The 56,661-nt window shown below is 66.3% G+C and carries 54 protein-coding genes and 1 CRISPR repeat array (1 of these 55 running past the window's edge); of the genes, 40 read left to right on the top strand and 14 right to left on the bottom strand.

What is annotated here, in order from left to right:
* The 4 genes in view from DVK03_RS16860 to cas2 are tightly spaced (at most 2 nt apart) and all read left to right on the top strand, a layout consistent with a single transcriptional unit that may run on beyond the window.
* Positions 1–692, top strand: partial view of a CRISPR-associated endonuclease Cas3'' gene (locus DVK03_RS16860; protein WP_115803827.1) — the 3' end only. It extends 1,960 nt beyond the left edge of the window; 692 of the gene's 2,652 nt are visible here — the last part of the coding sequence; its start codon lies beyond the left edge, outside the window; it ends in the stop codon at positions 690–692.
* The gene (gene cas4, locus DVK03_RS16855; RefSeq protein ID WP_115803826.1) at positions 689–1,237 is read left to right on the top strand and encodes a CRISPR-associated protein Cas4; all 549 of its coding nucleotides are present in this window, start codon (positions 689–691) and stop codon (positions 1,235–1,237) included. Before DVK03_RS16860 ends, cas4 begins: the two co-directional genes overlap by 4 nt.
* A gap of 2 nt (positions 1,238–1,239) precedes the next feature.
* On the top strand, positions 1,240–2,232 hold the full coding sequence (cas1b, locus tag DVK03_RS16850) for a type I-B CRISPR-associated endonuclease Cas1b (RefSeq protein ID WP_006601036.1): 993 nt from the start codon (positions 1,240–1,242) through the stop codon (positions 2,230–2,232).
* A gap of 1 nt (position 2,233) precedes the next feature.
* Positions 2,234–2,494, top strand: a complete 261-nt coding sequence (gene cas2 / locus DVK03_RS16845) for a CRISPR-associated endonuclease Cas2 (protein ID WP_115803825.1) — start codon at positions 2,234–2,236, stop codon at positions 2,492–2,494.
* Positions 2,495–2,595: 101 nt separating this feature from the next.
* Positions 2,596–5,439: direct repeats of the CRISPR family, unit length 30 nt; unit sequence GTTTCAGACGAACCCTTGTGGGGTTGAAGC.
* Between the two features lie 46 nt (positions 5,440–5,485).
* Here cas2 and DVK03_RS16840 read toward each other — a convergent pair.
* Both DVK03_RS16840 and DVK03_RS16835 read right to left on the bottom strand, forming a co-directional pair.
* On the bottom strand, positions 5,486–6,544 hold the full coding sequence (locus DVK03_RS16840) for a glycosyltransferase family 4 protein (RefSeq protein ID WP_115803824.1): 1,059 nt from the start codon (positions 6,542–6,544) through the stop codon (positions 5,486–5,488).
* A gap of 192 nt (positions 6,545–6,736) precedes the next feature.
* On the bottom strand, positions 6,737–7,816 hold the full coding sequence (locus tag DVK03_RS16835; protein ID WP_115803823.1) for a DUF354 domain-containing protein: 1,080 nt from the start codon (positions 7,814–7,816) through the stop codon (positions 6,737–6,739).
* 350 nt (positions 7,817–8,166) lie between these two features.
* On the opposite strand from DVK03_RS16835, the gene DVK03_RS16830 reads away from it, so the two are divergent.
* From DVK03_RS16830 to DVK03_RS16785, 10 genes are all read left to right on the top strand, one after another.
* A complete protein-coding gene (locus tag DVK03_RS16830; protein ID WP_115803822.1) occupies positions 8,167–8,754 on the top strand; it encodes a metal-dependent hydrolase in 588 nt (195 codons plus the stop codon).
* A gap of 182 nt (positions 8,755–8,936) precedes the next feature.
* Positions 8,937–9,512, top strand: a complete 576-nt coding sequence (locus tag DVK03_RS16825) for an acyltransferase (protein WP_006601032.1) — start codon at positions 8,937–8,939, stop codon at positions 9,510–9,512.
* Positions 9,509–10,612: a DegT/DnrJ/EryC1/StrS aminotransferase family protein gene (locus tag DVK03_RS16820; protein WP_115803821.1), complete on the top strand. Its 1,104-nt coding sequence runs from the start codon at positions 9,509–9,511 to the stop codon at positions 10,610–10,612. The genes DVK03_RS16825 and DVK03_RS16820 overlap by 4 nt, the downstream gene beginning before the upstream one ends.
* Positions 10,609–11,694 carry a Gfo/Idh/MocA family protein gene (locus DVK03_RS16815; protein ID WP_115803820.1) on the top strand — a complete coding sequence of 362 codons (1,086 nt, stop codon included), beginning with the start codon at positions 10,609–10,611 and terminating at the stop codon, positions 11,692–11,694. Before DVK03_RS16820 ends, DVK03_RS16815 begins: the two co-directional genes overlap by 4 nt.
* Positions 11,691–13,118, top strand: a complete 1,428-nt coding sequence (locus DVK03_RS16810; protein ID WP_115803819.1) for a nucleotide sugar dehydrogenase — start codon at positions 11,691–11,693, stop codon at positions 13,116–13,118. The genes DVK03_RS16815 and DVK03_RS16810 overlap by 4 nt, the downstream gene beginning before the upstream one ends.
* The gene (wecB, locus tag DVK03_RS16805) at positions 13,115–14,200 is read left to right on the top strand and encodes a non-hydrolyzing UDP-N-acetylglucosamine 2-epimerase (protein WP_006601028.1); all 1,086 of its coding nucleotides are present in this window, start codon (positions 13,115–13,117) and stop codon (positions 14,198–14,200) included. Before DVK03_RS16810 ends, wecB begins: the two co-directional genes overlap by 4 nt.
* Positions 14,193–15,242: a polysaccharide deacetylase family protein gene (locus tag DVK03_RS16800; protein WP_115803818.1), complete on the top strand. Its 1,050-nt coding sequence runs from the start codon at positions 14,193–14,195 to the stop codon at positions 15,240–15,242. Before wecB ends, DVK03_RS16800 begins: the two co-directional genes overlap by 8 nt.
* A 96-nt stretch (positions 15,243–15,338) precedes the next feature.
* Positions 15,339–16,655 carry an antibiotic ABC transporter permease gene (locus DVK03_RS16795; RefSeq protein WP_115803817.1) on the top strand — a complete coding sequence of 439 codons (1,317 nt, stop codon included), beginning with the start codon at positions 15,339–15,341 and terminating at the stop codon, positions 16,653–16,655.
* 270 nt (positions 16,656–16,925) lie between these two features.
* The gene (locus DVK03_RS16790; RefSeq protein WP_115803816.1) at positions 16,926–18,014 is read left to right on the top strand and encodes a GNAT family N-acetyltransferase; all 1,089 of its coding nucleotides are present in this window, start codon (positions 16,926–16,928) and stop codon (positions 18,012–18,014) included.
* An 88-nt stretch (positions 18,015–18,102) separates the two neighbouring features.
* Positions 18,103–19,140 carry a GNAT family N-acetyltransferase gene (locus DVK03_RS16785; RefSeq protein WP_115803815.1) on the top strand — a complete coding sequence of 346 codons (1,038 nt, stop codon included), beginning with the start codon at positions 18,103–18,105 and terminating at the stop codon, positions 19,138–19,140.
* A 54-nt stretch (positions 19,141–19,194) separates the two neighbouring features.
* Here the strand turns inward: DVK03_RS16785 and DVK03_RS16780 are convergent, their stop codons facing one another.
* Positions 19,195–19,491, bottom strand: a complete 297-nt coding sequence (locus DVK03_RS16780; protein ID WP_004043146.1) for a winged helix-turn-helix domain-containing protein — start codon at positions 19,489–19,491, stop codon at positions 19,195–19,197.
* Positions 19,492–19,915: 424 nt separating this feature from the next.
* On the opposite strand from DVK03_RS16780, the gene surE reads away from it, so the two are divergent.
* Positions 19,916–20,791 carry a 5'/3'-nucleotidase SurE gene (gene surE, locus DVK03_RS16775; RefSeq protein ID WP_049916577.1) on the top strand — a complete coding sequence of 292 codons (876 nt, stop codon included), beginning with the start codon at positions 19,916–19,918 and terminating at the stop codon, positions 20,789–20,791.
* A gap of 27 nt (positions 20,792–20,818) precedes the next feature.
* On the opposite strand, the gene DVK03_RS16770 is transcribed toward surE, so the two are convergent.
* The gene (locus DVK03_RS16770) at positions 20,819–21,223 is read right to left on the bottom strand and encodes a CBS domain-containing protein (RefSeq protein ID WP_004043148.1); all 405 of its coding nucleotides are present in this window, start codon (positions 21,221–21,223) and stop codon (positions 20,819–20,821) included.
* 141 nt (positions 21,224–21,364) lie between these two features.
* Between DVK03_RS16770 and msrA the strand changes: the two genes are divergently transcribed.
* From msrA to DVK03_RS16755, 3 genes are all read left to right on the top strand, one after another.
* On the top strand, positions 21,365–21,898 hold the full coding sequence (gene msrA / locus DVK03_RS16765) for a peptide-methionine (S)-S-oxide reductase MsrA (protein WP_004064715.1): 534 nt from the start codon (positions 21,365–21,367) through the stop codon (positions 21,896–21,898).
* A 721-nt stretch (positions 21,899–22,619) separates the two neighbouring features.
* A complete protein-coding gene (locus DVK03_RS16760; RefSeq protein ID WP_115803814.1) occupies positions 22,620–23,444 on the top strand; it encodes a ParA family protein in 825 nt (274 codons plus the stop codon).
* Entirely contained in the window at positions 23,437–24,015 is a 579-nt protein-coding gene (locus DVK03_RS16755; RefSeq protein ID WP_115803813.1) for a hypothetical protein, read from the top strand. The genes DVK03_RS16760 and DVK03_RS16755 overlap by 8 nt, the downstream gene beginning before the upstream one ends.
* Positions 24,016–24,620: 605 nt before the next feature.
* Here DVK03_RS16755 and DVK03_RS16750 read toward each other — a convergent pair.
* Positions 24,621–25,871 (bottom strand): orc1/cdc6 family replication initiation protein, encoded by a 1,251-nt coding sequence (locus DVK03_RS16750; protein ID WP_004040991.1) that lies wholly within the window; start codon positions 25,869–25,871, stop codon positions 24,621–24,623.
* 1,015 nt (positions 25,872–26,886) lie between these two features.
* Between DVK03_RS16750 and eif1A the strand changes: the two genes are divergently transcribed.
* The gene (gene eif1A, locus DVK03_RS16740) at positions 26,887–27,171 is read left to right on the top strand and encodes a translation initiation factor eIF-1A (protein WP_013035036.1); all 285 of its coding nucleotides are present in this window, start codon (positions 26,887–26,889) and stop codon (positions 27,169–27,171) included.
* Between the two features lie 186 nt (positions 27,172–27,357).
* Here eif1A and DVK03_RS16735 read toward each other — a convergent pair whose 3' ends face one another.
* From DVK03_RS16735 to DVK03_RS16710, 6 genes are all read right to left on the bottom strand, one after another.
* Positions 27,358–27,834, bottom strand: coding sequence for a YbaK/EbsC family protein (locus DVK03_RS16735; RefSeq protein WP_004040989.1), 477 nt, complete (start codon positions 27,832–27,834; stop codon positions 27,358–27,360).
* Positions 27,835–27,896: 62 nt separating this feature from the next.
* On the bottom strand, positions 27,897–29,012 hold the full coding sequence (locus DVK03_RS16730) for an aminotransferase class V-fold PLP-dependent enzyme (RefSeq protein WP_115803812.1): 1,116 nt from the start codon (positions 29,010–29,012) through the stop codon (positions 27,897–27,899).
* Positions 29,013–29,018: 6 nt separating this feature from the next.
* The gene (locus tag DVK03_RS16725) at positions 29,019–30,368 is read right to left on the bottom strand and encodes a M20 family metallopeptidase (protein ID WP_115803811.1); all 1,350 of its coding nucleotides are present in this window, start codon (positions 30,366–30,368) and stop codon (positions 29,019–29,021) included.
* A gap of 164 nt (positions 30,369–30,532) precedes the next feature.
* Entirely contained in the window at positions 30,533–30,973 is a 441-nt protein-coding gene (locus tag DVK03_RS16720; RefSeq protein WP_004040986.1) for a type IV pilin, read from the bottom strand.
* Positions 30,974–31,211: 238 nt separating this feature from the next.
* On the bottom strand, positions 31,212–31,643 hold the full coding sequence (locus DVK03_RS16715) for a type IV pilin (protein ID WP_115803810.1): 432 nt from the start codon (positions 31,641–31,643) through the stop codon (positions 31,212–31,214).
* Positions 31,644–32,065: 422 nt separating this feature from the next.
* Complete coding sequence (locus tag DVK03_RS16710) at positions 32,066–32,434, bottom strand: hypothetical protein (protein ID WP_004040984.1); 369 nt, start codon at positions 32,432–32,434, stop codon at positions 32,066–32,068.
* Positions 32,435–32,605: 171 nt separating this feature from the next.
* Here DVK03_RS16710 and DVK03_RS16705 point away from each other — a divergent pair, with 171 nt between their 5' ends.
* Positions 32,606–33,022 (top strand): VOC family protein, encoded by a 417-nt coding sequence (locus tag DVK03_RS16705; RefSeq protein ID WP_004040983.1) that lies wholly within the window; start codon positions 32,606–32,608, stop codon positions 33,020–33,022.
* A gap of 84 nt (positions 33,023–33,106) precedes the next feature.
* Here the strand turns inward: DVK03_RS16705 and DVK03_RS16700 are convergent, their stop codons facing one another.
* Positions 33,107–34,756: a PAS domain-containing sensor histidine kinase gene (locus DVK03_RS16700; protein WP_115803809.1), complete on the bottom strand. Its 1,650-nt coding sequence runs from the start codon at positions 34,754–34,756 to the stop codon at positions 33,107–33,109.
* A 200-nt stretch (positions 34,757–34,956) separates the two neighbouring features.
* Between DVK03_RS16700 and DVK03_RS16690 the strand changes: the two genes are divergently transcribed.
* The 5 genes from DVK03_RS16690 (at position 34,957) to DVK03_RS16670 (ending at position 41,214) form a co-directional block, all read left to right on the top strand.
* Positions 34,957–36,021, top strand: coding sequence for an iron transporter (locus DVK03_RS16690; RefSeq protein WP_115803808.1), 1,065 nt, complete (start codon positions 34,957–34,959; stop codon positions 36,019–36,021).
* Positions 36,022–36,134: 113 nt separating this feature from the next.
* Positions 36,135–36,392, top strand: a complete 258-nt coding sequence (locus DVK03_RS16685; protein ID WP_115803807.1) for a DNA-binding protein — start codon at positions 36,135–36,137, stop codon at positions 36,390–36,392.
* Entirely contained in the window at positions 36,389–37,798 is a 1,410-nt protein-coding gene (locus DVK03_RS16680; RefSeq protein WP_115803806.1) for a hypothetical protein, read from the top strand. The genes DVK03_RS16685 and DVK03_RS16680 overlap by 4 nt, the downstream gene beginning before the upstream one ends.
* A 95-nt stretch (positions 37,799–37,893) precedes the next feature.
* A complete protein-coding gene (locus DVK03_RS16675; RefSeq protein ID WP_115803805.1) occupies positions 37,894–40,581 on the top strand; it encodes a heavy metal translocating P-type ATPase in 2,688 nt (895 codons plus the stop codon).
* A gap of 159 nt (positions 40,582–40,740) precedes the next feature.
* Positions 40,741–41,214 (top strand): high-potential iron-sulfur protein, encoded by a 474-nt coding sequence (locus tag DVK03_RS16670; protein WP_199506017.1) that lies wholly within the window; start codon positions 40,741–40,743, stop codon positions 41,212–41,214.
* Positions 41,215–41,233: 19 nt separating this feature from the next.
* Here the strand turns inward: DVK03_RS16670 and DVK03_RS16665 are convergent, their stop codons facing one another.
* Positions 41,234–41,692: a hypothetical protein gene (locus tag DVK03_RS16665; RefSeq protein WP_115803804.1), complete on the bottom strand. Its 459-nt coding sequence runs from the start codon at positions 41,690–41,692 to the stop codon at positions 41,234–41,236.
* A gap of 38 nt (positions 41,693–41,730) precedes the next feature.
* Entirely contained in the window at positions 41,731–42,303 is a 573-nt protein-coding gene (locus tag DVK03_RS16660) for a hypothetical protein (protein ID WP_004064755.1), read from the bottom strand.
* Between the two features lie 110 nt (positions 42,304–42,413).
* On the opposite strand from DVK03_RS16660, the gene DVK03_RS16655 reads away from it, so the two are divergent.
* The 15 genes from DVK03_RS16655 (at position 42,414) to DVK03_RS16580 (ending at position 56,503) form a co-directional block, all read left to right on the top strand.
* On the top strand, positions 42,414–43,031 hold the full coding sequence (locus DVK03_RS16655; protein ID WP_115803803.1) for a hypothetical protein: 618 nt from the start codon (positions 42,414–42,416) through the stop codon (positions 43,029–43,031).
* Between the two features lies 1 nt (position 43,032).
* The gene (locus tag DVK03_RS16650) at positions 43,033–44,391 is read left to right on the top strand and encodes a hypothetical protein (RefSeq protein ID WP_115803802.1); all 1,359 of its coding nucleotides are present in this window, start codon (positions 43,033–43,035) and stop codon (positions 44,389–44,391) included.
* A gap of 111 nt (positions 44,392–44,502) precedes the next feature.
* On the top strand, positions 44,503–45,930 hold the full coding sequence (locus tag DVK03_RS16645) for an FAD-dependent oxidoreductase (RefSeq protein WP_115803801.1): 1,428 nt from the start codon (positions 44,503–44,505) through the stop codon (positions 45,928–45,930).
* Between the two features lie 216 nt (positions 45,931–46,146).
* Entirely contained in the window at positions 46,147–47,070 is a 924-nt protein-coding gene (locus tag DVK03_RS16640; protein WP_004064762.1) for a DMT family transporter, read from the top strand.
* Positions 47,071–47,152: 82 nt separating this feature from the next.
* On the top strand, positions 47,153–47,749 hold the full coding sequence (locus DVK03_RS16635; RefSeq protein WP_006601011.1) for a TetR/AcrR family transcriptional regulator: 597 nt from the start codon (positions 47,153–47,155) through the stop codon (positions 47,747–47,749).
* Between the two features lie 154 nt (positions 47,750–47,903).
* Entirely contained in the window at positions 47,904–48,110 is a 207-nt protein-coding gene (locus tag DVK03_RS16630) for a cold-shock protein (RefSeq protein ID WP_004040969.1), read from the top strand.
* Positions 48,111–48,364: 254 nt separating this feature from the next.
* The gene (locus DVK03_RS16625; RefSeq protein WP_115803800.1) at positions 48,365–49,039 is read left to right on the top strand and encodes a hypothetical protein; all 675 of its coding nucleotides are present in this window, start codon (positions 48,365–48,367) and stop codon (positions 49,037–49,039) included.
* A gap of 172 nt (positions 49,040–49,211) precedes the next feature.
* The gene (locus tag DVK03_RS16620) at positions 49,212–50,324 is read left to right on the top strand and encodes a metal ABC transporter substrate-binding protein (RefSeq protein WP_115803799.1); all 1,113 of its coding nucleotides are present in this window, start codon (positions 49,212–49,214) and stop codon (positions 50,322–50,324) included.
* Positions 50,321–51,097 (top strand): metal ABC transporter ATP-binding protein, encoded by a 777-nt coding sequence (locus DVK03_RS16615; protein WP_115803798.1) that lies wholly within the window; start codon positions 50,321–50,323, stop codon positions 51,095–51,097. The genes DVK03_RS16620 and DVK03_RS16615 overlap by 4 nt, the downstream gene beginning before the upstream one ends.
* The gene (locus DVK03_RS16610; protein ID WP_115803797.1) at positions 51,094–52,080 is read left to right on the top strand and encodes a metal ABC transporter permease; all 987 of its coding nucleotides are present in this window, start codon (positions 51,094–51,096) and stop codon (positions 52,078–52,080) included. Before DVK03_RS16615 ends, DVK03_RS16610 begins: the two co-directional genes overlap by 4 nt.
* 299 nt (positions 52,081–52,379) lie before the next feature.
* Positions 52,380–53,423 carry a methyl-accepting chemotaxis protein gene (locus tag DVK03_RS16605; RefSeq protein ID WP_004064774.1) on the top strand — a complete coding sequence of 348 codons (1,044 nt, stop codon included), beginning with the start codon at positions 52,380–52,382 and terminating at the stop codon, positions 53,421–53,423.
* Positions 53,424–53,861: a chemotaxis protein CheW gene (locus DVK03_RS16600; protein WP_115803796.1), complete on the top strand. Its 438-nt coding sequence runs from the start codon at positions 53,424–53,426 to the stop codon at positions 53,859–53,861.
* A 47-nt stretch (positions 53,862–53,908) separates the two neighbouring features.
* Entirely contained in the window at positions 53,909–55,222 is a 1,314-nt protein-coding gene (locus DVK03_RS16590; protein ID WP_115803795.1) for an MFS transporter, read from the top strand.
* A 148-nt stretch (positions 55,223–55,370) separates the two neighbouring features.
* Positions 55,371–56,012 carry an NADPH-dependent F420 reductase gene (locus DVK03_RS16585; protein WP_049896207.1) on the top strand — a complete coding sequence of 214 codons (642 nt, stop codon included), beginning with the start codon at positions 55,371–55,373 and terminating at the stop codon, positions 56,010–56,012.
* A 176-nt stretch (positions 56,013–56,188) separates the two neighbouring features.
* The gene (locus DVK03_RS16580; protein ID WP_008610372.1) at positions 56,189–56,503 is read left to right on the top strand and encodes a HalOD1 output domain-containing protein; all 315 of its coding nucleotides are present in this window, start codon (positions 56,189–56,191) and stop codon (positions 56,501–56,503) included.
* Positions 56,504–56,661 lie beyond the last annotated feature (158 nt).

The raw sequence follows: 56,661 nt of genomic DNA, 5'->3' as shown, positions 1-56,661 counted from the left end.
ACATCAGTTTCGACCGCGTCTACCGAGACCTCGCACCGATAGATAGCATCGTCCAGGCCGCCGGACGTTGCAACCGTTCGTTCGAGAGGGACCGCGGTCGCGTCGTCGTCTGGTGGCTCGAAGCGCCCGACGAACAGACGAAGACGCCGTCGGAAGCGGTGTACAACCGAGGAACGGCGCTACTCCCCGTTGCGACCGAGACGCTCGACGATATCGGTGGGGGCGAAGGCACGATTCCGGAAGCGGCGGTTTCGAAAACGGCCGTCGAAGAGTACTACCGTCGACTCCACGACGAGAAGAACGTCGGCAAAGACGCGTACGTCGAGTGCGTGAACGAGGCGAGAGCGGACGAACTCGGGGAGTTGTCGCTGATCGAACAACGGCGGAGCGTGGAGGTCGTCGTCTGTCGGACCGCCACTGAACGAAAACGAGTCGAAGCCGCCAGAGTCGCGTGGCGGGACTACGAGTTCGAGCGGGGACGCCAACTTATGGATAGTCTAAAGGAAGCGACCGTGTCGATTCCGATATATCGGAGCGATTCGGAAGAGGCACAGGCACTCAGCGGCTTAGCGCGTATTCACGAAGACACTGAAACGCGGTGGATCGACACGAGAGACGTCCGGCACGACAGTTACTTCGATTCGACGACCGGACTGGTTGCAGAGAGTAGCGTCGACAACCGGATATTATGACGACGAGCGATCCGGTCGACCGGCTACTCGCGACCGCACGGGGGGCGCCCGTCGACGAGCCGTTTCGCGTCACCGGAGTGATGATGCAGTACTACTACGTCTGCGAGCGGGAGCTCTGGTTCGAAAGCCGGAGTCTCGAAATCGACCGCGAGAACGCGACCGTCGTGAGAGGAACTCGGGTCGACGAGACCGCGTACGACGAAAAACGGGAGAGCCTCCGCCTCGGAATGATCTCACTGGACTTGCTCGACGACGGCCGAGTCGTCGAAGTCAAACCCTCGTCGGCGCTCACCGAGCCCGCCGAAATGCAACTGTCGTACTACCTGTGGTATCTCGACAGAGTCGCCGGCGTTCGTCGTGATGGCGTCCTCGCCCACCCGCGAGAGCGCCGCCGGCAGTCGGTTGAGCTCACGGAAGAACGAGCGAAAAAAGTCGAGTCGTCGATTCGTGCGATTCACGAACTCGTACGCCGACCTTCGCCGCCGCCCGCCGAGCGAAAGCCCTTCTGCGAGTCGTGTGCGTACCACGACTTCTGCTGGTGTTGACAATGGACAGGAACTATCACGTATTCTCCGACGGTCGACTCGAACGAAGCGACGACACGCTCAGGCTCGTCACCGAAACCGGCGACAAGAAGTACGTCCCGATAGAGAACGCGGAGGCGTTCTTCTTGCACGGACAAATCGACTTCAACACCCGACTGATGTCGTTTCTCAATCAGCGCACGGTCGCACTCCACGTCTTCGGCTGGGAGGATTACTACGCGGGCTCGGTGATGCCGAAGCGCGGGCAAACCTCCGGTCGAACGGTCGTCGAGCAGGTCCGTGCGTACGAGGATACCGACCACAGGCGGCGGCTCGCGGCGGCAATGGTCTCGGCAAGCATCCACAATATGCGGACGAACGTCGTATACTACAACAACCGGAATCGAGGGTTAGAGACTGAGATTGACGATTTGGACGCCGCGTCGGCGCGCGTCGACCAGACGCGTCCGATTGACGAACTCATGGGCGTGGAAGCGACTGCCAGAAAGGCGTACTACCGGAGTTTCAATCAGATTCTCCCCGAAGAGTTCCGATTGGAACGCCGCGAATACAACCCGCCGCCGAACGAAGTCAACAGCCTGATTTCGTTCGGCAATGCGCTCGTCTACGCCAACTGCGTCTCGGCGATTCGCGCGACCGCGCTCGACCCATCGATTAGCTATCTCCACGAACCCGGCGAGCGTCGCTACTCGCTCTCGCTTGATCTCGCCGACCTGTTCAAACCCGTCCTCGCTGATCGCGTGCTGTTTCGACTCATCAACAGAAATCAGATTACTGCGAGCGATTTCGAGTCCGAACTCGGGTCCTGTCTCCTCAACGAAGGCGGTCGAAAGACGTACACGAAAGCGTTCGAGGAGACGCTCGAACGAACCGTCGAGCATCCGAAGCTCAACCGCAAAGTGAGCTATCAGTACCTGATGCGGCTCGAAGCGTACAAACTCAAAAAGCATCTGCTGACCGGAGAGGAGTACGAGCCCTTCGAACGGTGGTGGTGAAATGTACGTCGTGATGGTGTACGACCTCGAAGCCGAACGGACGCACAAAGCGCTCAAGCTTGGGCGACGCTATCTGACGCACGTTCAGAACTCCGTCCTCGAAGGCGAAATTTCAGAGGGTGATTTAGCGACGCTTCGAAACGAGGTCGAAGACCTGTTGAAGCCGGGTGAGTCAACGATTATCTACGAACTGTCTTCTGACACACTTCTCAACCGCTCGGTCTACGGCGACGACCCGACCGACGAGAAACGCTTCCTCTGAGTTTCCGTCGACCCCCCGGTCGGCTCGGGTTACTGACGGTCGACGGAACTTCTTTATCGTAGTCACCCCTCAGAGAGTCTGTGTCCTCGATATCGGACATGGTTTCAGACGAACCCTTGTGGGGTTGAAGCGGCCATTGACGCCGCACGTGGCGACGACGAAAGCCAGTTTCAGACGAACCCTTGTGGGGTTGAAGCGTCGCGCTCGTTGTCGGCGCCGAGTGGGACGAGCAGGTTTCAGACGAACCCTTGTGGGGTTGAAGCTGCTCGCGGTCGGTCCGCTCCGACGACGTCTGCCGGTTTCAGACGAACCCTTGTGGGGTTGAAGCCCGGTGCGCTGGCGCGAGATGAGCATCTCGTGGAGGTTTCAGACGAACCCTTGTGGGGTTGAAGCTCCCGTATACGCCCACCACCGAACCTTCATGGATCCAGTTTCAGACGAACCCTTGTGGGGTTGAAGCGGAGGTAGTTCCGGAGGACCGCCCGCGAGTCGATGAGTTTCAGACGAACCCTTGTGGGGTTGAAGCGTGAAGTTTCAGCGTCGGATGTTGCGTCACTCATTGTTTCAGACGAACCCTTGTGGGGTTGAAGCAACGCACGGGATGAGTGACGCACTCGACCCACCCGTTTCAGACGAACCCTTGTGGGGTTGAAGCGTCGATGAGTCGCCGCACATCGGCCTCGGTGAGGTGTTTCAGACGAACCCTTGTGGGGTTGAAGCACGGTGCAACTGAACGGCAAGGAACACCCCTACGGCGTTTCAGACGAACCCTTGTGGGGTTGAAGCGCCGAGTGCATCGGGTGCGGCGACCCGGTCGGAAGGGTTTCAGACGAACCCTTGTGGGGTTGAAGCTACTTATAGCTTTCCATAGAACACTATGGTTGGGGTTTCAGACGAACCCTTGTGGGGTTGAAGCTTTCTCCCGACCGTCGCGTCGCTCGGTTCGGATGAACGTTTCAGACGAACCCTTGTGGGGTTGAAGCGTGAACGAATCGTCTTCGGTGTGGCTGAGTTCGACCGGTTTCAGACGAACCCTTGTGGGGTTGAAGCTGGCTGGTTGTCTCGACTCCCGGTTGTCGGTGGGTGTTTCAGACGAACCCTTGTGGGGTTGAAGCTCGGTACGAAGTTCCTCACACTCGGTGCGCAACTGTTTCAGACGAACCCTTGTGGGGTTGAAGCGTCGACAGTCGGCTCGGACTCCCGACGTGGCTCATGGTTTCAGACGAACCCTTGTGGGGTTGAAGCCCGCTCGCATGGCTCATAGTCCTCGGCGGGGGGGTTTCAGACGAACCCTTGTGGGGTTGAAGCCGGGCCTCACCTCCCGGGGTCAGAATCGATAGATAGTTTCAGACGAACCCTTGTGGGGTTGAAGCGGGTAGTGTGGGTTGGTCATTTCAGGTCTATTTTCGTTTCAGACGAACCCTTGTGGGGTTGAAGCGTCTTTTGTCTCGCGTTTAACTCGTGATCGTTCGAGTTTCAGACGAACCCTTGTGGGGTTGAAGCCTCGAACGGTGTGTGCCTGCGGGGGATCAGGGGTTTCAGACGAACCCTTGTGGGGTTGAAGCAGCTACGACGAGACCCTTAACGGCCGCGGAGACAGTTTCAGACGAACCCTTGTGGGGTTGAAGCACTACGCGCCAGTCCCCGATAACGCCGCTGCGGACGTTTCAGACGAACCCTTGTGGGGTTGAAGCGCGAATCACTTGACCACCTCCGAGAGGTGATGTCCTGGTTTCAGACGAACCCTTGTGGGGTTGAAGCGCGTATCCTTGCACGAATACGTTGCCATGCTTGTTTCAGACGAACCCTTGTGGGGTTGAAGCCCGCCACCGTATCCAGCGCGGAAGACGACGAGGTCGTGTTTCAGACGAACCCTTGTGGGGTTGAAGCGATTTGGACTCCCGCGCATCGTCATCGGTCGGGTGCAGTTTCAGACGAACCCTTGTGGGGTTGAAGCGTTCAGTGTTGACATGGAGTTGTTTTATTTGGGCGAGTTTCAGACGAACCCTTGTGGGGTTGAAGCGTTTCAGATGAGTTGTTGACAAGTTGATGGTGCCCCGTTTCAGACGAACCCTTGTGGGGTTGAAGCTGTCTGTCCGAGACTCCTCATACTGGTCCCAGTATGTTTCAGACGAACCCTTGTGGGGTTGAAGCTAACCCCAACAGAATGCCCGGGAGAGTCACGAATAGCAGTTTCAGACGAACCCTTGTGGGGTTGAAGCGGCAGGTCGCTCAGGAAGTCAACGGCGACTCGTTCAGTGTTTCAGACGAACCCTTGTGGGGTTGAAGCGTCGACCGCTCAGTTGTCGCCATCGTCCTCACCTGTTTCAGACGAACCCTTGTGGGGTTGAAGCACCCAGATGCTCACGCGCGGCGTCGTCGAGTGCAGTTGTTTCAGACGAACCCTTGTGGGGTTGAAGCTCCCGATTGAGATACTCCCGTGGTCGCCCCCATCTGTTTCAGACGAACCCTTGTGGGGTTGAAGCGCCATCGCGTCGCCCATCGCTCGGTCCTCCGACGAGGTTTCAGACGAACCCTTGTGGGGTTGAAGCTGAGGTCGACCTTAACGGAGGGTCCTCATGAGCGTCGGTTTCAGACGAACCCTTGTGGGGTTGAAGCAGTTCACCGGCGACATCGAGGATGGCGAGGACGGCGTTTCAGACGAACCCTTGTGGGGTTGAAGCATCCGCGACGATGGTCCCCTCTCTCGTCTCGACCTGTTTCAGACGAACCCTTGTGGGGTTGAAGCTCCAGACCGGGCAAGCCATCGGCGATGTCGGGTCGTTTCAGACGAACCCTTGTGGGGTTGAAGCGATGGGCGTCCAGTACCACTGCGGGTCGCTGACGTGTTTCAGACGAACCCTTGTGGGGTTGAAGCCCATCCCGACCACCGACTCCAGTTCCTGCCCGCCCGCGTTTCAGGCGAACCCGTGTGGGATTAAATCGAAAACTCGTCGGGACGAAACCACGCGAAAGAAACAAAACCCGGCGCTACGCCGCCTCGGCGTACATCGCCACCAGCTCGTCCGCGTTCGACTGCCACGAGTAGCGCTCTTCGATGGCCGAGCGGTTCGTCCGACCCATGCGGACGGCTTCCGCGGGGTCGGAGACGAGTCGGGCGAGCGCCCGCGCCAGTTCCTCGGCGTCGCCGGGTGCGACGAGAATCCCGCGGTCGTCGGTGATGACCTCGGGGATGCTGCCGACGGGCGTGGTCACGATGGCGTTGCCGCCGGCCATGCCTTCGAGCATGGCGATTGGAAGCCCCTCGGCGTAAGTCGGGAGGACGAACACGGTTCCGCGGCTGATGAGGTCGCGTTTGTCTTCCTCGGAGAGGAAGCCGAGGTACGAGACGTTGTCGTGGGCGGCGGCGACCGCCTCGGCGCGGTCGGCGTGGGGGCCGCGGCCGCCGATGCTCACCACGAAGTCGAGGCCGGGCGTGGATTCGAGTATCTCGACGGCGTCGAGGAACTCGCGGATGCCCTTGCGGTCGATGAGGTTCGAGACGAAGACGAGGTGGACGGGGTCGGTCGGGTACGTCGGGTCGTACTCCGCGGGTTCGACGGCGTTGGCCATGACGTGGACTTTCTCCTCGCCGGCGAGTCGGGAGACGAGGCCGCGCCAGTACTCCGAGAGGACGACCACGTCGTCGACGGCGTCGAAGACGAGCGACTGGAGTCGGCGGACGACCCGCGAGTCGGTGGCGAGGAAGTCGTCGAACGACGAGCCGTGGATGTGAAAGACGACGGGGACGCCCCAGACGTACTTCGAAAACAGGGCGAAGAACGCCGCGCGGTAGAACGAGTAGGTGTGCGACGAGTGGACGTGGACGATGTCCGGGCGTCGCTGGAAGGGAAACAGAGCGACCGCAATGAGCGACGAGAGGAGCATCCGCGCGGCGAGTTCGAGCCCCTCGCCCTTCGGCGCGGTGTAGCGGGTGTAGACGCGCACGTCCATGCGGTCTTCGAGGTAGCGACGCTGTTCGGTGATGTAGCGGTCGATGCCGCCGGTACCTTTCGGGCCGACGATGAGGAGTGTTTGCTTGGGTGTCATGGGTTGAGTTTGGGGTCGCGGTCGAGGAGTCGCGGACCGAGTCACGGGACGCGACGCGGACGCGAGGTGAGGTGAGACGCGTCGAGACGGGCGCGAGCGCGCCGGTCACTGCGGGAAAATTCGGTGGTTCGGCGGTTAGTTATGGGTCGATTGAACGACCGTGGAGAGGCGAGGAACGCGCGGAGGGAGCCGCTACGCCGGGACACTGTGTCGCGTCAGCGACTCGACCGTCTCGACGGAGCCGTAGTTCAGCGCCACCTGGACGATGACCTCGGTGAGGTTGACTTTGTCCGCGAGGAACGCGTCGCGCTTGTCGGCCCAGCGGGCCTTCGCGCCGTCGTCGTCGAGGAGTTCCTCGGCGCGGGCCAGCACGTCGTCGAACGATTTGAGGTTGGAGATGAGCCCCCGCCGTTCGAGTTCGACGAAGTTGCCCATGTCGTCGTCGCCGACGAAGGAGTTCGACCGGATGGCGGGCGTCCCGAGGAGCGCCGCCTCGGTGACCATGGTCTGGGTGTCGGCGACGAGTAGGCTCGCCTCCGCGAGCACGTCGTGGACGAGCGCGGGGTGGAAGTCGAACGGGCGGGCGTCGAGGTCGCCGTCGCGGCGCTCCTCGCTCTCGTCGAGGACGAAGACGGTCGCGCGCTTGCCCAGCAGCTCGATGAGTTCGCGGCGGCGCTCGGGCGTGAAGCCGCCGTGGCCAACGTCGTGGTGCGAGCCGAACGCGTTGAACCGGACGACGACGAACGTCTCGTCGGGGTCGAGGCCGAGTTCGGCCCGGATATCGACCGAGGGCTCGTACACGTCGGGGTGGAGGTACGCCGTCTCTTTGAACCCGCGGAACTGGTAGTGGTTGTCCGCGAGGTCCTTCCCGAAAGTGTGCGGCGTCAGAATCGCCTTGGCGAACGGCCGGGAGACGACGTGGTCCAGCGAGGTCGGCTCGGAGTCGAGGAGGAGAATCACGGGCGTCCGCGAGACGGCCCCGGCGTGGGCCGCGTAGCCGCCCATTCCGAAGATGAGGTCGGGCTTGAACCGCCGCACGGCGCGGAAGATGTTGACGTAGTGGAACGGGAGCGACTTGAAAAGCGAGTACTTCGTCGTCCCGCAGGAGCCGTAAATCTCGTGCGGGAGGTCGTAGTATTCGAGGAGGTCCTTGGTACAGCCGTAGTCGCGGCCGAGGACGAGCACGTCGTGACCCATCGCCTGAAGCTCTCTGACGGCGTACTTGTAGAGGTGAACGTGCGCGGGCGTGTTGGTGAAGAACAGGTATCGCATACTCTCTGGCAGTTCCACGCGCCCCGCGAGAGTAGTTATACGGCGTCTACCCGCCGCGGGCGGTCGGAGAGACGCCGGGTCGCCGCCGCGACGACCGACCCGGGGCCGTTACGGTCGCCATAACAAAATCCGGACGAGCACTCGGGTTCCCTGACCGGGCGCTCGCGCGCCGTTTCGCCCGTTCGCGTCGACGCAGACAGGCAGTCCGCACCCCCGACGCGGACGGCATCCCCGCCCTCCAAACCGACCGCGACGCGCCCCACAAGCCAAATGTTTCAGACGCCTATTCCGACGCTCACTCCGCGACGACGAACCGCCGACGCCAACGCGACGACCCGGAGCGACCGCTGATGTTTCCGTGGGAACACGCCGCCGTCGGCTACATCCTCGTCTCGCTGTGGGCGCGAGTGACCGGCCGGCGACTCGACGGCTGGGCCGCGCTGGCGGTGCTCGTCGGAACGCAGTTCCCCGACCTCGTCGACAAGCCGCTGGCGTGGTCGTTCGGCGTCCTCCCGAGCGGGATCTCGATGGCGCACTCGATTCTCGTCTCGGTTCCGTTCTCGATAGTCGTCGTGGCCGTCGCGCGGCGCTACGGGGCGGCGACGGTCGGCGTCGCGTTCGCACTCGGCTACCTCTCGCACATCCCCGCGGACCTGCTGTTCAACGGCTTTTTCTTCGGGAACTACGACGTGATTCGGGCGTTCCTCTGGCCGCTGTCCCACGGGAGCGAGTCGTCGATGGGCGGCTTCTTCGCCCAGACGTGGTTCTACCTGCGCCGCTTCGTCGTGTTCCTCCGCCGGCCCGAGGCGTGGGTGCTGGTCGCGTTCGAACTCGCGTTGCTCGGGAGCGCCGTCTGGCTCTGGCTCGGCGACGGCGCGCCCGGCGTGGCGCTTCTCAAGCGCTCCGTGACCGGAATCCGCCGCGGCGTTACGAAGTGACTGCGACCGGAATCCGGGCGGCAATCACTCCATAACAAAGCCCTCACCGAGACTGAATTTCGCTAAGGCAGGCAGACTCCCCGCCGACATGATATGAGATTCCAGATTTTCCAGTCAATTCGGCCGACCGCCGAGTCGACACAGACAGTCGATGGAGCGCGACCGACGCGAGGTGGACGACGATGAGCGCCGAGGTGGGCGTCGAATCCCACGTCGACGACGGCGTCACCATCGGCTACGGCGACGGCGACGACCCGGTCATCGGTGACCGGGCGCGAATCCGCGCCGGCACCATCGTCTACGACGACGTGACCATCGGCGACGACTTCGTCACCGGCCACAACGTCCTCGTCCGCGAGCACACGACCATCGGCGACGAGGTGCTCCTCGGGACCGAGACGGTCGTCGACGGCACCACGACCATCGGGTCGCGCGTGAGCATCCAGACGAACGTCTACATCCCCACCAACACCCGCATCGGCGACGACGTGTTCGTCGGTCCGGGCGTGGTGATGACGAACGACCCCTATCCGGTCCGCACCGACGCGGAGCTGGTCGGCCCGAGAATCGAGAACCACGCCTCAATCGGCGCGAACGCGACGCTCCTCCCCGGCGTGACAGTCGGGGAGGGCGCGTTCGTCGCCGCCGGCGCGCTCGTCGTGAACGACGTGCCGCCGCGCACCCTCGCCGTGGGCGTCCCCGCCGTCCACCGCGACCTGCCGGAACAACTGCGGGGAGAAAACAGGATACGACGATGAGTGCAGACCACATCTCAATCGCCGCGCCCCAGCTCGGCGCGGCGGAACGGGACCGAATCGCGGCCGTCCTCGAAAGCGGCATGATAGCCGACGGCCCCGAGGTCCGGGGCTTCGAACGGGAGTTCGCCGACTACTGCGAAGCCGACCACGGCGTCGCCACCTCCAACGGGACGACGGCGCTCCACGCCGCGCTCCACGCGCTCGGCGTCGGCCCCGGCGACCGCGTCCTGACGACGCCCTTCACGTTCATCGCCACGGCCAACGCCGTCGCCTTCGCGGGCGCTGAAGTGGGCTTCGTCGACATCGACCCGCGAACGTACAACATCGACCCCGACGCGCTCGAAGCGCGGCTCCGGGCCGGCGAGCGGGTGGACGCGGTCATCGCAGTCCACCTCTACGGCCTCCCGGCGGACATGACGCGGCTCGCGGAGCTCGCAGCGGAGTACGACTTCCTGCTCGTCGAGGACGCCGCGCAGGCTCACGGCGCGGCAGTCGAGGGACGGCGCGTCGGCTCCTTCGGCGACGCCGCGTGCTTCTCGTTCTACCCGACGAAGAACATGACCACGAGCGAGGGCGGCATGATTACGACAAACCGCGCCGACGTCGCCGAGCGCGCCGCCCGGTTCGTGGACCACGGCCGCGTCTCCGGCTACGAACACGCCGAGGTCGGCCACAACTTCCGCATGACGAGCATCGCCGCGGCCATCGGCCGGGTCCAACTCGAACGTCTCCCCGAGTTCACTCGCGCGAGACAGGCCAACGCCGCCGCGCTCACGGAGTACCTCGAAGACTCGCCGGTCACGACGCCTCACACGCCGCCGGACCGGACCCACGTCTTCCACCAGTACACCGTCGCCTGCGACGGTATCGAGCGCGACGCCCTCAAGTCGTACCTCGACGCGAAGGGCATCGCCACGGGCGTCTACTACCCGAAGCCCGTCCACAAGCAGCCCGCCTACGAACACCTCGCGGTGTCGGCTCCGGTCGCGGAAGAAGCCGCGACACGGGTGCTCTCGTTGCCGGTCCACCCCGGACTCAGCGAGGCCGACGTGGAGCGCGTCGGGACTGCGGTCGCCAACTACGCGGAGGTGGCGAGGTGAGCCGAAAATCCGCCGGACTCCGCGCCGACGGCGGCCAAGAGCGGCCAGTTCGAGCGGGCGTCGTCGGCGTCGGGTCGATGGGAACCAACCACGCGCGGGTCTACGCGGAGCTTCGCGGCGTCGAACTGGTCGGCGTCGCCGACGCGGACGCGGACCGCGCCGCCGAGGTCGCCGCCGACTTCGGCACCGACGCGTACGGCATCGACGGCCTGCTCGACCGCGTGGACGTGGTAACGGTCGCAGTGCCGACGCCCTATCACGCGTCGGTCGCCCGGCAGTGCATCGACGCCGGCGTCCACGCGCTCGTCGAGAAACCCTTCGTCGACGACCTCGGCGTCGGCGCGGAGTTGGCCGCGCTCGCGGAGGACCGCGGCGTCGTGCTCCAGGTCGGCCACATCGAGCGGTTCAATCCGGCCGTCCGCGCCCTCCCCGACCTCCTCGACGGCGTCGAACCCATCGCCATCACCGCGAACCGGCTCGGCCCGCCGCTGAACCGCGAGATGGGCGACGGCGTCGTCATGGACCTCATGATTCACGACATCGACGTGGTGCTCTCGCTGGTCGATGCCGAGGTCGACCGCGTCGCCGCGACCGCCACGCCCGACGAGCAGTACGCGACGGCGCAGGTGACGTTCGACAACGGCGTCATCGCCTCGCTCACGGCGAGTCGGCTCACCCAGCAGAAGACGCGGACCCTCGACATCACCGCGCGCGACCGGCTCATCCGGGTGGACTACCTGAACCAGTCGGTCCAGATTTTCCGCCAGTCGCGCCCGGACTACCTCCGGGACAACGGGGGCGTCCGCTACCGCCACGAAGTGGTGATGGAACAGCCGATGATTTCCACCGGCGAGCCGCTGAAACGCGAGTTACAGGCGTTCGTCGACGCCGCGACCGACGGCGGCCCCGTCCTCGTCTCGCCGGCCGACGGCCTGCGCGCTATCGACCTCGCCCGGCGCATCGAGGCCGACGCCGAATCGACGGTTCGGAGCGTCGAGACCGCGGAGACTGCGGAAAATGCAGAGACCGCGGAAGCCACGGAAAACGCTGAGACTACGGAACCCTCGGAGGGTCGACGATGAGCCGCGAGCACCCCGGACTGTACGGCTCCGACCGCTCGCCCGACGAACAGACGCGGACCCTGCGCGCCGGCGAGGTCCCCGTCGCGGTGTACGGCCTGGGGAAGATGGGCCTCCCGCTGGCGGCCGTCTACGCCCGCGCGACGGGCAACGTCACCGGCGTCGATATCAGCGAGGACGTGGTTCGCGGCGTCAACGACGGCGAGTGCCACGTCGCGAAGGAACCGGGACTGCCCGAGTTAGTCGCCGAGCAGGCCGAACGCGGCGCGCTCCGGGCGACCACCGACGGCGTCGCCGCGGCCGAGGGAGCCGCGATTCACGTCATCATCGTCCCGACCCCCCTGACCGACGACCGCGAACCCGACCTCGCGGCGTTCGAGGCCGTCCTCGACAGCATCTCGCGGGGGCTCGCGCCCGGCGACCTCGTCGTCGTCGAGTGCACCGTGCCGCCGGGAACGAGCAAAGACCTCGTAATGTCGTACCTCGCGGACCGAAGCGCCCTCTCGGCCGGCGAGTTCGGCGTGGCGTTCTGCCCCGAGCGAACCTCGTCGGGCCGGGCGCTCCGCGACATCACCGAGTCGCACCCGAAAATCGTCGGCGGCGTCGACGCCGAGAGCACCCGCGTCGCGGCGCTCGTCTACGGCGAGCTTACCTCGAACGAGGTGATTCCCGTGCGCGACGCGACGACCGCGGAGGCCGTGAAGCTGTTCGAGGGCGTCTACCGCGACGTGAACATCGCGCTCGCCAACGAACTCGCGCGGCTCCGCGACGACCTCGGCATCGACGTGACCGAGGCAATCGACGCGGCCAACACCCAGCCGTACTGCGACATCCACGCGCCCGGGCCGGGCGTCGGCGGCCACTGCATCCCGTGGTACCCGTACTTCATCACGAGCCGCGTCGAGGCCGGGACGCCCCTCCTCCTGACCGCCCGCGAGGTCAACGACAGCATGCCGGCGTTCACCGCCGACAAGCTCCGTGACGAGCTGGCTGCGGCGGGCCGAGAGATACGGGGCGCGACCGTCGCCGTCCTCGGCGTCACCTACCGCCCCGGCGTCGCTGAGACCCGCGCGACCCCCGCCGCGGGCGTCATCGACCGACTGAACGACCTCGGCGCGACCGTCCTCGCGGTCGACCCGATGCTCTCCGACGAGGTCGTCGCGTCCTTCGGCGCGACCCCCGTCTCGCTCTCCGACCTCCCGAGCCGCGCCATCGACGCGGCCGTGGTCGTCACGCCGCACGAGGAGTTCGACGGCATCGACTGGGCCGCCTTCGACGACCTCGTCGTCGTCGACGGCCGCGGCACCCTCGGTGACATCGGCCACCGCGTGTACGAAATCGGCGGCGGACCGCGGGGCGAGTCGTCCGAGACCGAGGCCGGCCCCGAGATTGCGGCCGACTCGTCGCACGGAGGGCCGGGCCGATGAGCCGTCTCAAGGTGCTCTCGGTCGTCGGCGCGCGCCCGCAGTTCATCAAGGCGTTCCCCGTCTCCGACGCGCTCAGACGCGACCACGACGAGGTGCTCGTCCACACCGGCCAGCACTACGACGAGTCGATGTCGGGCGTGTTCTTCGACGAACTCGCCATCCCGGAACCGGACTACAACCTCGGGGTCGGCTCGGGCGGCCACGCCGCCCAGACCGCCGAGATGATGACCCGGCTGGACGCCGTCGTCTCCGACGAAGCCCCAGACGTGGTGCTCGTCTACGGCGACACCAATTCGACGCTCGCGGCGGCGCTCGTGGCCGCGAAGCGCGACCCCGCGCTGGCGCACGTCGAGGCCGGCCTGCGGAGCCACAACTGGGCGATGCCCGAGGAGGTCAACCGCGTGCTCACCGACCACTGCTCGGACCTGCTGTTCGCGCCCTCCGAGTCGGCCGCCGAGACGCTGGCGGCCGAGGGCATCCGAAACGGCGTCTCCGTCACCGGCGACGTGCAGTACGACGCCGTCCTCCGGGTCCGCGAGGCCGCCCGCGAGCGGTCGTCGATACTCGACGACCTCGACCTCCGAGACGGCGAGTACGTCCTCGCGACGGTCCACCGCGCCGCCAACACCGACGACCGCGACCGCCTCGGAGGCATCGTGGAGGGGCTGGCGTCGTCGGAACTCCCGGTCGTCTTCCCGGTCCACCCGCGGACCGAAGGGGCGCTCGAAGCCAGCGGCCTCTGGTCGCGGCTCGCAGACGCCGAGAACGTCGTCCTCGTGGAGCCGGTCGGCTACCTCGATTTCGTCCGCCTGCTCGACGGCGCGGAGCGCGTCGCCACCGACTCCGGCGGCGTCCAGAAAGAGGCGTTCTACCTCGACACCCGGTGTCTCACGCTCCGCGACGAGACCGAGTGGACAGAGACCGTCGACGCCGGCTGGAACGTCCTCGTCGGCGCGGACGCGGCCGCGATTCGGGCGGCGCTGGCCGACGACGACCCACTTCCCGAAAAGCCCTCGCTGTACGGCGACGGGAGCGCCGCCGAGCGAATCGTCGCCGCGCTCTCGGAGTACGGGGATGCGTGAGAAGACGGGAGATGCGGACGCGCGAGATGGCCCCGGCGAGACCGCCTCGGAACCGAGCGGGCCCGGCGAACCCGGCTCCGGTCCCGGCTTCGCGGTCTGTCTGACTCACGACGTGGACCGCCCGTACAAGACGTATCAGGGGCTGTACTACGCGGCGAAGTCGAACCCCGGCTACCACCTCCGGACGCTCCTCCGGCGGGAGAACCCCTACTGGCAGTTCGAGGATATCATGGCGCTCGAACGCGACCTCGGCGTCCGCTCGTCGTTCTACTTCCTCAACGAGCCGAGCCTCCTCGAAACGGGGTCGCTCTCGGACTGGCTCGAACCGAAAAACTGGGTCGAACACCTCGGCCGGTACGATCTCGACTCGGCGTCGATAGCCGACGCCGTCCGCGACCTCGACGGGGGGGGCTGGGAGGTCGGCATCCACGGCTCGTTCCGGTCGTGCGACGACTTCGACCGCCTCCGAACCGAAACGCGCGAACTCGAAGCGATACTCGGCCACGAACTCGTCGGCGGCCGCCAGCACCATCTCAAACTCGGGCCGAACACGTGGCGCTACCACCGCGAACTCGGCTTAAAGTACGACGCCAGCCCCGGGTCGAGTTCGGAACACGGCTTCCAACACGGTTACCGGCCGTTCAGACCCTTCGACGACGACTTCGTCGTCTTCCCGCTGACGCTGATGGAGGTGTCGCTTCCCGACCCCGGGTCGGCGTTCGACGAGGCGTGGGCCGAATGCGAGCGCCTGTTGGACGAGGCCGAGGCGAACGACGCCGTGATGACGGTGCTGTGGCACCCGCGGTACTTCAACGAGGACGAGTTCCCCGGCTACCGCCGGCTCTACCGCCGCATCGTCGAACGGGCGCTCGACCGCGGCGCGTGGGTCGGCCCCGTCGCGGACTACTACCGCGAGTTCCTCGCCGAGCGCGATTCCAGCGACTCCGACGATGCCGGCGACGATTCGGACGGGAGGGCGACCGACAACGCGACCACCGACAACGCGACCGCCGGCGGTTCGAACTACTCTCTCCCCCGGTAGAATCCGGCGTCGTCGGTCGGTATCGGCCCCATAACAAAGCCACGAGCGGGCTTCCTCTCGGACAGCCAACACCCTTCAGAGAGGCTATTCTGCACCATGAAACAACCAACGCAGTATCACCGCGACGGCGACGACGCGGCCGACACGGAGCGACTCCAGCGGTACGTCGAGGTGCTCGACGACGTGCTCGACTACGCCCGCGACCGCGACTACAAGGGCTGGGACTACGGCGACGGCATGAGCAGCAGGCTCCTGCTTTCGGTCCCCATCGACAACCGCTGGTTCAACCTCGCGGTCCAGGAGTTCATCAAGCGCTCGCCCGTCAACGTCCGCCCGCTGTTCCTCGTGGAGCAGCGCCGGAATTTCAAGGGCATCACGCTGTTCGCCATGGCGAACCGGACCCGCGCCCAGTTGGCCGAGCGGTTCGACGGCGACCGCCCGGCGGAGACGTACCGCGACGACGCGGCATCGCTGACGGAGTGGCTCGTCGAGAACCAGGCCAGGGGGTACAGCGGCTTCGCCGGCAGTCACCGCCACGTCATCCAGCACATCTCCGGTCGCAACGGCCCGCGGTCGGGGATTCCGCACTCACCGAACATCGTCTCGACGGCCTACGGCGTCAAGGCGCTCCTCGCGGGCCGGGAGTTCGACCCCGACTACCCGGACATCGCCAAGACCGCCGTGGACGTGCTACTCGACGACCTCAACTACCGGCCGAAAGACGACGGCGCGGTCATGGACTACTACCTCTCGCACCCGAAGGACAGCTACACGCTCAACGCGCTGGCCATCGGGGCGCGGCTGTTCGTCGAGCTGTACGACCACTTCGATGACGAGGAACTGCTCGAACGCGCCGAGAAGGTGTACGACTTCGTCGCGTCGAAGCAGACCGACCGCGGCGGATGGTACTACCGCGAGCCCGCGAGCGCCTCGCACCTCTCGATGGATAACCACCACAACGGCTTCATCGTCGAGTGCTTCCAGCGCTACGAACAGGTCGTCGGCAGCGGTCGGTACGACGAGACGCTCGCTCGCGGCCTCGACTTCTACGCCCGCGAACTGTTCGACGAGGACGGCGCGCCCAACTTCGACGAGGAGCATCCCTACCCGCGGGACATCCACGCGACGGCGCAGGGCATCCTCGTGTTCGCCTACGCCGGCCAGTACGACCGCGCCGAGCGCGCCATCGACTGGGCGCTCGCGAACATGTACGTCCCGTCCGAGGGCCGGTTCTACTTCCGCAAACACCGCTTTTACACCAAGCGCATGACGCTCATGCGGTGGTGTCAGGCGTGGATGGCCTACGCCATCGCCGAGTACGTCGCCACCAGAATCTCCGGGGAACCGACGCACGGCTACGGCATCGACGCCGACGGTATCGAGCGCCTACGGGCGGCGGCAGAGACCCCCTGACGGCGTGTAGGCCGGCGCGAACGCCGGCTAGTCGCTTCATAACAAATCCCCGTCCTCCCGTCACAGTAGTTCGAGAATGTCTTTTCGAATGATACACGCCGACGCGACCCGACCGAATCGCGGGTCGATTTACGGAGCCGCCGAATCGGCCGGTGAATCGGCTTATTTCGGCCGGTTCGGTCGGACCGGACATCTCGAACGCGTCGCCCGGAATCGATGCTGTCGACGACAACGGACGCAGTGCGAAGACCGCCGGTCGGCCCGCAGTCTATGACCATCGAAATCGTCGAGTTCGACGAGCGCGACCGCGACGAGTGGGACACGTACGTCAGTCGGTCGAGTCAGGCGAGCCTCTTTCACCAGTACGAGGCGCTTCGGCTCCAAGCGAACTACTCGAACTCGAAGCTCCACCTGCTCGTCGGCTACAAGACCGAGGAGCCGGTCGGCCTGTTCCCCGTCTTCGAGATTCGAAAGGGGCTGGTCAAGACGGCGTTCTCGCCGCCGCCGCACATCGGCGTCCCCTACCTCGGGCCCGTGATGCTCGACGCCGGCAACATCAAGAGCCGGAAGTTCGAGCGCCGCCGCAACCAGTTCATCGACGGCTGTACCGAGTGGCTGGGCGAACACATCGGCCCGAGCTACACGCACGTCCGCGTCGGTGACTACTACACCGACATGCGGACGTTCCTGTGGGGCGGCTGCGACGTGTCGCCGAAGTACACCTACAACGTCGACCTGACCCGCGGCGAAGAGGACCTCCTCATGTCGTTCAGCCGGAGCGCCCGCCGGAACATCCGCGACGGTCGAAAGCTCGTCTCGGGTATCGAGGAGGGCGACCGCGACGACATCTGTTCGATTCTCACGCTGGTCAAGAACCGCTACGAGGAACAGGATTTGTCGTTCGACGTGCCGCCGCAGTTCGTCATGGACCTGTACGACTCGCTCCCGAAAGGCCAAGTTCGGCCCTACGTCTTCCGGTACGACGGGGCGTTCGTGAGCGGAATCGTCGTCCTCCAGTACGGGGACACGCTCTACCGCTGGCTCGGCGGCGTCCGCCCCCAGTTCGATTTCGGCATCGACGTCAACGACCTGCTGGACTGGCGCATCATGCGCGACGGCATGGACGACGGGATGCGCCGCTACGACCTCGTCGGCGCGAACAACCGCCGACTCAACCGCTACAAGAGCAAGTACAACCCCGAACTCGTCACGTTCTACCAGATAGAACACGGCGCGCTCCCGGTCAGAACCATCGCGCACCTGTACAAGAGCCGCCTCGGCCCCGGCATCGAGATGCTGTCCCGGGGAAACGGGACGAGCCTCCCGTCGCGGCTCGTCTCGGGGTTCCTCCAGCGATGACGACCCGCTCGACGAGCCGACCGACGCACCGACCGACGCGTCAACCCACGCACCGACCGACGACCACCCACCCACACGACCACGACCTATGTCACAACTCCGTATCGAACCCCTGAGCCTCGACGAGTGGGGAGCCGCGCTCCCCGCGTCGGGCACCGAAGTCTTCCACACCCCCGCGGTGCTCGCCGCCATCGACGAGCACTTCGACGGCGAAATGCACCTGTTCGGCGTCTTCAAGGGCCAAGAGCCGGTCGCGCTGTTCCCGACGTTCGTCCGCCGGAACCCCCTCGGACGGGTCGTCGTCTCGCCGCCGCCGTCGATGGCGATTCCGTACATCGGCCCGGTGATGATGCCGAACAGCCCGAAACAGAGCGCCTACGAGTCGGTGAACCGCGAGTTCGCCGACCTCGTGGTCGAGGAGCTCGGCATCCGCTCGAACCGGACGTTCGTCCGCCTGCTCTGTTCGCCGGCGTACCTCGACCCCCGCCCGTTCGAGTGGACCGGCTTCGCGGTCAAGCCCTCCTTCACCTACCGACTCGACCTCGGCGGGCGCTCGCTCGACGAGATACAGGCCCAGTTCAGCAGCAGCCTCCGCCGCGAGATTCGGCAGGCGCGCGAACTCGACATCACCATCGCGGACGAGGGACTCGACGGCGCTCGCGTCGTCTACGACGACGTGGTCTCGCGGTACGACGAGCAGGACGAACCGTTCGGGATGCCGTGGGAGTTCGTCGAGTCGCTGGTCGAGAACCTCGGCGACCGGTGCCGGGTGTACGTCGCCCGCGACCCAGGCGGCGAGTATCTCAGCGGGATGATTGTCCCCTTCTCCGACGAGGTGGGCTACTTCTGGCTCGGCGGTGCGCGGGGAGAGTACGACGGCGTCAGCATCAACAGCCTGCTGCACTGGACCATCATCGAGGACATCGTCGAAGACGAGGCGCTCGCGTCGGTCACGAAGTACGACCTCGTCGGCGCGAACACGGAGCGGCTCTGCAACTACAAATCCAAGTTCGGCGGCGAACTCGTCCCGTACTACGTCGTCGAGTCGACCGGCGTCGGGATGAACCTCGCAAAGCGGACCTACCAGCTCCTGAACAAGGGGTCGGAGCGAATGGCCACGAAGTGAGTCGTCGGGGTCACACGACGCGCCGCAGCGCCCGCGAGACGCGGGCGACCGCGCTCACGCCATCTGCTGTGTTTGGATGACGTGCCAGATGTTCTCAGCGTCGTCGGTGATGCCGTACACCCGCCCTTTTCGGCGCTGTTCCGGGACGAGCAGTTCCACGAGCGAGCGGTCTCTGAGTTCCTGTAACGCCCGCGAGACGTGGGCGACCGCGCTCTCGGAGTCGGTGGCGATTTGCGTCGGCGTCGCCGGCCCCTCCGAGAGTCTATCGAGAACGGAGACGCGGTAGCGAGAACTGATGACGAAGCCCACGTCGTCCCACGGCACGTCGTCGGTTCCACCGACGGAGCTCACGCAACGCCCACCTCGCTTAGGGCGGCGGGGCGGTCGGCGGTCGTGACAGCCAACGGGGACGGGACCGCCGACCGTGACAGAGACGAAACTACCGAAAACAGACGAGTTAACGGAACGTTAACCGCGATGTCGGCGGGTGCCCGGCGTGCCGGCCGCATCGGTTCGGTGCGCATTCGTTCGTTAGTACGAACTTAATTACATAAAGTCATCGTTTGTATTATATTCGGCTATTCCTGAGTGTCTCGAGTTTATGGATGTCACGCTGACAGGAGTTCGGTCGAGTGCCCGTCGACGTGGAGGAGGCTCGGCGGTCGACGGCGACGCGACGATGCAGCGGCACGGCGATGCAGGCGACGCGCGGGAGGACGCGACCTCGGCTCAGAATCCGGAATAGCTACGGCGACCGGTGGAAATGCACGACTCGATGACCGACACCTCGTCTTCGCTTCGAATCCTCCTCACCAACGACGACGGCATCGATGCGCCCGGCATCGCCGCCATGCGCGAGGAACTCACCGCCGTCGGCGACGTGACCGTCGTCGCGCCCGCCGAGAACCAAAGCGGCGTCGGCCGCGCCCGCAACGAACACGCGGTCCGCCGCGACCACCCGTGGGGGTACGCTCTCGAAGGAACCCCCGCGGACTGCGTCGCCTACGCCCTTCGCGGCCTCGACGCCGACTTCGATATCGTCGTCTCCGGTATCAACGACGGCCCGAACGCGGGCAACTACGTCGTCGGCCGGTCGGGAACCGTCGGCGCGGGCGTCGAGGCCGCGTTCCTCGGGACGCCCGCCATCGCCGTCTCCAGCTACCACGCCCGGGACTTCTTCTGTCACCCGCCCGAGGAGTACGACTTCTCCCGCCCCGCGCGAGTCGCCCGCGCCCTGACCGAGCGCGTCTTCGGCACCGACGTGTTCGACGAAGTCGACCTCCTGAACGTCAACGCCCCGGCGGACGTACCGAGCCCCCGAATGCGCGTGACCCGCCCCTTCGCGGACTACGACCAGCAGGTCGACCACGACCCGGACGCCGGCGCGCTTCCGGACGGCGACCGCGAACACGACCTCGACGACGACGAGGTGTACGTCCGGTTACAGGACATTTCGTGGCCGGACTCCGTCGGCTTCGAGAACCCGTTCCCGCTCGACGACGAACACCGCGACCGCTATCCGGTCGGGAGCGACCGCCGCGCGATGGTCGACGGCGAAGTGAGCGTCTCGCCCCTCGCGGTCCACCACGGCCACGCGACGGACCCGCGGCTGGCGAGCATCGTCGAGAGCCTCTCCGAACAGGTGGAGTAGCGCGGAAGTCAGCCGGAAGCGACGACGCTACGACCGCGCCAACTGCCCGGTCTGCGAGAGGTACGCGGCGAGGTCCGACGTGGCAATCATCCCGATGACGCCCTCCTCCTCGTCGACGACGGGCATGTGGTGAAAGCCGTGTTCGGTCATCGACTCCGCGACGGAGAGGATGGAGTCCTGCGCGCCCGCGGTAATCACGTCCGTGGTCATGTACCGCTCGACGGTCGTCTGCGCTTTCGGCTGGCTCTTGGCGACGATGTCGACGAAGTCCGTCGTCGTCAGGATGCCTTCGAGCCGGTTGTCCTCGTCGACGACGATGACCGAACTGATGTTGTTGTCGAGAATCAACTGCGCCGCGTCTTCGACGAGCGTGTCTGGCGTGACCGTGTGGAGGGTCGTGGACATGAGTCTCGCGACGAATACGTCTTCCATGGTAATTGCTGACAGACAGGGCGGATAAATGTTGGCTTCGCGTACAGTTTCGTGGGGAGGTACATCGGGATGACGACCGCGGGCCCCGGCCGCGACTGCCCCCGCCGCGGGGCTTAATTCCCCGGCGACGTAACCGAGGCTATGGGAAGCACACAGACTGCGACGTTCGGCGGCGGCTGTTTCTGGTGCGTCGAAGCCGCGTTCAAGGAACTCGACGGCATCAGCGAGGTCACCTCTGGCTACGCCGGCGGCGAGACGGAGAACCCGAGCTACGAGCAGGTCTGTTCGGGGAGCACCGGCCACGCCGAGGTCGTGCAGGTCGACTACGACCCCGCGGTCGTCGGCTACGACGAACTGCTCGACGTGTTCTTCGCGGTCCACGACCCGACCCAACTCAACCGACAGGGGCCGGACGTGGGGACGCAGTACCGCTCTATCGTCCTGTTCCACGACGACGAACAAAAGCGACAGGCGTCGGCCTACATCGATGCGCTCGACGAGGAGTACGACGACGAGGTGGTCACGGAGTTAGTTCCGCTCGAGACCTTCTACGAGGCGGAGGAACACCACCAGGACTACTTCGAGAAAAACCCCAACGATGCGTACTGCCAGTTCCACGCGAGCCCGAAAGTCGAGAAAGTCCGCGAGAAGTTCGCCGACAAACTCGCCAACTGAGCCGGGTGCGGCGGCCGGTGGACACCACCATGTCCGCAGTATAATCTCGATAGCGCCGCTGAGTAATCGATTTCTGGTGAAGATGGTGACCCGTGCAACGTCGGAGGCGACGTTCGAACAGTCGAAACCGGACGGACTTCGAGCGCGGTGGAAACCGTGAGGAGAGCGCGGACAGTCGGGGCAGTCTGAACAGTCAAAGCGGTCTCGACAGTCAGAGCAGTTCAAACGGCGCGAACAGCGAAGGCAGTCGAAACCGTCCACGCGGTTCGCACCGCTCGCGAAGTCCGCACTTCCCCCGAGTTTTAGAATTCGTATACAGTCTACAAATTGTGGGAATTGTAGAATCTTCAGACAGTTTGTGCCGCGTGAGATTCGTACGCTGTGAGAACAGCAAAGAATGCGAGCGATGTCCGAGAATCGGACACGGTGAGCGAAGTAGAGACTTCTCAGGCCGGGACGGAGGCGAGTCACCGGCCGTCGATGGTCGAACGTTTACAATTTGTAGAAATTGTAAAAATTATAAAGAGTGCAGAATGTAGACGAAGTCCCAACGGTTCAAAAGTCGTGGATAAAATTATGTGGCATGCCGCGGAACGTCCGTTCGAACCTCCAGATGTCCGCACAGTCCGCAGTTCAGACGGAGTTTGCACCGCCCAAACAGCAGACACAGTGTAGACTGTGTACAATTTGTAAACATCGCGTTCCGCGGGAGGGCAGATAGGTGTCGCGAGCCGTGAGCGTCTCCCTCCAGAAGGGCGGGGTCGGAAAGACGACGATAGCCATCAACCTCGCCGACGCACTCGCCGCGCGGGGGAACGACGTGCTGTTGGTGGACCTCGACCAGCAGGGGAACGCGACCGAGGGCGTCGGGCTGAAAGACGACTACGAGTCGTCGGAGCCGAACATCGGCGACGTGCTGACCGACGACGACCCCATCGACGTGCGCGAAGTGATACGCGACCGCGAGGGCTTCGACGTGCTCCCGTCTCACGTCGACCTCGACGACATCGAAGACCGCGTTCGGAACTCGACGTTCGGCATGCTCTGGGTCCGTCGTCGAATCGTCGACCCGCTTCTCGGCGACGACTACGACTACATCGTCATCGACTCGCCGCCGAGTCTCGGCCCGCTGTCCGACGCGGCGCTCATCGGAACCGGGAACGTCGTCGTCCCGCTCCTCATGAGCGAACCGAGCGTGAGCGGCTTCGAACGGATGTTCGAACAACAGATCGGCCCGATTCGCCGCGAGGTCGACCTCGACATCCTCGCTATCGTCCCGAACGACCTCACCGGAAACAACGAGGAAAAACGAATCATCCGCGACCTCGAAGACTCGCCCTTCGAGCAGTTCATCCCGCCGTTCGCCCGCTCGGACCTGTTCGACGACCCCGACTCCAAGGGGCCGGGCATCAGACACCGAATCGCGTTCAGTCGCGCCTGGCGCGACGGGAAGACCCTCCGAGAGTACGACCCGTCGAACGACATGTTAGACCGACTCGACCGGCTCGCGGAAATCGTCGAGCACGGAGGGACCGACGATGCCTAAGGAGAACCGATTCGCCGGCCTCGGCGAGGCGATGGAATCCGAGTCGGAACCGGACGCAGAATCCGACGACGAGCAGACCGCGGACGAGGGCACCACTGACAAATCCGAGAAGTCGGAACCCGAACCAGCGGTCGAATCCGAGTCCGAGGGCGACTCTGCGCCGGACTCGAAAGCCGAATCTGACCCGGAATCAGACGAAGCGAGCGAGAGCGATGACGCGGGCGAAGGCAGCGAAGTCGCTGAGAGGAACGACGGCGACGAAGCCGAAGAGGCAACTGAATCGAACGCCGAGGCAGACGGCGCGGAAAGCGCCGCCGACACGGAGCAGGCGACGGAGACGGCGGGCGGCCCGGCGTTCGAGTTCGAGGCGACGACCGCAAAGAGCATCTACGTCCGAACCGCGACGCTCGACCGACTTGACGACGCCGAGTTCGAAGTCGAGTCGCTCCTCCGCCGAGAACACGACGTGCGCGACCTGACCGGCCGCGAGTTCCACGACGCGCTCGTCCGCGTCGCCGCCGAGTACCCCGAAGAAATCGTCGATGCCGTCCTCAAACGTCGCAACGAGTGACGCGTGGCAAACGAGTCCGGGGAGACCGTACGGTGATGGCGCGGAGCGGGACAAACGAGCGCTGGAAGAGACAGTAAAACCGTTCCGGACATCGGAAAAACAGCGGACAACGTGGTGTTCGAGACCCGTGGTCCGTCGACTGCCGACTGACCAGCGACAATCGACGACGAATCCGAGAGAAGAGATAAGCGACTGGCGAACACCGCCACGTCCGCTGTTGTCACAGCCCCGAGACCGCAGGTCGATTTTACACGGTGAAAACGCGACATCGAACACCAGTATGTCCGCTGTTGTGACGATGACGAGCCGCACAGAGCGTCGCTACCGGGGAGATAGCTCGTCGTGGGCGGACGGTCACACCACGATGTCCGCTGTTTCAGTAGTCGGCTAACGTTGCCGGATTACTGCGGACAGAGTGGTGTTCCGACTGGTCGGGACTGAACCGAGCGGTCGGCGCACCCGACCGAGCCACGTTTCCGCAGAGCAGGTCAACGACCAGTCGTGCCGACGCCGCCACGGGGAACTGTTCCACCGAAACCGGATGTGCCACCGAAACCGGATGCGAGGCCACACCACGATGTCCGCGGTACTGAGCGTCGACCTACCTACTGCTCGATGAAGTCGTCGAGCGTGCTCGTTTTGTCGCCGTCGAGGAAGGGTTCGACCGTCTCGTGAACGCCGACGAGTTCGATGGTGTCGCGCATGGCCGAAACGATAAGTCCGACGTCCATATCGAGGGCGTATTCGCGGTACGTCCCGCCGCGTCGACCCTCGTTTCGCTCGGTGACGGAGACGATACCGAGCATCGCGAGCTCGCTGAGGTGGTCGCGCATCCGCCGCGGGACGAGCGGGTCGCGGTTGGCGAGTTCGGTAAACCGGGTGTAGCGGGGGCGAACGTCGCGGGAGCGAATCGGCGTCTCGTCTTCCAGTTCGAGCGTCAAAAGCGAGTAGAGCACGAGGTGGCCGTGTTCGGTCAGTCCGTTGATTCCCTCCTTGATGCGGCCGCGTTCGAGGGCGCGTCGGCCACGTTTGACGTGCTCTTCTTCGATGCGGTCGGTGTCGTCGTCGCGGGCCAGGTCGCCGGCTTTCATCAACAGGTCGATAGATTGGCGGGCGTCCCCGGCGTCTTTCGCTCCGTAAGCGGCACAGAGCGGTATCACCTCGTCGGAGAGGACGCCCTCGCGGAACGCCACTTTCGCGCGCTGTTCGAGGATGGCTCGGAGGTTCTTGGCGTTGTACGCCGGGAAGTGAATCTCCTGTTCGCACAGGGAGCTTTTGACCTTCGGCGAGAGGTCGTCGCGGAACGAGAAGTCGTTGGAGATGCCGATGAGTCCGACCTTCGCCGCGTCGAGGTTCCCATTGGCCCGCGCTCGCGGAAGTTGGTAGAGAATGCTGTCGTCGTTGACGTGGTCGATTTCGTCGAGGACGATGATTATCGTCCCGCCGCAGTCGTCGAGTTCCTGCCAGAGCATCTCGTAGACGGAGCCGAGCGGGTAGCCCGTCGTGCTGATCTGGTTCGACTCCGACCGGAACTCGTTGACGAGGCGGGTCGCAATCTGATACGAACTCGTGAGTCCGTCGCAGTTCAGGAAGACGACGGTGAGGTGGATGTCGTCGTAGTGGCTCGCGTCCTCGCGGAGGTGACCGAGTAAGTACCGCGACGCGGCGGTCTTGCCGACGCCGGTCTTCCCGTAGAGGAAGATGTTGTTGGGCTGTTCGCCGTTGATAACCGGTTGCAGTGCAGCCTGGAAGGTACGGAGTTCCTCGTCACGCCCCACGAGTTCCTCGGGTTGGTAGTCCTCGCGAAGGGCGTCCCGGTCCCGATAGATCTCGGTGTCCCGCTCGAATAGGGGCATACTACCACGGTTCGACCACTTCGTTGATAAAACCACCGCGTCCGGAGTGTCCGCTGTTCTCGTTCTTTATATATTTAGGCGGGGACACACCCCCTCCACTTTGTCCGCTGTTCTGGGAGACGACGGTAACCGGTGGAACAAGTGGACGGGTTTGTTTGTCTTGATATAGAGAAAGATTTATAATACTATAATTTAAACTAAGTCCGTAATACAGGCAACTATACTAGTTATATAGTAGCTGTTTGAGGACGGCTTGTTTTATTCGCTCATCTATACATCTAAACTAACCTTCCCGATTGGAAATCCGTGGAAAAGAGCCGTCTCATGCCGACGGGGGTACCGCTTCGCACCGAGAACAGCGGACAAAGTGGTGTGAGTGTTCCCCGTCTCACCAGCCGACTCGTCTTCACACCCACATTCGTCGAGAACAGCGGACAACGTGGTGTCTGTGTCAACACTCACCGAACACATCTCGACCGCTCGTCGACGTGGGTCGTCACACAATCGCGTGGTTTGTCTCGTCCGGTCGAGTCGACCGACTTCGTCGCTCGCCTTCGGTTACCGACGGAATCCGTTCTCCGTGGTTCTCTGTGACTCTACGAAGCTCCGTGAGTCGGTAAAAGCGTCTTTTTAGGAGCTGACACGACGAACAACTGCGGACATAGTGGTGTTGTAGGGGAATCGTGGATGACCTCGTCAAATCGTGAACGACCTCGTCACCGCCTGCTCTCAGCGACGACTCAGTGTCGACTCAGTGACCACCCAACGACGAACCGGCGATGGCCGACCGCGAACATGGCCGACCGCGAGCGAGGCCTCCAACGGAATCACCAACGAAACCTCGAACAGTGTTTGTGGGTCGTTGTCACGACGTATCTCCCTCTCTTGGCGGCCAATCTGTCGGAAAACAGCGGACAACGTGGTGTTCGAACCCCCAACCATCCAGTTTCAACGCCGTGACATTTGCTATCACGAGTATCCGATAAGTTATCCGTCTCCGTCCCCGAGCAAGAATGTGAGTGAAAATCAAGGGCGTCGAAACCTTCGAATGCCCAACGACAACGAGCTGTTCGCAGTCGTCACAGAGCACAACGGTGGCAACCACGTCCGAATCCGCTGTGAAGACGGAAAGAACCGCATGGGCCGCATCCCCGGCCGCATGAAGTACCGCACGTGGATCAACGAGGGCGACGTCGTGCTGGTCGAACCGTGGGACTGGCAGGACGAGAAAGCCAACATCGAATGGCGCTACACCGGCGAGGACGCGGACCAGCTTCGGCGCGAAGGCCACATTCAGTAATCATTTTCTCCGAAAGGAGAGTTTATCTCGCCTGACGACCAGCCGCGGCTCTACGATAATCTCGGAGTTTCTCTCCAGCGATACTCACTTCGCGCCGACCGACCAGAACAGCGGACATAGTGGTGTTGTTCTCGTCGCGGTCCGCGGCGGACCGTATCGGGTGTCCGCCTCGATTCTGCGTTCGCCTCACTCGAACACGTCGACGAACCGCGGCGCGGAAAGCGCCCGCAGGTCGTCCGGCGTGAGTTGGAACACGGCTTCGGGAGTTCCCGCAGCGGCCCAAATCCGGTCGAACGACTCGAACGTCGGGTCCGCGAGGACGGGACAGTCGGTCGCGTGGCAGGTCGGCGGTACGCCGCCGATGCTCCAACCGGTCGCCGCTTTCACTTCGGAGGGGTTGGCGCTTCGAACCGAGCCCTGTTCGGCATCGAACTCGGAGCCGAGCGAGGCTTCGTCGACGCGGTTCGCACCGCTCGTGAGGACGACGACCGTCTCGTCGCCCACGCGCATCACGATGCTCTTGACGATTTGTGCGACGTCGCAGCCGACGGCCGCAGCCGCGTCGTCGGCCGTCTTGGTTCCCTCGGGGAACTCCTCGATGGTCGCTTCGAAGCCGTGAGAATCGCGTACTTGGTCGGCAAACTTGCGTGCCGTGGGATGCATGCCCAGGGCTTCCGCGTCGGCGGATATGAACGTTTACCGCCGTGGCAGATACTGCGCTGCACTCACCACTCCCCGTCGAGTCCGTCGCGAAGCGCCGCCACGTCCGACTCGTCGTTGAAGTTGTGGAACGACGCGCGGACCGCCGTCGGTTCGGGAAGCGTCCGGACGACAACCCCCACCGATTTGAGCCGTTCGACCGTCCCCTCCGGGTCAGGGACCTCGAAGGAGACGAGCCCCGACTCCGGGTCGTGCGGACTCAACAGCCGTCCCTCCGGGACGGTTTCGATGAACCGGCCTGCGAGGTCGCGCACGTGTTCCTCGGTTCGGTCGAGGCCGACGCGCTCGGCGATGTCGATAGCCTCTCGGAGCGCGACGTGCGGCGCGGGGTTGGTGGTTCCGACCTCGAAGCGTTTCGCTCCGGGCGCGAAGTCGAGCCCGTCGGCGTTCGGCTCCGTGACGCCGCGGTAGCCGACGGCGTGGGGTTCGATGCCCTCCGCGACTTCGCGACGGACGTAGAGGAAACCCGCGCCCCACGGCCCGAGCAGCCACTTGTGGCCCGCGCCGGCGACGATGTCTGCCCCCCAGTCGTCCACGGCGACGGGGTACTGGCCGAACGACTGGACCGCGTCGACCACCGACAGCGCGCCGGCGTCGCGGGCGATGTCGGTGAGTTCGCGCACGGGGAGCCGCGTCCCGTAGTTCCACGTTAGGGCGCTGAAACAGACGAGGTCGGCGTCGCTGACGGCCTCGGCGTACTGGTCCATATCGAGCCGCCCTGCCTCGCTCTCGACGACGCGGACTTCGACCCCCTCGCGTTCGAGTCGCCGCCACGGGAGGATGCCGGCCGGGTGTTCGAGGTCGGTTCGGACGACCACGTCGCCCGGCTCCCAGTCGAGCGCGGTGGCGATGCGGTTGATGCCGTCGGTGGTGCTCTGGGTTAGTGCCACCTCCTCCGTTTCGGCACCGATGAACGCGGCCACGTCCTCGCGGACGGCCTCGTAGGCGTCGAACGCGGTCGGATAGGGGCCGTCGTCGCCCGGCGACTCGTACTCGTGGTATTCGAGGAACTCGGTCGCACGCTCCACGATGGGGCGCGGACTCGGGCCGTGCGCGCCGGTGTTGAGATACGTGACGTCGTCGAGGGCCGGAATCGTCGTTCGGAGTTCGTCGGGTGTCATAGTGTGTTATCGGGTGTCATCGGAGGTGTTCTCTCGTCGGTCGCGCCGCGAAGGAGTCGTGTCTGCTGGTGATACGCCCGTCGAATCAAACGTTCTGGTACCACTATCGAATTGCCGCAACAACTCGTCGGGGAGGCGGGCGTACACCTCGGCGTTGCCGACGAGCGCCTCGACGGTGGTGAACTCGTCGACCGCGTGCGCCGTCTCGGTCCCCAGCCCGAACTCGACGGTCGGGACGCCGGCGTTTCGCATTCGCTTCGCGTCGCCGCCGCCGGTCGCGCTCCGGCGGTACACACGCCCGCCGGTGACGCCTTCAGCGACCGAGACCACGGCGTCCGCCAGCGCGCTGTCGGGGTCTTCGAACGTCCCGACCGACCAGTCCGCGTCCGAAGTCTCGACGCCGTCGTGACCGGCGACGACCTTCCGAACGCGGTCGAGCACCGCCGCCGTCTCGACGCCCGCCGTCACGCGAATATCGAGCTTCGCCCGCGCCGCGTCGGGGACGACGTTCACCCGGTCGCCGCCCGAGAGGACGCCCAGATTGACCGACGGCCGCTCGAACAGCTCTCGCGCCGCGTCCGCGCCGAATCGCGGCGCGTAGTACTCGACGGACTCGTCGACGAGCGCCCGCACCGCGGGGTCGAACTCGAATCGGTAGTCATCGAGCGTCGATTCGATGTCGCTCACGGCGCGGTAGAGCCGGTGAATCGCGTTCTCACCGAGCATCGGTCGGGAGCCGTGGGCGGCGGTCCCCGTCGCTTCGAGTTCCAACCAGATGCTTCCCCGGTCCGCGACGGTCACCGAGTGGCGGTCGCTCTCGCAGGTCGTCTCGCCGATGACGCAGGCGTCCGCGGCGAGTCCGCGCCGGTCGAGAAGCGTCGGCAGCCCCGCGCTCCCGGCGACTTCCTCGTCGCTCACGAACGCGAACACGAGGGTCGTCGACGGCACTGTGTCGGTTTCGACGTACGCGTTCGCCACCGCGAGCATCGCGGCGACCGCTCCCTTCATGTCGGTCGCGCCGCGCCCGTAGAGCCGGTTTCCCGCCCGTTCACCGAGCGGGTCGCGCGTCCACTCGCCAGCATCGAACGGGACCGTATCGAGGTGCCCCAGCAGGACGAGCGTCCGGTCTGTCGCGCCCGGGAGCGTCGCCACGAGGTTCGGCTTCGTCGGGTCCGCGGCGACGCGCTCGGCGTCGAGACCGAGGTCTGCAAGGAACGATTCGACCCACGACGCGAGGTCCCGCGTGTCTCCCGGCGGGTTCTGCGTGTCGTGGCCGACGAGCGTCGCCGCGAGGTCGACGACGTCCTCGCGGTGCTCGCGGAGGGAGGCGACGACGGCGGGTGGGTCGCTGGACATGGACTCTCTGTCCAGATGTACGTACTGACGACGAATAAGTTTGTGCTAAAAATACAATATTAGTGGGGCGAGATACGGGTGCCTCTGTGGGACGGGTCCGAAAGAAATCGTCACTCCGAGTGGTGGAGGGTGGGGTGGGATGGGATGCGGTGCTGATTCCGGTATCAGGCGTTGTAGGTCCACCGCTGGAGCGTCGCGGAGTTGGAGCCGGATTCGGAGGTCCAGACGACGCGGACTGTGTCGCCGTTGGCAAAGCCGTCCTCGTCAGTGTCTTGGACGACGACGGACTCACCCGCGCTGATGGTGTCTGAGCCGAGGGTCGACCACTTGTTTGCGTCACTCGAATCGGTGACGTTGACATCGCCAGCGATGGTGACTAAATCGCCGTCAATCTGCGCGCCGCTTTCGTGCGTGATGGTCAGTTCCGTTCCGTCGTAGTCGAACGTGAAACTCGCTTGGGGAGCGGTGTCACCGACCTGGTCGCCGAGACCGAGGACGAAGGTGCCGATGACGGCCGCGAGGATGACGGTAATCGCGACCATGAGGATGACGCCGATGACCGGCGAGACTGCGCGGGACTCCGTGAACATTGTCTTGATTTGCATAGTTGTTTCTCCTAGGTGTGCCGGACGAGAGGCGACCGTTGAGAAAAATACGAATCGGTCCTCGAACGCCTGCGTTCTAACCTAACAGATTGTCTGACGTTCTCCGATGATATAAACTAGTATTGAGAAGGCGTTTCACGTCTCATGCGTGATTCGTACCAGAATCGGCTGGTGCTGTCGCTCACGGTGTAACGTTCGAAAAAATCGAGGTTCGGTTGACTGTGTCGCCGCGGACCGTTTAGTGCGTGTACGTTTGCAGGGTCGCGGAGTTGGAACCGGATTCGGAGGTCCAGACGAGGCGCACTTGGTCGCCGTCGTCGAGAGTTTCACCGGTGTCGAGGTCCACAACGATGGTGTCACCGGCGTTCATGCTGTCGTCGGAGCCATCATTCTTCGAGATGACCGGCGACGATAGGTCAGACGGGATGACGACGCTCAGCTCGTCGCTGGCGATGGAATCACCACTCTCGTGCGTGATCGTGATTTCCTGTGCACCGTCGTAGTCGAAGCTGAAACTCGCCTGCGGGGCGGTGTCACCGACCTGGTCACCGAGACCGAGGACGAAGGTTCCGATGACGGCCGCGAGGATGACGGTAATCGCGACCATGAGGATGACGCCGATGACCGGCGAGACTGCGCGTGATTCGCTAAGGAATTTCTTGATATCCATTGTTCTACCCAGGGCCGGCCTCTGACCCACCTCGTGCCCACCTGCACGGGACCGCGAGCGGCCACATGTTCCGGCTCCTGTTGGCCTTCCGTATGTTCCGGATATATTTAATTTCGCAGCGACTTACCGGTCTATTCGAGGGGTTAGGGCGCTCCTAACCGTCGAATTCGGGATTTAAGCCGTTCCATCCCACCTGCGTACCATCCGCAGGGGAGGTCGGTGCTGAACCGCCGACCTGACGCGCTACACACGCGAATCCGACTCTCTCGCTCGCGCGACGCACTCGCTCGAACTGTTGCGCTCCCGATTTCTGCGGACATGGTGGTGTGGGTTCGGGAGGGTGTCGGCCGCGGCGCGCGTCCCATACGCGTCGCTCACGCGACTCGAAACGCGGGGGCGGTCGAAAACGTCGGGAAAACGGCCTACTGGGAGGCGTTCCAGAACCGCGGCGTCGACTCGAAATCTATCTTCGCGTCGGAGGGCGCGCGCTCGTAGAGCGCGTCGTGGACGGCCTCGTAGGCCGCGCGCGGGCCTTCCTGTGCGAGTTTCGGGTGGTCGCGGGTGTCGAAGACGACGCGCCACGTCCCGTTCGTGAGGTGCAGTCCGAGGATATACTTCCCGCGGACGTTCACGACCAGTTGGTAGGCGTGCTGGACCGTCTCGCCGTCGCGTTCGATGTTGTAGCCGCGGACGGCGACGGCCTGCTGAATCGCCTCCTTCGTCTCGAGTTCGGCGACGAACGATTTGGGGACGGCCCGTCCGGGGAGCGACTCGACGAACGGTTCGCTCACGGTCGCACCACCTCGCGTCGCGCACCTCTCGGTTCCATCGTATCCTCTGTTGGCGGCCGAGCGGGTATATGCGATACGGTCTTCGCCGGCGCGGGTCCGGACACCGACCGACTCGCGTCGCCCCGCGTTCCGAGCGAAGCGCCTTTGAGGCTCTGCGCGCGCAGACGAACCGTGAACTCCAGCGCACACCACGTCGGTCTCACCGTCCGCGACCTCGATTCGACGCTCGAATTCTACCGCGACGCGCTCGACCTGCCGGTCGTCTCTCGCTTCGAAGTCGGCGGCGAGGAGTTCGCCACCGCCGTCTCCGTCGACGGCGCGTCGGCGCGCTTCGCCCACCTCGACGGCGGCGACGTGCGCGTCGAACTCGTCGAGTACGACCCGGTCGGCACCGACACCGACGAACCGACGCTCAACCGTCCCGGTGCGACCCACCTCGGGCTCTCGGTCGAGGACGTCGACGCCGCGGTCGCTCAACTCCCGGCCGACGCCGAGACGCTCAGCGAACCGCAGACGACCGAGACCGGCACGCGAATCGCGTTCGTCCGCGACCCCGAGGGGAACCTCGTCGAACTCCTCGACGCCTGACCCGGCCGCTTCGTTCGACGGGTTCGCCGCTCGAAACTCGCCGTTGAATTGTTCTCGAACTGCAATACTAGGGCGCTGGTGTGGTCACTCGTCGGTCGAAAACCACGTCCGCGGCCGCTCCGACCCGATTGGAAGCTTCAGCGTCACGGCCGTCCCCCCGAGGGAAGACGGTTCCAACTCCATGCTCCCGCCCGCTTTCTTGACGACCCAGTGGACCAGCCACAGGCCCATCCCGGTCCCGTGTTCGAGCGGCGTCTCCTCGCCGCGCTTGATGACTCGCCACTCCTCGTCGGGGATTCCCGGCCCGTCGTCGTCGACGCGCACGACGAGTTTCGAGTCGTCGGCTTCGGTTCGGCGCACGTCGATACGGACCGTTTCGCCGCCGTGTTTGAGCGCGTTCGCGATTAGCTCGTCGAGCGCCGCGCCGACGCGGCTGTCGACTCGCGCGTAGAGCCCCGTCTCGATGTCCGTCCGCACCGCCGCCTCCGGGTACGTCGATTCGGCCCTCGACACGGCGTCTTCGACGAGCGCCGAGACGCGCCGCGGCGTTCCCTCGGATTCGAGGGCGTCCGAGACCGTCTGCGCCTTCTCGGAGAGCGACGCGAGGTCGTCCGCCGCCTCGACGATGGCCTCGGCGGCCTCGGCGAGTTCCTCGTCGGTGTCCGTGGCCTCGTTCTGGCGAATCAGCTCCGCGTAGCCCTCGATGACGTTCATCCGGTTTCGGAGGTTGTGCCGGAACATCCGGTTGAGGACGCCGAGTCGCTGTCTGGTCACCTCCGACTCGGTGACGTCGGACTGGATGGCGACGTAGCCGTCGATGTCGCCGTTGCTCTCGATGGGCGCGATGGTCTGTATCGCGGTGTAGAGCTCGCCGCTCTTCCGTCGGTCGATGATTCGCTCTTGCCACGTCTCGCCGGACTGGAGGGCGCGCCACAGTCGCTCGTAGTACGTCTCCGGCATCTCGCCCGAACTGAGTATCGACGCCGGTTCACCGATGACCTCCGCGGCGTCGTAGCCCGTCGTCTCCTCGAACGCCGGGTTGACGTACGTAATCTCCCCGTCCGGCGTGGTAAGGTAAATCGCGTGGCCCGCCTGCTCGACGGCCTGCTCGAACTCGCGGAGGCGGCGCTCCCGCCGCTGCTGTTCTGTCACGTCGACGAAGACGCCGACGACTTCGGCCACCTCGCCGTCGGCGTCGCGGACGACCGCCGTCGAAAGCCGAAACTCGCGGAGGTCGCCGTCCGCCGGCTGTCGCTCGACTTGAACGTCCGAGAGGCCGTTTTCTGCGATGGTTCGCCGGATAATCTCCTCGCTATCCTCGCTGTCCGCGCCCGCGTCGTAGGGGAGCGGTCCGCCGAGCACCTCCTCGCGCCCCCAGCCGAACGTCTCCGTGGCGGCGTCGTTCCACCTCGTCACGCGCCCCTCGGGCGTGGCCGCGATAATCGGCACCGGCGACGCGGCGACCACGGTCCGAAGCTGGTCCAGCGACGACCGAACCGACGCCTGCTGGCGCTCGATACGACGGTTCTTCCGGGAGACGAGCGCCCAGACGAACGCGGTGGAGACGGCGACGAACGCGAGTCCCTTGACGAGTTCGGCCTCGGGGGCCGGGGGCGCACCCAGCGTGGCCGACAGGAGTAGCTCGCCGCCGAGGATGCCCGCGGTCCCGAAGCCGAGATACGCCAGCGCGATGGCGCGGGCGTCGAGACCGTCGAGCGGCGAGTCGTTCATCATCCGAACGGAGCGCGAGCGAAAATATAAACGTGGTGCGGTAATCCGGGAGTTGATAACGACGGCACCACCCCTCGAAACCCGACGCGGAAGCGCAACCGACATTGCCACTGGGCCGCTAGCACGGGTGACTCCCCGCTTCCCGAGACGCACGACATCGTACCCATGCCCACCACGAGCCGGCGAGACGCCATCGAGACACCATGAAACGACGAGACGCACTCAAGACACTCGGCATCGGCGCACTCGCCGCCACCGCGGGCTGTCTCGGCGGCTTCGAACAGCAGTCGGCGTGGCGCGACCCGCCGCTCGTCGACGACCGCCCGGACGCGGTCTACCTGCCCGCCGTCACCGAAGGGATGAAGATGTACGGGAAGACGACCGCCGGCCCGTACGGCGTCGCGCTCACCTACTCGTACCCTCATCGCTTCTGGACCGCCGCCGGCTCCGACCTCGGGAAGACCGTCGTCGAGGCCGACGACTCGATTCACCTCATGGCGTCGCTGTGGGACGCCGAGACGGGGACCGTCCTCCCGCTGGACGCCGGCGTCTCCATCGAGATTCTCCGCGACGGCGACCTCGTGAGCGAGGAGGTCGCCTACCCGATGCTCTCCCAGCAGATGGGGATGCACTACGGCTCGAACTACGTCCTCGACGGCGAGGGCGACTACGAGGCCCGCGTGCACGTCGGCGGCACCTCGCTTTCCCGAACCGGCTCGTTCGCCGGGCGGTTCGAGTCGGCCGAGACGGCGACGTTCGAGTTCGCGTTCGACACGGACGACCTCTACGACGTGGAACTGCGCCGCCTCGGCGACGAGGCCGGGTCGCGCGGCGCGGTCCCGGCGATGGAGATGATGGGCGTCCCGACCGGCAAAGCCCCCGCCGTCAGCGACCTCCCCGGTCGCCACCTCGGCCGGCAGACGAGCGCCGACGCCCTGTTCGACGCCTTCGCCGTCGACGACGGCTCCCGGTTCGGCGTCGACGGCGCGTACCTCTACGTCTCGGCGCGGACGCCGCACAACGAGTTCGTCCTGCCGATGATGGGCGTTCGGGCCACGCTCGAACGCGACGGGACGACGACCCTCGACGGCGCGCGACTCGCCCGGACGCTCGACCCCGACCTCAGCTACCACTACGGCACGGGCGTCGAGGCCGTCGAATCCGGCGACGCGCTGACGCTCTCGGTTGACGTGCCGCCGCAGGTGGCCCGCCACGACGGCTACGAGACGGCGTTCATGGCGTTCGAGCCGATGCGGTTCGAGGTCTGAGGTGTCGCTTCGTCGCCGCTTCACCCCCCGTCGGGCGACCGGGGCACCCCGACGCGGACGGCGCGATGGAAACGTTCAGAAGCCAACAACCCCGAACTCTCGGTGACTCTCGGATGACCACGGACACAGACGCGACGCGCGACCGCCACACCTGCACAGCGTGCGGCGAGGCGTACCCGACCGAGCGACTACTGGTCCTCCACCGGGGTGCGAGACACCCCGACGACCTCGACGCCGAAGAAGTCGAGGCGTACCGCGAGGCGTACCACGAGGAGGAAGCGGCACTCAAGTCGTTCCGCGTCCGTGCGCTCGGCGTCATCGTGCTGCTGTACTTCGGCTTCCTCATGCTGTTCATCGTCTTCGCATCATGACCCGACTCCGACCCATCTCCCTCAGACGATTCGGTCTCGGTCTCCTGCTGGCGAGTCTTCTGTCGCTCCTCGCGGACCCGGCGGCCGCGAGCAACGCCGCGGTCGGACTCGCGGGCGCGTCGCAGGACAACCTCGCGGTCCCGCGGTGGCTCTATCTCGCCACCGGCGGCGCGACCGTCGGAGCCTCCGCGCTCCTCGCCAGTTTCGTCACCGACCGCCGATTCATCGAGCGCGTCCACCTGTGGCAGACCGGTCCCGATGCGGGCGTCTCGGACGGACTCCTGCGCGCGCTCCGAGTCGCGGGCGGCGTCCTCGGCCTCGCGGTCCTCGCGCTCGCGGTCTCCCTCGGCTACACCGGCCCGCAGGTCCCGACCGTCAACTTCGCCGTCATCGTCGTCTTCGCGGGGCTCCGCGCCGGCTACACGATGCTCTCGTATCTCGTCGCTGATACGTGGCGCGCGCTGAACCCGTGGCGAACCGTCGTCTCGGCGGTTCCGAACGGCTTCGTCTCGTACCCCGAGCGACTCGGTCGCTGGCCCGCGGTGGCGGGGATTCTCGCGCTCGTCTGGGTCGAGACCGCGACCGCCGTCACGACCCGGCCCTCGGTCCTCGCGACCGCGCTCGTCGCCTACTCGGTCGTCACGCTCGCCGGCGCGGTCGCCGTCGGCGCGGACGCGTGGTTCGACAAGGTCGACCCCGTCTCCGTCTTCCTCCAGTTCTACGGCCGGGTCGCGCCGGTTCGCCTCGACGACGACGGCCTCTCGTTCCGCCTGCCGGGGATGCGACTCGTCACCGACGACGACCTGACCGACCTCGGTGACGTGGCCGTCGCGGTCGTCCTCGTCTGGGAACTCACCTTCAGCGGTTTCGTCACGACCGAACAGGGCGCGGCGGCCGTCCGGTGGCTCGCGGGCGTCGGCCTCCCGCCGCTTTTCGTCTACGGACTGCTCTACCTCGGCGGCTTCGGGGTCTTCCTCGGTCTCTACGTCCTCGCCGCGCGGGTGACCGCCCGCCGCATCGACACCTTCGAGACGCCGCTCGACCTCGCGGTCACATTCGCGCCCTCGTTGCTCGCTATCGCCGCGGGCTACCACCTCGCGCACTACGTCGGCTTCTTCGTCTCGCTGTCACCGATGCTCGTCCACGCGCTGTCGTCGCCGCTGTCGTCGCCGGCGAACCCGGTCGTGCTCACGCTCCCCGCGTGGTTCGGCGGCCTGAACGTCGCGTTCGTCCTCCTCGGCCACCTGCTCGCGGTGTGGGTGGCGCACTCGCAGGCCTACCGAACCTTCCCCAGCAGACTGCAAGCCGTCCGGAGCCAGTTCCCCTTCGTCGCGGTGATGATTCTCTACACGATTCTCAGCCTGTGGCTCATCTCGCTGCCGACCGCGAACCCGCCGTTCCTCTGATTATTAACTAACTGGCTTCAATTTGTGAAGTTACAATATCTAACCCCCGTTTTCTAACAGGTGAATTATTAACCGGTCGCTGACTACTGCCGAGTATGAGCGAACACGACGGACGCGACCCCGGCCCCGGTGACGGGGCGGACGCGTCCACGGACCCGCAGGGCGGCGACAACTGCGGGTGCGACGACGCCTGCGAGGTCGGGGGCGCGTCGGCGTCGGGAGTGCCCGGCGAGACGGAGCCCGGCGACTCGGCCGGCGAATCCGCCGGTGCGGTCCGCGCGGAATTCAGCGTCCCGGACATGGACTGCGCGTCCTGTGCGAGCAAGGTCGAAACGAGCGTCCGGAAACTCGACGGCGTCGGTGATATCGACCCGCGGGCGACGACCGGCCGACTCGTCGTCGAGTACGACCCCGACCGGACCACGCCCGACGACATCCGGGGTAACGTCGAGGGCGCGGGCTACGCCGTCGAAGACGGCCCCTCGACGCGCGAGGTGTCGTTTTCCGTCCCCGACATGGACTGCGCCTCCTGCGCCGGGAAGGTCGAACACGCGCTCCGCGGCGCGCCGGGCGTGCTGTCGTACGAGACGCGCCCGACGACCGGGACCGCCGTCGTCACGCTCGCGGCCGACGCGGACCTCGATGCGGTCGTCTCGGCCATCGAGGGCGCGGGCTACGAAGTCGTCGGGACCGACGTCGCTGACGCCGTCGACGGCGACGACGGCCACGGCCACTCTCACTCCCACGGCGGGACCACCGGCGCGGACCGCGGGAGCGTCTGGCGCAGCACGCGCGCGGCGAAAACGTGGGTGAGCGGCGGCTTCCTCGCGGCGGGCATCACGGTTGAGTACCTGCTCGGGTTGGAACTCGTCGTCGCCAGCGTCCTCGGCGTCTCGTTCACGGCCGCCGAACTGCTGTACGTCCTCGGGGCCGCGGTCGGCGGGCAGGCCATCCTCCGCAACGGCTACTACTCCGCGAAGAACCGCAGTCTCGACATCGACTTCCTGATGTCGACGGCGATTCTCAGCGCCGTGGCCGCCAGCCTCATCTCCGGGCCGACGAGCCTCTACTTCGAGGCGGCGACGCTCGCGTTCCTCTTTAGCGTCTCCGAACTGCTCGAACGCTACTCGATGGACCGCACGCGCGACTCCCTCCGCGAACTGATGGACCTCTCGCCCGACGAGGCGACGGTCCTCCGCGACGGCGTCGAGACGGTCGTCCCCGTCGAGGAACTCGTCGTCGGCGACGTGGTCGCCGTCAAACCCGGCGAGAAGGTTCCCGTCGACGGGACGGTGGTCGAAGGCGACAGCGCGGTCAATCAGGCCCCCATCACCGGCGAGTCCGTCCCGGTCGATAAGGCCGACGGCGACGAGGTGTTCGCGGGCACGGTCAACGAGGCGGGCTACCTCGAAGTCCGCGTCGACTCCGCCGCGGGCGACGACACCCTCTCGCGCATCGTCTCGATGGTCGAAGACGCGCAGGCCAACAAGACCGAACGCGAGCAGTTCGTCGAGCGCTTCTCGTCGTACTACACGCCCCTCATGGTCGTCGTCGCGGTCGCGGTCGCGGCGATTCCGCCCATCGCGTTCGGCCTCGACTGGGTGACGTGGTTCGTCTACGGCATCACGATGCTCGTGCTCGCCTGCCCCTGCGCGTTCGTCATCTCGACGCCCGTCTCGGTCGTCTCGGGCATCACGTCGGCCGCGAAAAACGGCGTGCTCATCAAGGGCGGCACGCACCTCGAAGCGATGGGCTCGGTCGAGGCCGTCGCCGTGGACAAGACGGGCACGCTCACGAAGGGCGAACTCACCGTCACCGACGTGGTCCCGCTCAACGGCAACTCCGAGGCGGACGTGCTGCGGTGCGCCCGCGGCCTCGAAGCCCGGAGCGAACACCCCATCGGCGAGGCCATCGTCTCCCACGCCGAGGGCACGGGCGTCGCGGCCCGCGAGGTCGACGACTTCGAGAGCGTCACCGGCAAGGGCGTCCGCGCCGACCTCGACGGCGTCCCGCACTTCGCCGGCAAACCCGGCTTCTTCGAGGAGCTCGGCTTCGACCTCGAACACGTCCACGTCACCGGCCCCGGCGAGGCGCTCTCCGCGGAGGTCCGACAGCTCTGTGACCGCCACGGCTGTCTCAACCTCGTCGAGGACACGATTCCGCGCCTCCAGTCCGAGGGCAAGACGGTCGTCGTCGTCGGGACCGAAGACGACCTCGAAGGCGTCGTCGCCGTCGCCGACGAGGTCCGGCCCGACGCCCGCGAGACGGTCGCAAAGCTCCGCGAAGCCGGCCTCTCGGTCGTCATGCTCACCGGCGACAACGAGGGGACCGCCCGCGCCATCGCCGAGCAGGTCGGCGTCGACGACTTCCGCGCGGGCCTCCTCCCGGAGGACAAAGTCGCCGCCGTCGAGGGACTGCTCGACGAGTACGGCTCGGTCGCCATGGTCGGTGACGGCATCAACGACGCCCCGGCGCTCGCCACCGCCACGGTCGGCGTCGCCATGGGCGCGGCCGGAACCGACACCGCCCTCGAAACGGCCGATATCGCCCTCATGGCCGACGACCTCTCGAAGCTCCCGTACCTCTACGAACTGTCCCACCGGGCCAACGGCGTCATCCGGCAGAACATCTGGGCGTCGCTCGCCATCAAGGCCGTCCTCGCGGTCGGCGTGCCCTTCGGCTACGTCTCGGTCGCGCTCGCGGTCCTCGCGGGCGACGCCGGGATGACCATGGGCGTGACGGGCAACGCGATGCGACTCGCCCGGATTCGGCCCGACGAGTGAGACGCGGGAGGCTGACCGTCTCCGTCTTTTCCGGTCCGTCCCTGCCAGATTCGCGCATCCGTGTTACTTAGTGGCGTGACAGTATCAACGCGTCCGCAATTCTTGCCACACGAGAAACGGCTGGCTGGGTTTTGCCGACGCCGCGCGTCAGAGATTGGCATGGGAGACGACGAGCGGACGCCACGCAGAGACGCGAGCGAGCGACCGGCCCGACCGATGCGGAGCCGAGACGCCCGCGACGCCGGCGATTCCGACCGCACCCGACGACGGTTCATCTGGCTCGCCGGGACCGCCGCGATGGCGGGATTGGCCGGCTGTTCCGGCGGCGGTGGCGGCGGGGCCGAGCCGGCCGAGACGACCGCGACGACGACGCAGTCGTCGGGTTCGACCGGGGGCGTCCCCGAGGCGTACGCGACGGCCACCTCGCTCGACGGCACGCAGCGCAACCCCGACAGCCTCTCGTCGCAGGAGGCCGTCTCGTATCAGGACGAACCGAGCGAGGGCCGGCAGTGTTCGACCTGTCGGTACTACATCGAGGACAGAAACGGGGACGGCGTGGGCGCGTGCGCCATCGTCGCGGGCGAAGTCGCTCCCGAGGGCTACTGCGTCTCCTACGTCGAATACGAGGGGTAGCTCGGGGGCGGCTTCGTCGTCAGGACTCCTCGTCCGTCGGCCCGACGGCGCTCTGAATCCGACAGCGGATGGACTCCTCGACGCCGTCGCGCTCGACCGGAATCACCCACTTCTCGCCGCAGCCGAGGACTGTCACCATCTCGCCGTCCTGTCGGTGTTTCACCGAGACGAACACCTCGCCGCGCTCGGGGTCGTAGTCCACGAGTTCGACGAGCACGTCCTCGCCGGCGATGAGGAGGTTCTTCGCGCCGTCCAACTCGGTGACGTAGGACTCGGTGTTCCCGGCGGGGTCGGTGACGAACAGTTCGACGACCGGCACGTCCTCGCCGTCGGGATAGCTCGCGTCGACTTCGATTGCCCCGTCCTCGAGCCGGATGCCGTGTATCTCGACGAGCGACGCCGCGACGCCGAAGCTGTCAGCGACCTGCTGACGGAGGTCCCCCAACGGGATTCGAACCGACTCTCGAATCGTTCCCATGCCAGCCCCTACGAACGGGGGGTGTATGAGCGTGTCCGCTAGTCGTCGCCCCAGAGGGCGTCCGCGAGCCGCGACCCCGACGGGACGGCCTCGCGGAAGGCGACCGAGTCGAACGCGAGCGGCCCGTTGAGCGACAGAAAACCGAGTTCGCCTTCGGGCGCGCGGTCGAGGTTCGTCAGAAAGGCCACTTTGCGGGCGGCCTCGACGCCTTCGACGGTCGCCTCGGGGTCGACCGACTCGTACAGGGCGGCGTGTTCCCGGACGTGTTCGACGCAGCGTTTCGTCGGCGCGAACAGCAACAGCGCGTGGACGCCCGGCCCCTCGCGGCCGAGTTTCGTCCGGATGGCGTGCTCGTCGTCCTTGTAGAAGTAGCGCTCCATGCGGCGGTACTGGCGGAGTATCTCGTTCGCGCCGGTGGCGTGGCGGACGGCGGCGTCGGCCTTGAGTTCGATGAGGTAGTCCACCGGCTCGGGCGTCCGCACCCGGACGTACACGTCGGCGACGCCGCGGTTCCCGTAGTGGTCGTACGGCTCTTCGAGGTGAATCTCCACGTCGTCGAAGGCCGCCCGGAAGTGCTCGACCACCCGCGTCGCCAACTCGTCCTCGCGCATCTGTCGGTCGAGACGTGGCGACCGTCGGGGAAATGTCCCGCGGTTCGGCCGGCGGCGACCCAGTGCATCGGAAAACACATACCGCCGGCGTTCGGTTGGGGAACCGACAGATGTCCCTGCCGACCCGCAGACAGGTCCTCCGCGCCGGCGGCGCATCGCTCGTCGCCGCGCTCGCCGGATGTTCCGGCGAGGGCTCCGGTTCCAGTTCCAGTTCGGACGTGCCGTCCGGTCCCTCCCCGGACACGCTCGTTTCCGACTACGACCAGCTCCATCTTCGAAACGACGCCGAGAGCGGCATCTTCCGGGACGCCGCCCGCGACGACGAACAGACGGAGTCGTCGTATCTCGACGACTTCCTCGTCACCACCGACGAGGAACGCGGGGACGTGACCTTCGCGGCCGAACCCGACGGCGTCGACGAGGCCCGCGCGTTCATCGACGAGACGGATTTCGACGAACAGACGCTTGTCATCACCCAGCACCGCGTGGACGCCTGCCACCGGGTGAAACTGCTGTACGTCACGCACCCGCCGGACAGCGTCGTCGACCTCGACTTCTGTCGCCCGCTCCGGCCCGCGTCGGTCGAGTGCTCCGTGGACGACCGCCACGTCGTCGCCTCGCTGGTCCGACTGCCCTACTCGTCGCAGGGCGAGTCGAGCTGGGGCCACGGCGGCGGAAGCAGTTGCCGCATCCCGTCGTCGCTCCGAACCGAGACGGAGGACGCCTGAGATGTCCCGAACGCGACGCGACGTGCTCGCCTCGCTCGCCGGAGTCGGGGTCGCCGGACTCGCGGGCTGTACCGCCCTCGACGCGGGCGAATCTGACTCCGATGACCCGACGCTCGACCCGGCGGCGCTCCGGGAGGTCATGGAACTCGGGTCGCCAGCGTTCCCGGCCCGCGTCCCGGCCCCCATCGCGGAGTCGTACCTCGAACAGAGCCGCGGCCGCGCCCGCGAGCTCCTCGATTCCTGCCCCGAGACGATGTCTCCCGAGGAAGTCCCGAACGAGGGCGTCCGCAACGTCTACGCCGAAGCGTACGCAGGCGCTACCGCCGCCCTCGCCCCCTCGGACACCGACGAGTCACCCTTCGAGACGCTTCAGGGACTGCGCTACGCTCGCGGGGCCGCGGCGATGGCGAAGGGAACCTACGACGCCGCGGTCGGTGACCTCACCGAGGCCGACGTGCGCGACGAGGCCGAATCGGTCCGCGCGGATATCGAGTCGTTCCAGCGCGCCACGCGCTACCTCGGTGACGACCCCGACCGGGCGCTCGTCGTGTACGAGGCCGTCGAGAACCTCGTCGCGGGGGCGGTCCGGTCTCTCGACAACGCCGACGAGTACGGCCGCTACGCCGACAGCGCCCCGCGAGTCGGTGAACTGCTCGACGCGGTCGAGTCGGCGCGAGCGTCGCTCGACGGCGCGCGCCACGTCCGCGACCGCTATCTGGCGTCGATTGCCGACCCGATAGACTTCACCGACGCGTTCGCGTCGACCGCGTCCTCGCTCGGCGGCGTCACCGAGGACCGCCGGGCCGAGTATCCCGAGGAGAGAGGGCTCGAAGCCGTCGTCGCGGGCGAGGGGTTCGACCTCGAACAACTCGAATCCACGCCGGCCAAGGACCTGCTGGTGGAGACGTTCGTCGAAGTCGAACGCGGGCTTCGAGACGCCCGTGAGGGCCTCCGAAGCGACCGCTTCGCCACCGCGCTCGTGGGAGCCCACACCGCCGAGACGCACCGACGGGCGTTCGAGGACGCCGTCACGGCGGTCAAGCGAGGCCGGTACGAGTCGGTCGAGTCCGCGGCCGCGGTCAGGGACGCGAAACTCGGCGCGCTCGAAGCCCTCGAAGCCGCCCGCTCGGACGGGTCGAACCCGCACCTGACGCGGCGCGCGCTGGTCGATATCGCCCACATGGTCGACCGCGGAGACGGCTACTTCCGCGACGACTACTACAAGGACGGCGACCCTCGGGCCGCGCGAAACGCGCTCGCGCAGTACGCGACCACCGAGTTCGCCGCGCGCGAGACGCCCGACGTGAGCGCGTGGGTGCTCGGGACGCTCGCGGCCGAGCGCGGCGGCGTCGGCCACTGACGGGCCGGTACCTCCGTCTTCAGCACGCTCTCGACCGTCGCCGGCGCGTCCGTGCGCCCGCCCCGTCCGGCCGGGGAAATTACGTGTCGGCGGGCGTACCACTCTCCTACGATGTCTGCCGAACCATTCGTCGTCGTCGGGGGCGACGCCGCCGGACTCTCCGCCGCGAGCAAGTTCGCCCGCGCCGACACCGACCGCGAGGTCGTCGTCTTCGAGAAGGGCCGCTGGGTTTCCTACGCCCACTGTGGGACGCCCTACTTCGTCAAAGGCGAGGTCGACACGCTCACCGACATGCTCTCGCTGTCGCCCGAGGCGGCCGCCGACCGCGGCATCGACCTCCGGCGCGAACACGAGGTCGTCGCCGTCGACACCGACGAGCGGGTCGTCACGGTCGAGGGCCCGGACGGGACGTTCGAACAGCCCTACGGCGACCTGCTCGTCGCCACCGGCGCGCGGGCGCTCCGAGAACCGATAAACGGCACCGACCTCGACGGCGCGTTCACGCTCCACGGACTGGACGACGCGGCGGCCATTCGGTCGTTCCTCACCGACCCGGACGAGGCCTCGGTGGCCGACCTCGGGGGCGGCGGGTTCGTCGACGAGGCGCGCGCGGCCCGCTTCGGCGCGATGGACCTGCCCGAGTCGGTCGCCATCGTCGGCGGCGGCTTCGTCGGCGTCGAGATGGCGGAGGCGTTCACCGTCCACGGCCTCGATGTCCACCTGTTCCAGCGGTCCGGGCACGTCCTCAGCTCCTTCGGCGACGCCGTGGGCGAGCGGGTCGAGGAACATCTCGAAACCCACGGCGTCACGCTCCACCTCGGCGCGTCGGTGGAGCGACTCCGCGGCGACGACGCGGGCCGGGTCGAGGCCGTCGTCTGCGAGGGCGACGAACTCGCGGTCGACGCGGCGATGGTCGGTATCGGTCTCCGCCCCAACTCGGACCTCGTCGCCGACGCGGTCGACCTCGGTGAGACGGGCGCTATCGCGGTCGACGACTACGGGCGGACGAGTGCCGAGCGCGTCTACGCCGCGGGCGACTGCGCCGAAATCGACCACGTCGTCACCGGCGAGCCGACGTGGAACACGCTCGGTCTGCCCGCGAACCGCGCCGGGCGCGCCATCGGCCAGACCGTCGCCGGCGACCCCGAACCCATCGGAACCGTCGCGAACACTTCGGTCGTGAAGGCGTTCGACCTCGAATGCGGCCGCGCCGGCGTGACCGACTTCGACGAGGCGCGCGATGCGGGCTTCGACCCCGTCTCGGAGACCATCACCGCCGGCTCGCGGTCGGGCTACTACCCCGGCTCCGCCGAGACGACCGTCACGCTCGTCGCCGACCGCGACACCGGCAGACTGCTCGGCGGGACCATCGTCGGGGCCGACCGCGCCGCCGTCAGAATCGACACCGTGGCGACCGCGCTCGCCGCCGAGTTGACCGTCGCCGAGGTGGAGCGTCTCGACCTCGGCTACGCGCCGCCGTTCAGCCCCGTCTGGGACCCGATTTTGACCGCGGCGAAGGTCCTCCGCGGCTCGCTGTAAGCTGCGAGCGGTTCGAAATTCGAACCGAACAAAACGACTATTATCGATTGTGTGGTAACGATACGCTCACGTGCTGGATATTACTGCAACCGAACGCGGGCGTCTCGAATCCGGGTCGGCGGAGACGGAACGGTCGACGCGGCTGAAACGGACGGCGGAACCGACGGAGCGGCCGAGTTCGCCGGAGCCGCGCCGCCGCCCGTCGAGCGGAGCGTGGTGTCGGTGAACGGCCGGGTCGCCGCCGGGCTGTTCGTCCTGCTGGGACTGCTCTGGGGGAGTTCGTTCGTCGCAATCGAAGTCGGCCTCGCGTACTTCCCGCCGCTCCAGTTCGCGGCGCTTCGGTTCTTCCTCGCGGGGCTCATCGTCCTCGGCTACGCCGCCGTCTCGACCGACTACTGGCGGCCGCACAGCCGGACCGACTGGACGCTCGTCGGCGTCTCCGGCGGCCTCCTCATCGGCGCGCACCACGCGTTTCTCTACCTCGGACAGGAGCACGTCCCCGGGGCGGTGGCGGCCATCGTCATCAGCCTCGGGCCGGTCCTGACCGCGCTGTTCGCGACGGGTATCCTCGGTGACCGCATCTCCCCGCTCGGCGTCCTCGGCTTCGGCTTCGGCTTTCTGGGTGTCGGCCTCGTCGCCCGACCGGACCCGAGCGCGCTCCTCTCCAGCGACGTGGTCGGCGTCGCCACCGTCCTCGTCGCCTCGGCGTGTTTCGCCCTCGGTGCCGTCCTGACGCGCCCCTTCTCCTCGGACATCCCCGCGCGGACCCTTCAGGCGTGGGCGATGCTGTTCGGGGCCGCGCTCCTGTCTGTCGCAGGCGTCGCCACCGGCGAGTCGCTCGCGACCATCGAGTGGTCCGGCGTCGCCGTCGGCTCCCTGCTCTACCTTGCCGTCGTCAGCGGCGCGGGCGCGTTCCTCATCTACTTCGAACTGCTCGGTCGCTTCGGTCCGACGCAGATAAACCTCATCGGCTACCTCGAACCCGTCTCCGCGACGCTTCTCAGTTGGGCCTTCCTCGGCCAGCTCATCGACGCCGTGACCGCGCTCGGCTTCGTCTCCATCTTCGCCGGCTTCGCGCTCATCAAGCGCCGGGCGCTCGGGGAGTTGGTCGCGGGTGCACGCGACGGGGCGGCGGAGTGAGTCCGCGGTCGCGTCCCGCGTCCCGCGTTTCACCCCCGGAGCAACGGGCACAAGTAGTCGAGCGAGCGAACACTCACTCACCATGCCCGCCGACTCCGTGCCGCCCGAGCAGAAAGCACAGATTGCGAACGCGGTCCGCGCGGCGCTCGCCGAGCACGGCTACGCTCGGCTGACGACGAAGAAGGTGGCCGCGGAGAGCGACAAGAGCGAGGCGGGACTGTACTACTACTACGACTCGAAAGACGAGATGATAGTCGCGTTCCTCGAAACCTCCGAGGACTACCTCGCGCGGAGCCTTGACGACATCGACGCCGAGGGCCCCGAAGCGCGACTGCGAGCGGTCTGCGACATCCTCCTCGTCGACGAGGGCGACGCGGCCGCCGCCGGCGTCAACATCGCCGTCATGGAACTCCTCTCGCACGCGCCGCACAACGAGACGCTCCGCGAACCCCTGCTCAGGATGGAGCGCCACACCCTCGGCGTCATCGCCGACATCGTCCGCGACGGCGTCGAACAGGGCGTCTTCCGCGAGGTCGACCCCGAAGGAACGGCCGCGTTCGTCCTCTCGGCGACCGACGGTTACACCGGCTTTGCCCTCGCGCTCGGGATGGAGGGCGTCGGGGACGACCTCCGGGCGTCGCTGTCGGCGTACATCGACTCGCTGTTGGTCGTCGCGTGAGCGCGCCCCCGACCGTCTACTTCCGCCGACCACCTTTCGGTCCGGCGCATCTCCGCCGAATCGGCCGTATGGAGTGGACGAACGCCTGTCGAAGGGTCGTGGTACCTTGACTCTCAGAAGTGTTATCCGTCGGACGACCCTCGATTTGTACGTAATGGCACACGGCAAAGTTGATTTCTTCAACGACACTGGCGGCTACGGTTTCATCTCTACTGACGACGGCGACCTCGACGACGACGAAGACGTGTTCTTCCACATGGAAGATGTCGGCGGCGACGACCTCACCGAAGGCACCGAAGTCGAGTTCGACATCGAGTCCTCGCCCAAGGGCCCCCGCGCGGCGAACGTCGTCCGGCAGTAACATCGAGACGCGACTGCCGGTCACAGCTGGCAGACGCCGACCTCGATTTTTCAGACGACTACGCCCCGAGCAGACGCGCTCGACACGACGGTTTCACCCCCGTCGCACTCCCACCCGTCTCCAAGTAAGTACTTACTCAGTAGATTTATATCGCTTCTCGAACGACTCGATTCCATGCCGAACCCGTTCAGCGTCCGCGTCCCGTCACATCGAACCCAGCATCCGCGCCCGGCCACAGCTCTCGGAGTTCCCCGATGACGCTCGTCGAGGACGCGACGCTCGGCGTCCACATCCTCGCGGGGTTCGCGGCGCTGTTCGCCGGCTTCGGCGCGATAGTCACGACGAAAGGCGGTCGTCGCCACCGGCGAGCGGGGCGGATTTACGTCGCGGGGATGACCGTCGTCGCGGTCACGTCGCTCGCGTTGTTCGCCCTCGCGCCGACCCGCGGGCGGACGTTCCTCGCGCTCGTCGCCGTGTTCAGCTACTACTTCGTCTTCTCGGGCGACCGCGTCCTCTCGCGGAAGCGCCCGACCGACGGGCCGGAACCGCTCGACTGGGTCGCGGTCGGCCTGCTCACCGCCGCCGGCGTCGGTCTCCTCGCCATGGGCGCGCTCCGGTTTCTCGCCGGTGACGGTTTCGCCGCCGTGATGCTCGTGTTCGGCGCGGCGGGTACCGGCTTCGGCGTCCGCGACCTCGTCACCTTCCGCCGCGAGCGCGCCGCGTCGCGCGAGTGGTTCTTCGAGCACATCGGCCGCATGGGCGGCGGCTACATCGCCACCGTCACCGCCTTCTCGTCGGTCAACTTCGACTTCCTCCCGACCGTCGCCGCGTGGCTCTGGCCGACCGTCGTCGGCACGCCGCTCATCGTCGCGGCCATCCGGAAGTACAGACGCGGGCCGTCTAGTGGGGCCGCCCCGACCGCGGATTGACGCCGGTCCGCGGGTGGTCGCTCGCCTCGCAGTCTGCGCATTCTCTCTTATCGACGTTCCGCTCACCACCACGAACAGCGGCGCTCACCGGCGACTCCGTCACCAGCACAAACTAATAACATAGCAATATAGAATAGCAGAACTTATTATCTCTAAGCAATTTTCTAATAACATGCCAACGAAGACCCGACGCAGGTTCCTCGCGACAGTCGCCGGAAGCGCCGCCGTCGGCCTCGCGGGTTGTCTCGGCGGTGATGACTCGTCCGATTCGGCTGGTTCGACCGACTCACCCGCCGCCCCGGAGACGACGGCGACGGCTTCCTTTTTCGTCTTCGGGGACGTGGCGCGCCACGTCGCTGGCGACGCCGCGTCCGTCGAGACGCTCGTCCCCATCGGCCAGCACGGCCACGGCTGGGAGCCCGGCCCGGACGTGCAGGGTCGGGTGCTCGAATCCGACCTGTTCGTCCACGGAATGCCCGGTTTTCAGCCGTGGGCCGACGACATCCGCACCTCGCTCGAAGCCGACGACTCGGGTGTCTCCGAAGTCGACGCTTCTGCCGACGTGGAACTCCACGAAATCGGCGCGGACGGGCACGTCCACGACGACGAGTCACACGACGAGACGGAACACCACGAGGAGGAGACGCACGCCAACGAGACGGACCACACCAACGAGACCGAACACCACGAGGAGACCGAACACCACGACGACGAGCACGCCGAGGAGTCGGAGACGCACGACCACGGCGAACTCGACCCGCACTTCTGGCTGGACCCCACGCGGGTCGCCACCGCGACCGAGACGCTCCGCGACGCCTTCCAGTCGGTCGATGCCGCGAACGCCGACGCCTACGCCGCGAACGCCGAGTCCTACCGCGAGACGCTCTCGGAACTCGACGCCGCATTCGAAGACGGCCTCGCGGACCGCGAGCGCGACGTGCTTCTCGTCGCCAGCCACGACGCCTACGGCTACCTGGCCGACCGCTACGACCTCGACATCGTCGCGCTCACCGGCATCTCGCCCGACGAGGAGCCGTCGCCGCGGGACATCGAGCGGGCGCAGGCGACCATCGAGGAACACGGTATCCGACACGTCCTCGCCGACCCGCTGGAGTCCGACCGCGCCGCGCAGCAACTCGTCTCCGAGACGGACGCCGAAAACGTGCTCCCGCTCACGCCGCTTCCCGGCGTAATGACTGAGTGGGAGGAAAACGACTGGGGGTACGTGGACATCATGCGCGAGGTGAACCTCCCGTCGCTCCGGACGGCGCTCGGCGCGCAATGACGGCCGTCTCGCTCAGCGACGTGACCTTTTCGTACGGCGATGTCCCGGTCGTGGACGGGGTTTCGCTCGACGTGCCCGAAGGCGAGTTCCTCGGGCTCGTCGGCCCGAACGGGTCGGGAAAGAGCACGCTCCTGACGCTGATGCTCGGCCTCCAACGCCCGACCCGAGGCGAGGTGCGGCTGTTCGACCGCCCCGCCCACGAGTTCTCCGACGGCGAGCGCGTCGCCTACGTCGCACAGGACGCGACGGACGCGGCCCGCGACATGCCCGTCACCGTCCGCGAAGTCGTTCGGATGGGGCGCTACCCGCGGAACCTGTTCGGCCGCTTCTCGGCCGCCGACCGCGAGGCGGTCGCCGCGGCGCTCGACCGCGTCGATATCGCGGACCTCGCTGACCGCCGGGTCGGAGCGCTCTCCGGCGGCCAGCGCCAGCGGGTCTTCGTCGCCCGGGCGCTCGCGGCCGAAGCCGACCTGCTCGCGCTCGACGAGCCGACGGTCGCCCTCGACGCCGAGTCCCGCGAGGCGTTCTACGACCTCCTCGGCGACCTGAACGAACAGGGGATGACGGTCGTCCTCGTCGAACACGACATCGGCGTCGTCACGACCCGCGCGTCCCGAATCGCCTGTCTCAACAAGCGGCTGTACTTCCACGGCGACCCCGACGACTTCGCCGACAGCGACGCCCTCGCCGCGGCCTACGGCGCGAACCAGCGCGTGCTCGACCACGACCACGGTCACGGCCACGCCCACGCCGAACCGGAGGACGAGTCGTGACCGGCCCCGTCGCGCTCGCGGCGACCGACCTCCTCGCGGTCGAGTTCTCCGCGGCCGACTCCCTCGCGCCGCTCCTCGTGACCGACGCGCTCACGGGACTCTTCGACTGGTTCCTGACGGCGGTCGTCGGCGGCGCGTTCTCGTGGCTCGCCGGCGTCACCGGCCTCGACTTCCTCGGCTATCCCTACATGCAGCGGGCGTACCTCTCGGTGCTCTGCATCGGCGTCGTCGGCCCGCTCGTCGGGTCGTTCCTCGTCTATCGCGACCTCTCGATGGTCGGGGACACGCTCGCCCACACCGCCTTCGCGGGGGTCACGCTCGCGCTCTTTCTCGACGCGACGCTCGGCCTCGCGGTCCCGCCGCTCCTCGGCGCACTCGTCGTCGCCGTCGTCGCGGCGCTCGTCGTGCAGGCGCTCATCGAGTACACCGACGCCCGGAGCGACGCCGCGCTGGCGATGGTTCTGACCGGCGGCTTCGCCCTCGGGAGCGTGCTCATCTCGCTGACCGGCGGCGGCATCTCGGTCGGCATCAACCAGTATCTGTTCGGCTCGCTGGCGACCGTCTCGCGGGCCGACGTGGGCCTCCTCGTCACGATGGGGCTCGTCGTCGTCGGCTCGGTCGCGGTCGCCTACCGGCCGCTCGTCTACGTCACGTTCGACGAGACGGCCGCCCGCGCCTCGCGGCTCCACGTCCGCGCCGTCAACATGCTCCTGTCGATTCTCACCGCGTTCGTCGTCGTCAGCGCGATGCGAATCATGGGCGTCATCCTCGTCGCGGCGCTGCTCGTCATCCCCGTCGTCACCGCCTCCCGGCTCGGGCGGAGCTTCAAGCAGTCGCTCCTGTACGGCGTTCTCGCGGGCGAACTCGCCGGCCTCGCCGGCGTCACCGTCGCGTACCTCTACGGGCTCGCCGCCGGCGGCTCCATCGTCCTCGTCGCGCTCGCGGGCTTCGTCGCCGTCGCCGCCGGCCGCCGACTGGCCTGAACGCACCTCGCTTCGGCCTTCCCACCGAACCCCGGCCGCGCCGACTCCGGAGTGATTCCGGAGAGCCCGGCTGCGACTCCGGAGAGCCCCGCCGCGACGCCGACCTTGACGGCACAACTGATTTCACCACGACCCGACGATTTCCGGTTCTATCAGCGCCGGTAGTCTGGTATCCATATCGCAATATCCTGCTCGTATCTGTCCTCTCAGGCCGCTTCGAGGCAATTAGCGGCAATATGGGGTTATCTCGTTTGATACTGCTCGCGAATACTTATCACTTTACTCTCACACTCGTTCGTATGGAACTCGAGCGAAACGACCGGGAACCGGCCGCCGGAGACGGGCCCGCCTCCCGACAGCACGACGCGTATTCCGGCCCCGGTGCCGCCGGCGCGGCGACAGACGAGGTCCTCGACGACGTGGACGACGTTGACGACGCGACCGACGAAATCGGCACGGCCGTCGCCGAACTCTCCCGCGCCTCCGAGAGCGTGGCCGTCAGCGCACAGGAGATAAGCGACCTCGCGGGCGACCAGTCGACCAACATGCAGGAGGTCGCCGGCGAGGTGTCGAACCTGAGCGCCAGCGTCGAGCAAATCGCCTCCAGCGCCGACCAGACGAAGGCGATGAGCGACCAGGCGCGCGACCTCGCCGCCGAGGGCCGAAGTTCCGCCGACAACGCCGCGGACGCGATGGAGACCGTCGACGACGTGACCACCGACGTGTACGACGAAATCACCGCCCTCCGCGCGAAAGTCGACCAGATAGACAACGTCGTGGAAGTCATCAACGACATCGCCGACCAGACGAACCTGCTCGCGCTCAACGCCTCCATCGAGGCCGCTCGCGCCGGCGAGGCGGGAGCCGGCTTCGCCGTCGTCGCCGACGAGGTCAAGAGCCTCGCCGAGCAGTCCCGCGACAGCGTCTCCGAAATCGAGGCGGTCGTCGGTGACATCCAAGAGACGACCGAGACGACCGTCGACAACATCGAAGAGGCCAACGAGGAAGTCAACGACGGCATCTCTGAGGTCGACGCGGCCGTCTCCGCGCTCCGGAACATCGACGCCGCGGTCGGCGAGGCGGCCGCCGGCGCGGAGGAGGTCGCCCGCGCGACCGACCAGCAGGCCGCGAGCACCGAGGAGGTGGCGAGCCTCGTCGACGAGACCGCCCGGGGCGCGGAGGAGGTCGCCAACGAAATCGACCAGGTCGCCGCGGCCACAGAAGAGCAGACGGCGAACATCTCGGAGGTCGCGCTCCTCGTCGACCACATCGACGACGAGGTGGACGACCTCGAAGACGAACTCGACGCGGCCGACGACGGGCGCTTCGCCCGGGGTGCGTAGATGTCGCTCACCGACGCGCCCGACGGCGCGCTCGCGGAGCCGACGCAGGTCCTCGAATTCGAACTCGGTGAAGAACGGTACTGCGTCGTCCTCGACGCCGTCACTGAAATCATCGACCGCACATCGGCGCGCTCGCTGCCGGACTCGCCGCCGCACGTCGTCGGCGCGATGGACTACCGGGGCGCGACGACGATGCTCGTCGATACGGCCTCGCTCCTCGGCGTGGGTTCGAACCCCGACGCCTCCCGCGTCGTCGTCTTCGACGCCGCCGACGAGGACGCGACCGCCTTCGGCTGGCTGGTCGACGAGGTCGACCGCGTGACGGAAATCGACCCCGAGGCCGTCGACGACGCGCCGTTCGGTGACGAACTCACCCGCGGCGTCGTCAGGACCGACGACGGCCTCGTCGTCTGGGTCGACCCGCCGGGCGACGACTGAGCGACCGCACCGTACTTTCTTGAACGCTCCCGCGAACCACTCGGACGATGAATACGCGTCGGGACGCCGCCGTCGATAGCTTCGATTCCTTTCGGCAGTTCATCGGGCTCGAACGCGACGTGCTCGTCCTCTCGGTGGCGATGTTCGCGTTCAGTCTCTCGTTTCAGATGACCGGGCGGTACGTCCCCGAGTACCTCCGAGTGCTCGGAGCCGGCGCGACCGTCGTCGGTCTCTACGGGAGCGTCGGCAACCTCATCGGGGCGCTGTACCCGTATCCGGGGGGCGCGCTCTCCGACCGACTCGGGTCTCGCCTCTCGCTCACGCTGTTCGGCACACTCTCGTCGGCCGGCTTTCTCTTCTGGTTCGTCGCCCCGCAGGTCCCCGAGGTGACGCTCGCGGGCGTCTCGCTCGAACCGTGGCTCTGGATTTTCGTCGGCCTGTTTCTCACGCAGGCGTGGAAGTCGTTCGGCCTCGGCGCGACGTTCGCCATCGTCAAACAGAGCGTCCCGCCGGAGCGGCTGGCGATGGGGTTCGCCAGCACCGAGATTTTCCGCCGCATCGGCTTCCTCCTCGGGCCGCTCATCGCGGCCTCGCTGCTGGCGGCGACGGCGACGTTCGTCGAGGGTTTTCGGTACGTTCTCATCGTCGCCGCGGCGTTCGGCATCGTCGCCACCGTCGCCCAGCACCTCCTCTACGACGCGGGCGAGGACTCGCTGGGCAGGTCGTTCGAGGGGCTCGCACAGCTCCGCGACGACCTCCGGTCGCTCCCCGAGACGCTCCGGCCGCTCCTCGTCGCGGACACGCTCATCCGGTTCGCCAACGGGATGGTGTACGTCTTCTTCGTCATCGTCGTCACGGAGTTCCTCGAAGTCGGCTTCACCGGCTTCGGCGTCTCGCTCCGCCCGGACGCCTTCTTCGGCGTCCTCCTCGGCGTGGAGATGGTGGTCGCGCTCCTGACGAAGCTCCCCGTCTCGAAGCTCGCCGAGCGGACCGGGCTCAAGCCGGTCGTCGCCCTCGGATTTTCGGTGTACGCGATGTTCCCGGTCCTCCTCATCTTCGCGCCGGCGGACCAGTGGGTCGTCGTCGCCCTCTTTGCGTTCTCCGGGCTCCGGTTCGCCGGCCTCCCCGCGCACAAGGCGCTCATCGTCGGCCCGGCGGAGCGAAACGCCGGCGGGCGGGTGACGGGCGCGTACTACCTCGTGCGGAACACCATCGTCATCCCGAGCGCGGCGCTCGGCGGCTGGCTCTACGCGCGCGACCCGACCCTCGCGTTCTCGGTCGCGTCGCTCGTCGGCGCGGTCGGCGTGGTCTACTTCGCCCTCCGCGGCAAGGAGTTCGCGGCGTACGCCGGCGGGGCCTGACGCTCAGCCACCGGGAGCGCCCCGCGATAGAGACGGTCTGAGCCGCCGATACGGCATTTTAACGGCAGTATAACCAGCTCGGCTGGTGACCGGTCGCTCCGCCCCCGACCACACAAAGATTGAACTTCGTTAACATACATCTTTGTTCATGGATATAGGAATCCTCGGTGCTGGTCGACTCGGTGGGACGTTGGCCCAGCTTTTGGTGGAGTCGAACCACGAGGTGGCGATAGCCAACGACAGCGGAGTCGAGTCGCTCGAAGACCTCTCGGAGACGCTCGGCCCGCAACTGCGCCCGGTGGAACCGAAGCAAGCCGTTCGGTTCGGTGACGTGGTCTTTCTCGCGATTCCGTTCCGCGAGCGCGACTCGCTGCCCGACGCGGCCCGGTTCGCGGAGAAAATCGTGGTCGACGCGATGAACCCCTACACGGAGAACTTCCACGTCATCGACCTCGGCGACGACACCTCCTCGGAGCTCGTCGCGTCTCAACTCCCGGACGCGAGGCTGGTCAAGTCGTTCAACACCATCCACTGGGAGACGCTCCGAGACCTCGGCCACCCGGACCTCCCCGAATCCGAGCGCCTCGCGGTCTTCCTCGCCGGTGACGACTCGGACGCCAAAGCGCGCGTCGCCGGCCTCATCCGTGACATCGGATTCGGCCCCGTCGACGTCGGCGGTCTCGTCTCCGGCGGCGAACTGCTGGAGCCCGGCTCGGCGCTCTACAAGCGCGAAATCACGGTCGAAGAGGCGCAAGACACCGTCCGAACCCTTCGTGCCCGACAGGGCTGACCGTCGTCACCGCAAAACTATCATGGTTTTTGATTGTGTATGTTCGGCACCAGATTCCCCGCGTCGAGTACCACTCCTGTATCCGTTCGATTCCGTGACAGTCACGAATTACAACTGTTCACAAATAGCATGGATTTAAGGGTCACCGTCGCACACAGACGCCTGTTAAGGCACCCATGATGGCACAGACGAACGACTGGAAGGACTCGCGCGTGACGTACGACGAGTCGACCGGCTCATACCGGGTCGACCGCGATTCTTCCGAACTCCTCAGCACGAACGTTGTATTGAGTATTGCGGCAATCGAGGGCGTCCGCCCCACGCAGCTTCCGCCGCTCGCACAGACTATCGACCCCGACGCCCTCGAAACGGTGTTCGGCTGTTCCGAAGACGCGATTCTCTCGTTTTCTTACGCGGGCTACCGCGTGACGCTCGACGCGCTCGGTTCTATCGAAGTGGTCCCCATCGGCGACTCCCAGCCCCTCCAGTGAGGCGACTCGCCGCCTAACCGCCGACCACTCACCGCTCACTCGCCCCGACGAGTGGCGACGCGGCCCCGATTCGGTGCGCCGACCCCGCGACTCGTCCGCGTTCGCGGTAGGTGCCGCCTGACCGACCGGTCGTGACAGTAGGCGAAACATACCAAAAC

The sequence above is a fragment of the Haloferax sp. Atlit-109R genome (genome assembly GCF_003665865.1).
In the GTDB taxonomy this organism is placed as follows: domain Archaea; phylum Halobacteriota; class Halobacteria; order Halobacteriales; family Haloferacaceae; genus Haloferax; species Haloferax volcanii.
The sequence above is the reverse complement of the archived record's forward strand: the minus strand, read 5'-3'. Positions and strand labels throughout refer to the sequence as shown.

What these genes read in the sequence shown, in the direction of transcription:
- DVK03_RS16810 (WP_115803819.1), top strand. Translation starts at nt 11,691, where the DNA reads ATGAGCCGCGAGCACCCCGGACTGTACGGCTCCGACCGCTCGCCCGAC.
- wecB (WP_006601028.1), top strand. Translation starts at nt 13,115, where the DNA reads ATGAGCCGTCTCAAGGTGCTCTCGGTCGTCGGCGCGCGCCCGCAGTTC.
- DVK03_RS16830 (WP_115803822.1), top strand. Translation starts at nt 8,167, where the DNA reads ATGTTTCCGTGGGAACACGCCGCCGTCGGCTACATCCTCGTCTCGCTG.
- DVK03_RS16715 (WP_115803810.1), bottom strand. Translation starts at nt 31,643, where the DNA reads ATGGATATCAAGAAATTCCTTAGCGAATCACGCGCAGTCTCGCCGGTC.
- DVK03_RS16590 (WP_115803795.1), top strand. Translation starts at nt 53,909, where the DNA reads ATGAATACGCGTCGGGACGCCGCCGTCGATAGCTTCGATTCCTTTCGG.
- DVK03_RS16615 (WP_115803798.1), top strand. Translation starts at nt 50,321, where the DNA reads ATGACGGCCGTCTCGCTCAGCGACGTGACCTTTTCGTACGGCGATGTC.
- DVK03_RS16820 (WP_115803821.1), top strand. Translation starts at nt 9,509, where the DNA reads ATGAGTGCAGACCACATCTCAATCGCCGCGCCCCAGCTCGGCGCGGCG.
- DVK03_RS16730 (WP_115803812.1), bottom strand. Translation starts at nt 29,012, where the DNA reads ATGACACCCGACGAACTCCGAACGACGATTCCGGCCCTCGACGACGTC.
- DVK03_RS16700 (WP_115803809.1), bottom strand. Translation starts at nt 34,756, where the DNA reads ATGATGAACGACTCGCCGCTCGACGGTCTCGACGCCCGCGCCATCGCG.
- DVK03_RS16630 (WP_004040969.1), top strand. Translation starts at nt 47,904, where the DNA reads ATGGCACACGGCAAAGTTGATTTCTTCAACGACACTGGCGGCTACGGT.
- DVK03_RS16665 (WP_115803804.1), bottom strand. Translation starts at nt 41,692, where the DNA reads ATGGGAACGATTCGAGAGTCGGTTCGAATCCCGTTGGGGGACCTCCGT.
- DVK03_RS16660 (WP_004064755.1), bottom strand. Translation starts at nt 42,303, where the DNA reads ATGCGCGAGGACGAGTTGGCGACGCGGGTGGTCGAGCACTTCCGGGCG.
- DVK03_RS16770 (WP_004043148.1), bottom strand. Translation starts at nt 21,223, where the DNA reads ATGGAAGACGTATTCGTCGCGAGACTCATGTCCACGACCCTCCACACG.
- DVK03_RS16685 (WP_115803807.1), top strand. Translation starts at nt 36,135, where the DNA reads ATGACCACGGACACAGACGCGACGCGCGACCGCCACACCTGCACAGCG.
- DVK03_RS16645 (WP_115803801.1), top strand. Translation starts at nt 44,503, where the DNA reads ATGTCTGCCGAACCATTCGTCGTCGTCGGGGGCGACGCCGCCGGACTC.
- msrA (WP_004064715.1), top strand. Translation starts at nt 21,365, where the DNA reads ATGGGAAGCACACAGACTGCGACGTTCGGCGGCGGCTGTTTCTGGTGC.
- DVK03_RS16580 (WP_008610372.1), top strand. Translation starts at nt 56,189, where the DNA reads ATGATGGCACAGACGAACGACTGGAAGGACTCGCGCGTGACGTACGAC.
- DVK03_RS16720 (WP_004040986.1), bottom strand. Translation starts at nt 30,973, where the DNA reads ATGCAAATCAAGACAATGTTCACGGAGTCCCGCGCAGTCTCGCCGGTC.
- DVK03_RS16800 (WP_115803818.1), top strand. Translation starts at nt 14,193, where the DNA reads ATGCGTGAGAAGACGGGAGATGCGGACGCGCGAGATGGCCCCGGCGAG.
- DVK03_RS16785 (WP_115803815.1), top strand. Translation starts at nt 18,103, where the DNA reads ATGTCACAACTCCGTATCGAACCCCTGAGCCTCGACGAGTGGGGAGCC.
- DVK03_RS16635 (WP_006601011.1), top strand. Translation starts at nt 47,153, where the DNA reads ATGCCCGCCGACTCCGTGCCGCCCGAGCAGAAAGCACAGATTGCGAAC.
- DVK03_RS16790 (WP_115803816.1), top strand. Translation starts at nt 16,926, where the DNA reads ATGACCATCGAAATCGTCGAGTTCGACGAGCGCGACCGCGACGAGTGG.
- DVK03_RS16835 (WP_115803823.1), bottom strand. Translation starts at nt 7,816, where the DNA reads ATGCGATACCTGTTCTTCACCAACACGCCCGCGCACGTTCACCTCTAC.
- DVK03_RS16750 (WP_004040991.1), bottom strand. Translation starts at nt 25,871, where the DNA reads ATGCCCCTATTCGAGCGGGACACCGAGATCTATCGGGACCGGGACGCC.
- cas4 (WP_115803826.1), top strand. Translation starts at nt 689, where the DNA reads ATGACGACGAGCGATCCGGTCGACCGGCTACTCGCGACCGCACGGGGG.
- DVK03_RS16620 (WP_115803799.1), top strand. Translation starts at nt 49,212, where the DNA reads ATGCCAACGAAGACCCGACGCAGGTTCCTCGCGACAGTCGCCGGAAGC.
- cas1b (WP_006601036.1), top strand. Translation starts at nt 1,240, where the DNA reads ATGGACAGGAACTATCACGTATTCTCCGACGGTCGACTCGAACGAAGC.
- DVK03_RS16840 (WP_115803824.1), bottom strand. Translation starts at nt 6,544, where the DNA reads ATGACACCCAAGCAAACACTCCTCATCGTCGGCCCGAAAGGTACCGGC.
- DVK03_RS16625 (WP_115803800.1), top strand. Translation starts at nt 48,365, where the DNA reads ATGACGCTCGTCGAGGACGCGACGCTCGGCGTCCACATCCTCGCGGGG.
- DVK03_RS16655 (WP_115803803.1), top strand. Translation starts at nt 42,414, where the DNA reads ATGTCCCTGCCGACCCGCAGACAGGTCCTCCGCGCCGGCGGCGCATCG.
- cas2 (WP_115803825.1), top strand. Translation starts at nt 2,234, where the DNA reads ATGTACGTCGTGATGGTGTACGACCTCGAAGCCGAACGGACGCACAAA.
- DVK03_RS16735 (WP_004040989.1), bottom strand. Translation starts at nt 27,834, where the DNA reads ATGCATCCCACGGCACGCAAGTTTGCCGACCAAGTACGCGATTCTCAC.
- surE (WP_049916577.1), top strand. Translation starts at nt 19,916, where the DNA reads ATGACCGACACCTCGTCTTCGCTTCGAATCCTCCTCACCAACGACGAC.
- DVK03_RS16690 (WP_115803808.1), top strand. Translation starts at nt 34,957, where the DNA reads ATGAAACGACGAGACGCACTCAAGACACTCGGCATCGGCGCACTCGCC.
- DVK03_RS16585 (WP_049896207.1), top strand. Translation starts at nt 55,371, where the DNA reads ATGGATATAGGAATCCTCGGTGCTGGTCGACTCGGTGGGACGTTGGCC.
- DVK03_RS16825 (WP_006601032.1), top strand. Translation starts at nt 8,937, where the DNA reads ATGAGCGCCGAGGTGGGCGTCGAATCCCACGTCGACGACGGCGTCACC.
- DVK03_RS16675 (WP_115803805.1), top strand. Translation starts at nt 37,894, where the DNA reads ATGAGCGAACACGACGGACGCGACCCCGGCCCCGGTGACGGGGCGGAC.
- DVK03_RS16680 (WP_115803806.1), top strand. Translation starts at nt 36,389, where the DNA reads ATGACCCGACTCCGACCCATCTCCCTCAGACGATTCGGTCTCGGTCTC.
- DVK03_RS16795 (WP_115803817.1), top strand. Translation starts at nt 15,339, where the DNA reads ATGAAACAACCAACGCAGTATCACCGCGACGGCGACGACGCGGCCGAC.
- DVK03_RS16725 (WP_115803811.1), bottom strand. Translation starts at nt 30,368, where the DNA reads ATGTCCAGCGACCCACCCGCCGTCGTCGCCTCCCTCCGCGAGCACCGC.
- DVK03_RS16670 (WP_199506017.1), top strand. Translation starts at nt 40,741, where the DNA reads ATGGGAGACGACGAGCGGACGCCACGCAGAGACGCGAGCGAGCGACCG.
- DVK03_RS16600 (WP_115803796.1), top strand. Translation starts at nt 53,424, where the DNA reads ATGTCGCTCACCGACGCGCCCGACGGCGCGCTCGCGGAGCCGACGCAG.
- DVK03_RS16605 (WP_004064774.1), top strand. Translation starts at nt 52,380, where the DNA reads ATGGAACTCGAGCGAAACGACCGGGAACCGGCCGCCGGAGACGGGCCC.
- DVK03_RS16650 (WP_115803802.1), top strand. Translation starts at nt 43,033, where the DNA reads ATGTCCCGAACGCGACGCGACGTGCTCGCCTCGCTCGCCGGAGTCGGG.
- DVK03_RS16755 (WP_115803813.1), top strand. Translation starts at nt 23,437, where the DNA reads ATGCCTAAGGAGAACCGATTCGCCGGCCTCGGCGAGGCGATGGAATCC.